At 70.2% G+C, this 56,842-nt stretch carries 45 protein-coding genes, 1 tRNA gene and 6 pseudogenes (2 of these 52 only partly in view); 17 read left to right on the forward strand and 35 right to left on the reverse strand.

What is annotated here, in order from left to right; genetic code table 11:
* The 3 genes in view from ACIF83_RS09775 to ACIF83_RS09785 are tightly spaced (at most 13 nt apart) and all read right to left on the reverse strand, a layout consistent with a single transcriptional unit that may run on beyond the window.
* Nucleotides 1-311, reverse strand: partial view of a carbohydrate ABC transporter permease gene (locus ACIF83_RS09775; protein WP_393484755.1) — the start only. Its footprint begins 529 nt before the window's first position; only the first 311 of its 840 coding nucleotides appear in the window; it begins with the start codon at nt 309-311; its stop codon lies off the left edge, out of view.
* Nucleotides 312-324: 13 nt separating this feature from the next.
* Nucleotides 325-1,311 carry a carbohydrate ABC transporter permease gene (locus ACIF83_RS09780; RefSeq protein ID WP_393484708.1) on the reverse strand — a complete coding sequence of 329 codons (987 nt, stop codon included), beginning with the start codon at nt 1,309-1,311 and terminating at the stop codon, nt 325-327.
* 5 nt (nt 1,312-1,316) lie between these two features.
* A complete protein-coding gene (locus ACIF83_RS09785) occupies nt 1,317-2,633 on the reverse strand; it encodes an ABC transporter substrate-binding protein (RefSeq protein WP_393484709.1) in 1,317 nt (438 codons plus the stop codon).
* A 195-nt stretch (nt 2,634-2,828) separates the two neighbouring features.
* Between ACIF83_RS09785 and ACIF83_RS09790 the strand changes: the two genes are divergently transcribed.
* Nucleotides 2,829-4,118: an ROK family protein gene (locus tag ACIF83_RS09790; RefSeq protein ID WP_393484710.1), complete on the forward strand. Its 1,290-nt coding sequence runs from the start codon at nt 2,829-2,831 to the stop codon at nt 4,116-4,118.
* 382 nt (nt 4,119-4,500) lie between these two features.
* On the opposite strand, the gene ACIF83_RS09795 is transcribed toward ACIF83_RS09790, so the two are convergent.
* The 4 genes from ACIF83_RS09795 to ACIF83_RS09810 form a co-directional block, all read right to left on the reverse strand.
* On the reverse strand, nt 4,501-5,334 hold the full coding sequence (locus ACIF83_RS09795) for a class II glutamine amidotransferase (RefSeq protein WP_393484711.1): 834 nt from the start codon (nt 5,332-5,334) through the stop codon (nt 4,501-4,503).
* Between the two features lie 38 nt (nt 5,335-5,372).
* Complete coding sequence (locus tag ACIF83_RS09800; RefSeq protein WP_399725088.1) at nt 5,373-5,720, reverse strand: carboxymuconolactone decarboxylase family protein; 348 nt, start codon at nt 5,718-5,720, stop codon at nt 5,373-5,375.
* 257 nt (nt 5,721-5,977) lie between these two features.
* Complete coding sequence (gene fusA, locus ACIF83_RS09805; RefSeq protein WP_399725091.1) at nt 5,978-8,035, reverse strand: elongation factor G; 2,058 nt, start codon at nt 8,033-8,035, stop codon at nt 5,978-5,980.
* Between the two features lie 361 nt (nt 8,036-8,396).
* Nucleotides 8,397-9,368: a nucleotidyl transferase AbiEii/AbiGii toxin family protein gene (locus ACIF83_RS09810; protein WP_399725094.1), complete on the reverse strand. Its 972-nt coding sequence runs from the start codon at nt 9,366-9,368 to the stop codon at nt 8,397-8,399.
* Nucleotides 9,369-9,586: 218 nt separating this feature from the next.
* On the opposite strand from ACIF83_RS09810, the gene ACIF83_RS09815 reads away from it, so the two are divergent.
* Entirely contained in the window at nt 9,587-10,795 is a 1,209-nt protein-coding gene (locus tag ACIF83_RS09815; RefSeq protein WP_399725229.1) for an Ig-like domain-containing protein, read from the forward strand.
* A 173-nt stretch (nt 10,796-10,968) separates the two neighbouring features.
* On the opposite strand, the gene ACIF83_RS09820 is transcribed toward ACIF83_RS09815, so the two are convergent.
* The 4 genes and pseudogenes from ACIF83_RS09820 to ACIF83_RS09835 form a co-directional block, all read right to left on the reverse strand.
* Nucleotides 10,969-11,053: transfer RNA gene (locus ACIF83_RS09820), tRNA-Leu, on the reverse strand.
* Nucleotides 11,054-11,236: 183 nt separating this feature from the next.
* Nucleotides 11,237-12,778: an aldehyde dehydrogenase family protein gene (locus ACIF83_RS09825; protein ID WP_399725097.1), complete on the reverse strand. Its 1,542-nt coding sequence runs from the start codon at nt 12,776-12,778 to the stop codon at nt 11,237-11,239.
* A gap of 236 nt (nt 12,779-13,014) precedes the next feature.
* Nucleotides 13,015-13,898: pseudogene (gene sucD, locus ACIF83_RS09830) on the reverse strand (succinate--CoA ligase subunit alpha).
* An 11-nt stretch (nt 13,899-13,909) separates the two neighbouring features.
* A pseudogene (locus tag ACIF83_RS09835) lies at nt 13,910-14,035 on the reverse strand (succinate--CoA ligase subunit beta); the annotation flags it as partial.
* Nucleotides 14,036-14,039: 4 nt separating this feature from the next.
* Between ACIF83_RS09835 and ACIF83_RS09840 the strand changes: the two are divergent.
* A pseudogene (locus ACIF83_RS09840) lies at nt 14,040-14,782 on the forward strand (MFS transporter); the annotation flags it as partial.
* A gap of 78 nt (nt 14,783-14,860) precedes the next feature.
* Nucleotides 14,861-16,060, forward strand: coding sequence for a low temperature requirement protein A (locus ACIF83_RS09845; RefSeq protein WP_399725100.1), 1,200 nt, complete (start codon nt 14,861-14,863; stop codon nt 16,058-16,060).
* Here ACIF83_RS09845 and ACIF83_RS09850 read toward each other — a convergent pair.
* The 4 genes from ACIF83_RS09850 to ACIF83_RS09865 form a co-directional block, all read right to left on the reverse strand.
* The gene (locus ACIF83_RS09850) at nt 16,057-16,578 is read right to left on the reverse strand and encodes a GNAT family N-acetyltransferase (RefSeq protein WP_398140436.1); all 522 of its coding nucleotides are present in this window, start codon (nt 16,576-16,578) and stop codon (nt 16,057-16,059) included. The genes ACIF83_RS09845 and ACIF83_RS09850 overlap by 4 nt on opposite strands.
* Before the next feature lie 32 nt (nt 16,579-16,610).
* Nucleotides 16,611-17,288, reverse strand: coding sequence for a GntR family transcriptional regulator (locus ACIF83_RS09855; protein WP_393484719.1), 678 nt, complete (start codon nt 17,286-17,288; stop codon nt 16,611-16,613).
* 143 nt (nt 17,289-17,431) lie between these two features.
* A complete protein-coding gene (locus ACIF83_RS09860) occupies nt 17,432-18,379 on the reverse strand; it encodes a beta-ketoacyl-ACP synthase III (RefSeq protein WP_393484720.1) in 948 nt (315 codons plus the stop codon).
* Between the two features lie 138 nt (nt 18,380-18,517).
* Nucleotides 18,518-18,646, reverse strand: a complete 129-nt coding sequence (locus ACIF83_RS09865) for a hypothetical protein (RefSeq protein WP_393484721.1) — start codon at nt 18,644-18,646, stop codon at nt 18,518-18,520.
* 11 nt (nt 18,647-18,657) lie between these two features.
* Between ACIF83_RS09865 and ACIF83_RS09870 the strand changes: the two are divergent.
* The 3 genes and pseudogenes from ACIF83_RS09870 to fdhD all read left to right on the forward strand — a co-directional run.
* Nucleotides 18,658-19,251 (forward strand): annotated as a pseudogene (locus tag ACIF83_RS09870) (2-dehydropantoate 2-reductase); the annotation flags it as partial.
* 31 nt (nt 19,252-19,282) lie between these two features.
* Nucleotides 19,283-19,513, forward strand: a pseudogene (locus tag ACIF83_RS09875) (Fe-S-binding domain-containing protein); the annotation flags it as partial.
* A gap of 7 nt (nt 19,514-19,520) precedes the next feature.
* Entirely contained in the window at nt 19,521-20,369 is an 849-nt protein-coding gene (fdhD, locus tag ACIF83_RS09880) for a formate dehydrogenase accessory sulfurtransferase FdhD (protein WP_393484722.1), read from the forward strand.
* 71 nt (nt 20,370-20,440) lie between these two features.
* Here the strand turns inward: fdhD and ACIF83_RS09885 are convergent, their stop codons facing one another.
* Both ACIF83_RS09885 and ACIF83_RS09890 read right to left on the reverse strand, forming a co-directional pair.
* Nucleotides 20,441-20,872 carry a LysR family substrate-binding domain-containing protein gene (locus tag ACIF83_RS09885; RefSeq protein ID WP_399725232.1) on the reverse strand — a complete coding sequence of 144 codons (432 nt, stop codon included), beginning with the start codon at nt 20,870-20,872 and terminating at the stop codon, nt 20,441-20,443.
* A 31-nt stretch (nt 20,873-20,903) separates the two neighbouring features.
* Complete coding sequence (locus ACIF83_RS09890) at nt 20,904-21,305, reverse strand: LysR family transcriptional regulator (protein WP_399725105.1); 402 nt, start codon at nt 21,303-21,305, stop codon at nt 20,904-20,906.
* Between the two features lie 127 nt (nt 21,306-21,432).
* Here ACIF83_RS09890 and ACIF83_RS09895 point away from each other — a divergent pair, with 127 nt between their 5' ends.
* Nucleotides 21,433-22,152 (forward strand): SDR family oxidoreductase, encoded by a 720-nt coding sequence (locus tag ACIF83_RS09895; protein ID WP_399725108.1) that lies wholly within the window; start codon nt 21,433-21,435, stop codon nt 22,150-22,152.
* A gap of 4 nt (nt 22,153-22,156) precedes the next feature.
* Here the strand turns inward: ACIF83_RS09895 and ACIF83_RS09900 are convergent, their stop codons facing one another.
* Complete coding sequence (locus tag ACIF83_RS09900) at nt 22,157-22,684, reverse strand: isochorismatase family protein (protein ID WP_399725111.1); 528 nt, start codon at nt 22,682-22,684, stop codon at nt 22,157-22,159.
* A 19-nt stretch (nt 22,685-22,703) separates the two neighbouring features.
* Entirely contained in the window at nt 22,704-23,141 is a 438-nt protein-coding gene (locus ACIF83_RS09905; RefSeq protein ID WP_393484726.1) for a MarR family winged helix-turn-helix transcriptional regulator, read from the reverse strand.
* 113 nt (nt 23,142-23,254) lie between these two features.
* Here ACIF83_RS09905 and ACIF83_RS09910 point away from each other — a divergent pair, with 113 nt between their 5' ends.
* Both ACIF83_RS09910 and ACIF83_RS09915 read left to right on the forward strand, forming a co-directional pair.
* Nucleotides 23,255-24,172, forward strand: coding sequence for a zinc-binding alcohol dehydrogenase family protein (locus ACIF83_RS09910; protein WP_399725114.1), 918 nt, complete (start codon nt 23,255-23,257; stop codon nt 24,170-24,172).
* 127 nt (nt 24,173-24,299) lie between these two features.
* Complete coding sequence (locus ACIF83_RS09915) at nt 24,300-26,174, forward strand: exo-alpha-sialidase (RefSeq protein WP_399725117.1); 1,875 nt, start codon at nt 24,300-24,302, stop codon at nt 26,172-26,174.
* Here ACIF83_RS09915 and ACIF83_RS09920 read toward each other — a convergent pair.
* Entirely contained in the window at nt 26,115-27,131 is a 1,017-nt protein-coding gene (locus ACIF83_RS09920; protein WP_399725235.1) for a bile acid:sodium symporter family protein, read from the reverse strand. The genes ACIF83_RS09915 and ACIF83_RS09920 overlap by 60 nt on opposite strands.
* A 170-nt stretch (nt 27,132-27,301) precedes the next feature.
* Between ACIF83_RS09920 and ACIF83_RS09925 the strand changes: the two genes are divergently transcribed.
* A complete protein-coding gene (locus ACIF83_RS09925) occupies nt 27,302-28,180 on the forward strand; it encodes a LysR substrate-binding domain-containing protein (RefSeq protein WP_393484728.1) in 879 nt (292 codons plus the stop codon).
* On the opposite strand, the gene ACIF83_RS09930 is transcribed toward ACIF83_RS09925, so the two are convergent.
* Complete coding sequence (locus ACIF83_RS09930; RefSeq protein WP_393484729.1) at nt 28,162-28,452, reverse strand: hypothetical protein; 291 nt, start codon at nt 28,450-28,452, stop codon at nt 28,162-28,164. The genes ACIF83_RS09925 and ACIF83_RS09930 overlap by 19 nt on opposite strands.
* 244 nt (nt 28,453-28,696) lie before the next feature.
* Here ACIF83_RS09930 and ACIF83_RS09935 point away from each other — a divergent pair, with 244 nt between their 5' ends.
* Nucleotides 28,697-30,523, forward strand: coding sequence for an AMP-dependent synthetase/ligase (locus tag ACIF83_RS09935; RefSeq protein WP_393484730.1), 1,827 nt, complete (start codon nt 28,697-28,699; stop codon nt 30,521-30,523).
* Nucleotides 30,524-30,530: 7 nt separating this feature from the next.
* On the opposite strand, the gene ACIF83_RS09940 is transcribed toward ACIF83_RS09935, so the two are convergent.
* The 8 genes from ACIF83_RS09940 to pqqA are packed head-to-tail and all read right to left on the reverse strand — an operon-like array spanning nt 30,531 to nt 42,315.
* On the reverse strand, nt 30,531-32,561 hold the full coding sequence (locus tag ACIF83_RS09940; protein ID WP_399725121.1) for a PQQ-dependent sugar dehydrogenase: 2,031 nt from the start codon (nt 32,559-32,561) through the stop codon (nt 30,531-30,533).
* Nucleotides 32,562-32,572: 11 nt separating this feature from the next.
* The gene (locus ACIF83_RS09945) at nt 32,573-37,963 is read right to left on the reverse strand and encodes a glycosyl hydrolase family 28 protein (RefSeq protein WP_399725124.1); all 5,391 of its coding nucleotides are present in this window, start codon (nt 37,961-37,963) and stop codon (nt 32,573-32,575) included.
* An 11-nt stretch (nt 37,964-37,974) separates the two neighbouring features.
* Nucleotides 37,975-38,757, reverse strand: a complete 783-nt coding sequence (locus ACIF83_RS09950) for a heparin lyase I family protein (RefSeq protein ID WP_398140445.1) — start codon at nt 38,755-38,757, stop codon at nt 37,975-37,977.
* Nucleotides 38,758-38,761: 4 nt separating this feature from the next.
* Nucleotides 38,762-39,952: a glycoside hydrolase family 105 protein gene (locus tag ACIF83_RS09955; RefSeq protein ID WP_399725127.1), complete on the reverse strand. Its 1,191-nt coding sequence runs from the start codon at nt 39,950-39,952 to the stop codon at nt 38,762-38,764.
* Nucleotides 39,949-41,049, reverse strand: a complete 1,101-nt coding sequence (gene pqqE / locus ACIF83_RS09960; RefSeq protein WP_399725130.1) for a pyrroloquinoline quinone biosynthesis protein PqqE — start codon at nt 41,047-41,049, stop codon at nt 39,949-39,951. The genes ACIF83_RS09955 and pqqE overlap by 4 nt, the downstream gene beginning before the upstream one ends.
* Complete coding sequence (pqqD, locus tag ACIF83_RS09965) at nt 41,046-41,378, reverse strand: pyrroloquinoline quinone biosynthesis peptide chaperone PqqD (RefSeq protein ID WP_393484736.1); 333 nt, start codon at nt 41,376-41,378, stop codon at nt 41,046-41,048. Before pqqD ends, pqqE begins: the two co-directional genes overlap by 4 nt.
* Complete coding sequence (pqqC, locus tag ACIF83_RS09970) at nt 41,375-42,151, reverse strand: pyrroloquinoline-quinone synthase PqqC (protein WP_399725133.1); 777 nt, start codon at nt 42,149-42,151, stop codon at nt 41,375-41,377. The genes pqqD and pqqC overlap by 4 nt, the downstream gene beginning before the upstream one ends.
* Nucleotides 42,148-42,315, reverse strand: coding sequence for a pyrroloquinoline quinone precursor peptide PqqA (gene pqqA, locus ACIF83_RS09975; protein ID WP_399725137.1), 168 nt, complete (start codon nt 42,313-42,315; stop codon nt 42,148-42,150). Before pqqA ends, pqqC begins: the two co-directional genes overlap by 4 nt.
* A 305-nt stretch (nt 42,316-42,620) precedes the next feature.
* On the opposite strand from pqqA, the gene ACIF83_RS09980 reads away from it, so the two are divergent.
* Nucleotides 42,621-43,457 (forward strand): aldo/keto reductase, encoded by an 837-nt coding sequence (locus tag ACIF83_RS09980; RefSeq protein WP_393484738.1) that lies wholly within the window; start codon nt 42,621-42,623, stop codon nt 43,455-43,457.
* A 105-nt stretch (nt 43,458-43,562) separates the two neighbouring features.
* Here ACIF83_RS09980 and ACIF83_RS09985 read toward each other — a convergent pair whose 3' ends face one another.
* A complete protein-coding gene (locus ACIF83_RS09985; RefSeq protein ID WP_393484739.1) occupies nt 43,563-44,174 on the reverse strand; it encodes a hypothetical protein in 612 nt (203 codons plus the stop codon).
* Between the two features lie 189 nt (nt 44,175-44,363).
* Between ACIF83_RS09985 and ACIF83_RS09990 the strand changes: the two genes are divergently transcribed.
* Complete coding sequence (locus tag ACIF83_RS09990) at nt 44,364-45,059, forward strand: glycoside hydrolase family 75 protein (RefSeq protein WP_393484740.1); 696 nt, start codon at nt 44,364-44,366, stop codon at nt 45,057-45,059.
* 13 nt (nt 45,060-45,072) lie between these two features.
* On the opposite strand, the gene ACIF83_RS09995 is transcribed toward ACIF83_RS09990, so the two are convergent.
* Both ACIF83_RS09995 and ACIF83_RS10000 read right to left on the reverse strand, forming a co-directional pair.
* Nucleotides 45,073-45,774 (reverse strand): SDR family oxidoreductase, encoded by a 702-nt coding sequence (locus tag ACIF83_RS09995; RefSeq protein ID WP_393484741.1) that lies wholly within the window; start codon nt 45,772-45,774, stop codon nt 45,073-45,075.
* A gap of 114 nt (nt 45,775-45,888) precedes the next feature.
* The gene (locus ACIF83_RS10000; RefSeq protein WP_399725142.1) at nt 45,889-46,791 is read right to left on the reverse strand and encodes a class I SAM-dependent methyltransferase; all 903 of its coding nucleotides are present in this window, start codon (nt 46,789-46,791) and stop codon (nt 45,889-45,891) included.
* 127 nt (nt 46,792-46,918) lie between these two features.
* Here ACIF83_RS10000 and ACIF83_RS10005 point away from each other — a divergent pair.
* Nucleotides 46,919-47,167: pseudogene (locus ACIF83_RS10005) on the forward strand (phytanoyl-CoA dioxygenase); the annotation flags it as partial.
* On the opposite strand, the gene ACIF83_RS10010 reads toward ACIF83_RS10005, so the two are convergent.
* Together ACIF83_RS10010 and ACIF83_RS10015 are read right to left on the reverse strand one after the other, a co-directional pair.
* Nucleotides 47,149-48,873: a glycoside hydrolase family 6 protein gene (locus ACIF83_RS10010; RefSeq protein WP_399725145.1), complete on the reverse strand. Its 1,725-nt coding sequence runs from the start codon at nt 48,871-48,873 to the stop codon at nt 47,149-47,151. The pseudogene ACIF83_RS10005 and the gene ACIF83_RS10010 overlap by 19 nt on opposite strands.
* A 39-nt stretch (nt 48,874-48,912) precedes the next feature.
* On the reverse strand, nt 48,913-50,388 hold the full coding sequence (locus ACIF83_RS10015) for a cellulose binding domain-containing protein (RefSeq protein ID WP_399725148.1): 1,476 nt from the start codon (nt 50,386-50,388) through the stop codon (nt 48,913-48,915).
* Between the two features lie 260 nt (nt 50,389-50,648).
* On the opposite strand from ACIF83_RS10015, the gene ACIF83_RS10020 reads away from it, so the two are divergent.
* Both ACIF83_RS10020 and ACIF83_RS10025 read left to right on the forward strand, forming a co-directional pair.
* Entirely contained in the window at nt 50,649-53,564 is a 2,916-nt protein-coding gene (locus tag ACIF83_RS10020; protein WP_399725150.1) for a glycoside hydrolase family 48 protein, read from the forward strand.
* 202 nt (nt 53,565-53,766) lie between these two features.
* A complete protein-coding gene (locus tag ACIF83_RS10025) occupies nt 53,767-56,421 on the forward strand; it encodes a cellulose binding domain-containing protein (RefSeq protein ID WP_399725153.1) in 2,655 nt (884 codons plus the stop codon).
* 58 nt (nt 56,422-56,479) lie between these two features.
* Here the strand turns inward: ACIF83_RS10025 and ACIF83_RS10030 are convergent, their stop codons facing one another.
* A protein-coding gene (locus tag ACIF83_RS10030) for a sigma-70 family RNA polymerase sigma factor (RefSeq protein WP_393484747.1) crosses the window boundary here: on the reverse strand, nt 56,480-56,842 show its 3' end. 576 nt of this gene lie beyond the right edge of the window; the window shows 363 of its 939 coding nt (coding positions 577-939); its start codon lies off the right edge, out of view — the gene reads right to left on this strand; it ends in the stop codon at nt 56,480-56,482.

Genomic DNA, 56,842 nt, shown 5'->3' on the forward strand with positions numbered 1-56,842 from the left:
ACCCGTTTACCGCGGAATTCGTAGCGGCTGACGGCGTAGGCGGCGAACACCGCGATGACCACCGAGCAGATGGTCGCCGCGCCCGCCACGATCAGCGAGTTCACGAAGTACTTGGCGAGCGGGACCGTCGACCAGATGTCGATGTAGGGGCGGATGGTCAGCCCGCTGGGCAGCCAGCGGAACTTGCCCGTGACGTCCGCGAGCGGCTTCAGCGAGCTGGAGACCATCACGTACACCGGCAGCAGCACGAAGCCGGTGAGCAGGGTGAGGAAGATCCGCCGGGACCACAGGAACGAACGGGGCGGCGCCATCGGGGAGCTGGGATCAGACATCGGCGGCCCTCCGTCCGCGCGAGGTGAACAGGAGGTACAGGCCGGTCACGACCAGCAGGAACAGCAGGAGCAGGACGGACATGGCGGATCCGGTGCCGAAGTTCCAGGTGACGAAGGACGCCTGGTAGATGTGGACCGAGATGAGGTCGGCGGCATCGGGGGCGGCCTTGCCGAACATCACGTACGGCGTGTTGAAGTCGTTGAACGTCCAGAGGAACAGGACCAGGATCAGCACCTGGTTGACCGGACGCAGGGACGGAAGGGTGATGCGGCGGATCTGCTGCCACATCCCGGCGCCGTCCAGCGCCGCTGCCTCGTACAGCTCGCGCGGGATGTTCTGCAGCCCGGCCATCACGATGAGGAAGGCGAACGGCCAGCCCTTCCACACGGACACGGTCAGCAGGGCGTAGAAACTGTTGTCGCCGATGAGCCAGAAGGAGGGCTTGTCGGTGAGGTGCAGTTGGTCGTGCAGGACGTGGTTCACCAGGCCGTTGTCGTGCTGGAACATGAACACCCAGGTGATGACGGCCGCGTAGACGGGCAGCGCGTACGGCACCAGGAACAGGGCCCGCAGCAGACCGCGGCCGCGGAAAGCGTCCTGCATGAAGATCGCGGCGGCGGTGCCGATCAGCCAGCACAGGCCGACCGAGAGCAGGGTGAAGCCGACGGTGACGAAGAACGAGTGCAGCAGCGCCTCGCCGACGGGCGCGTCGAAGTCCACCGACAGCTTGTAGTTGCCGAGGCCGGACCAGGGGGCGGTCCCCCAGTCGCGGATGTAGAACTGGGTGAGTTCCTTGAAGCTCATCACGATGCCGATGACCATCGGCACCAGATGGACGAGGAGTTCGAGCAGCAGGGCGGGCAGGAGCAGCAGGTAGGGCAGTCCGATGCTACGGATCCGCCCGGCGCGGCGGCGGGGTTCGCGCGCCGCGCCGGGGGAGGTCTCGCGCACCGGCTCCTTCAGAGCGGTGGTGGTCATCGTGCTCAGGCCGCCGGCATCTGCTGCTGGGCCTTCTCCAGCTTGGCCTTGACGGAGTCGGTGGTCACCGCGCGTCCGGCGGCGGCGTCGGCGAACAGCTCCTTGACGGCCGTACCTACCGTCGTCTCGAACTGCGACTCGGCGGCGACCTGCGGCAGCGCGGCGGCGCTGGTGGCGAGGGTGCTCTTCAGCACCGCGGTGGCCGGGGAGTTGAACGCCGCGTCCTCCTGGGCGGCCTTGACCGGTGGGACGGTGCTGTAGGCCGTGTTGAGGGTCTTCTGCTCGTCGTCGCTGGTCATGAACTTCACGAACTTCGTGGCGCCGTCGAGGTTGTGGCTGTTCTTGAAGACCGCGATGTTGATGCCGGCGACCATCGAGTTGGTCTGGGCGCCGGCGCCGGGGGTGCCGGACTGCACGGGCACGGGGGTGATGCCGTAGGCGTCCTCGTTCATGCCCTGGGACTTGAGGTTGGCGGAGGCGGACTGCCACAGCAGCATGGCCTGCTTGCCCTTGGCGAAGTCGCTGACGGACTGGTTCTGCGCGTACTCGGCGTCGCCGGTCGGGATGACCTTGTCCTTGGCCATCAGGTCGACGTACTGCTTGACCGCCTCGACCACCTTGGGGTTGGTGAAGTCCGGCTTGCCGTCGGCGGTGAAGAAGTCGGCGCCGTGCTGCTTGGCGAAGACGAAGACGTGGTGGATGTTCTCCGACACGTTCGAGCCCTCGGCGCCGAGGACCGACTTGCCCTTCGCCTTGATCTTCTTGCCGTCGGCGATCAGCTCGTCCCAGGTGGCCGGGGGCTTGGAGATGCCGGCGTCGGCGAAGATCTGCTTGTTGTAGTAGAGCGCGTACGCCATCGAGTACAGCGGTACGGCGGCCGGGTCCTTGCCCTGGGCGCCCGTCGACCCGAGCGCGGAGTCGACGAACCGGTCCTTGCCGCCGATCTTGTCGAAGTTCTTGGCGTCCCACGGCAGCAGTGCGCCGGTGGCCTGCAGGGAGGCGCTCCAGGTGTTGCCGATGTTCAGCACGTCCGGGCCCTGACCGGACGTGGTCGCCGTCAGGATCCGGTTCAGCAGATCGGACCAGGGCACGACCTCCAGCTTCACCTTGATCCCGGTCTGCTTCTCGAACTTGTCGAGTTCGGGCTGGAGGACCTTCTTGTCGACGGCGATACTGGCCCCCTGGTTGGAGGCCCAGTAGGTCAGCGTCTTCGGCGAGTCGCCGGACCCGCTGCCGCTCGACGAACCGCCTCCGCAGGCCGTAGCCGCGAGGGCGAGAGACATGGTGACGGCACCTACGGCCGCGGCTCGGATGCTGCGCATGGCTCCTGGTGTCCCTTTCCGGGAGTCGAGAACCCCGAGGGGCCGCTCGCGGAAGCCGACACCCGTTCGACCCTCGAAGCCCCTCATGGCTTAATTTAGGATGTGAGTTAAACCTCAAGAGAATCGCTCGTCAAGGGATCCGGCAACGGCATCCGCTCCGGCGGGCCACAAATATGCGCGAACCAGGGAGGTCGGGTGGCAGGGCTGGGCGGCCGTACGGTGCGTGACCTGCGGCGGGAGAGCCGGAGCGCCGTTCTGCAACGGTTGTATTTCGACGGCCCGATGAGCCGGCACGCGCTCGGCCCGGCGACCGGGCTGAGTTCGGGCTCCGTCAGCAACGTCGCGGCCGAACTCCTGGCCGACGGCCTGGTGGAGGAGGCGGGCATCGTCGACTCCGACGCCGGCCGCCCGCGCCGACTGCTGCGGATACGACCGGACAGCGGCCGGCTCATCGGGGTCGACGTCGGCGAGACCCGGGTTCGGGTGGAGCTGTTCGACCTCGCACTACGCGAACTCGCCCGAGCCGAACGCCCGTTGGGCCCACGCGGATACGACGTCGACGCCGTCGTCGGCCATGTGCACGAGGGCATGGCCGAGGTGTTCCGTACGGCCGCGCTCGCCCCCGACGACCTCCTCGGCGTGGGCATCGGCGTGCCCGGCATCATCGAGGACGCGGGCGAGCAGGGCGCCGTCGTCCACGGCCAGACGATCGGCTGGAACGCGGTCCCACTGGAGCGACGGCTCCGCCTGACCGGCCAACTCCCCTCCCACATTCCCTACTTCATCGACAACGGCGCCAAGACCCTGGGGCAGGCCGAGATGTGGTTCGGCGCCGGCCGCGGTGCCCGCAACGCCGTGGTCGTACTCTTCGGCTCCGGCGTCGGCGCCTGCGTGGTCACCGAGGAGGCGGCCCAGGGACGGGCGGTGGAGTGGGGACATCTGACGGTACGCGTCGGCGGGCGCCGATGCCGGTGCGGTGCCCGGGGCTGTCTGGAGGCGTACGCGGGCGCGGAGGCGCTGGTCGCACGCTGGAAGGAGGCGGGCGGGCGGCCGTCGCCCGGGGCAGGCGAGGAGAGGGCCCTGACCGAACTGCTCGCCGCAGCCCGCCCCTCGAACGACAGCCCGCCCGACCCGGTGGCGGCGGCCGTCCTGGCCGAGACAGCCGAGTACCTGGGCGCCGGCCTGTCCGACCTGATCAACCTCTTCCAGCCCGAACGCGTCCTGATCGGCGGCTGGGCGGGCCTCCAACTGGGCGGCGCCTTCCTGGACGAGGTCCGCGCCCACGCCCTCGCACAGGCACTCCGCTTCCCCGCGGGCAGGGTCGGCATCGAACTGGGCCGACTCGGACCGGACGCGGTCACCGTGGGGGCGGCGGTCCTTCCGCTGGCGGCGTTCTTCGCCCGGGGCGGGCAACGGCCGAGGCCCGCGGCGCGGCCGGTGAAGGCACCGGCCTGGCGGGCGGCGGTGGACGGACGGCTGGCGTGAGGGTCCCTCCGGGGGTTGAGCAGGCATCGTGTTCCCGGCCAAGTCGGCACCGGTCAGGGTTCCTGCGTCGGCCGGTGTCGGTGGGCAGCCCGGTGGGAGCCGCTGGAGCGCGCCTCACCGCCGCAGCAAGGCGGCGTCGTACGACCGGCCAAGTGAGCAATTCGCCGCGCCGCCGACCGGCGAACCGCCCGGCGCGCCGCCGGCCCGGCGAGGTCAGCCGCGCCGCCGGCGCCGCCTCGGCACCACGCTACGCACGGCATTCCCGGACGACCGCCCCGGGCTGCGGCACCCGTAAGACAGTGTCGAGCGCGCGGCAGCGCGAGTCGGCTGCTCCGAATCGCGCCTCCCGGCACGGCGTGGCGCGTACCCCGCAGGACACCCGTCAGGGCTCCTCCGGCCGGAAGTCCTGTAGAACGTCCCCGCCCGGCTGGACGATTCCATAGCTGTTCGCCGGGACCTCGATCCAGGCGCCGGGCAGGTCGCCGAGGGGTTCCGAGACCACCAGGCGGGTCTCGTCCGAGACGTCTCTCAAGAAGTCGGTCTCCGGGTGCAGGGCTCGTAGGTCCTCCACGCCGGCGCTGTAGTACAGCGACCTCGGCGTGCCCTCGCTGGCGTACCGGAAGGCCAGGAGCCGTTCCCCGTCAGCCACCGCGATCGTCATCTGCAGCGGGGCCTGCACCCCGTGCTCCCGGCCGATCCGCTCGACGAAGCCCGTCATACGGGCGACGGCACCGGGCGGGTCCTCCTCCAGTCCGAACGTGAGGGCCAGGAAGAACATCGCCTCGGAGTCCGTGGTGCCCTCGATCGACGCGAAGAGCTCCGGGTCGACGGCGAGGAGGAGAGCCCGGCGGAATGTGTGGAAACCCGCGATGGAGCCGTTGTGCATCCACATCCAGCGGTCGTACCGGAACGGGTGGCAGTTGGTCTGCTGCACTGCCGTACCGGTGGAGGCCCGGACGTGCGCGAAGAACAGGGGGGCGCGGACGTGTCCGGCGATCTCCTGTAGGTTGCGGTTGCTCCAGGCCGGGCCGATGTCGTGGAACACGGCCGGAGTGCGGGCGTGTTCCTCGTACCAGCCGATGCCGAAACCGTCGCCGTTGGTCGTCTCGACGCCCATCCGCGCGTGCAGGCTCTGGTCGATCAGCGAGTGTTTCGGGCGGTACAGGACCTCGTCCATGACCAGAGGAGTTCCCGAGTAGGCAAGCCAGCGGCACATGGTTCACGCCCTTCGCAGGTGATCGCGGCGGCCGACGGTCATGCCGCGTCCGTTCCCGGCAGGTCCAGCCCGAAGGCCACCCCGATGTTCTGGGCCGCGGACACCACACGGGCTCTGCCCACGACGGGGGCGATAGCCACGAGCGTGCCCTGGATCTTCTCGAACGAGAGGCCGAGCTGTTCCGCCGTGCCGATGTTGAGCAGGTAGGAGGCCGGTGCGGCGTCCAGGGCCACCAGGGCGGCGATGCGGGTGAGCAGATAGCTCTCCGCATCGAGTCCGGACCGCTCGAAGGTGTCGAGCGTCATCCGGACGATCGTTTCGAACACAGGAGCGTTCGCCTCGGCGAGAGCGGCCACGCCACTCGCGCCCGTGATGTCCTCGGTCATCTTCGCCTCACGCCTTCCGGGCCGCGGACCACCGGTGTCCGTCTTCCACCTCATCCGGCTCCCCGAGTGAGGGCATCGCCCGGCGAGGGTGATTTTCCGGCCGTCCGGGGGCAGCCCGGAGACCGAGGACCGCCACTGTGTCCGCGGTCCCCGGGCGCCCGTCGTTCCGCTGCCGAGGTCGCGGGCCGGCCGGTGAAGGCACGAGGGGCGCGTGGTGCGCCCCTCGTGCCGGTGCGGCCCACCGCACCAGGGCAGGGCTACCGAGCCGGTGCCGGCTGCGGCGCCGGCGCGTAACCGGCCGGCCGGGTGGTGAACGTGCCCCGCCCCTGGGTCCGGCTGCGCAACCGAGTCGCGTAGCCGAACAGCTCGGCCAGCGGCACGGTCGCGGTCAGGACCGCGGAGCCGCCCCGGCTCTCGGACCCGTTGACCCGCCCGCGCCGAGCGGCCAGATCGCCGAGCACCCCGCCGACCGCGTCCTCCGGCACGGTGACCGTGACCTCGGCCACCGGTTCCAGCAGGGCCACCGCGCAGGCACGCAGCGCCTCGCGCAACCCCAGCCGCCCGGCGGTCCGGAAGGCCATCTCGGAGGAGTCCTTCACATGGGTGGAGCCGTCGGTCAGCGTGACCCGCAGCCCGGTCACCGGGTGCCCGCCGAGCGGCCCCTCGGCCAGGGCGTCCCGGCAGCCGGCCTCCACGGCGCGCACGTACTCCTGCGGCACCCGGCCGCCGACCACGACGGACCGGAACTCGAAGCCGGTGGCCCCGACTTCGGTCCCGAGCGGCTCGACGTCGAGGACGACATGCGCGAACTGCCCGGCACCGCCGTCCTGTTTGACATGCCGATGGACAAGACCGCTCACCCCGCGCACGACCGTCTCCCGATGCGCGACCCGCGGACGCCCCACGACAACCTCCGGTCCACCGTCACGGCGGATCTTCTCCACCGCGACCTCCAGATGCAGCTCGCCCATGCCGGACAGCACGGTCTGCCCGGTCTCGTCGTCGGTGCGCACCACCAGCGAGGGGTCCTCCTCCGCCAGCCGCGCGAGCGCCGTCGCCAGCCGCCCGGTGTCGGTGCTGCTGCGCGCCTCGACGGCGACGGACACCACGGGCTCGGCGACCACGGGCGCCTCCAGGAGCAGCGGGGCGCCGGGATCGCAGAGGGTCGAACCGGCCCGCGCCGACTTCAGGCCCGCGAACGCGACGATGTCACCGGCGACCGCCCGGTCCAGCTGGACGTGCCGGTCCGCCATGACCCGCAGGATCCGCGCCACCCGCTCGGTGCGCCCGGTGCCGGGGTCCCACACGGTGTCTCCCTTCCCGATCGTGCCCGAGTAGACGCGCACACAGGTCAGACGCCCGATGCCGGCCGCGTTCACCTTGAACGCGAGGGCAGCGAACGGTGCTTCGGGGTCGGCGGGCCGCCGCTGTTCGGTGTCGCCGTGGACACCGCGTACGGCGGGCACGTCCAGCGGCGACGGCAGGTACGCCACCACCGCGTCCAGCAGCGGCTCGATGCCGCGGTTGCGGTAGGCGGAGCCGCACAGCACGACCACGCCGTCGCCGGTGCGGGTGAGGTCCCGGAGGGCGGCGACCAGGGTCGGCTCGGACAGAGCGGACTGCGCACAGAACTCCTCCAGTGCGGCCGGATGCAGTTCGGCCACCGCCTCCTCCAGCACCCGGCGCCGCCGCAGGGCCTCCTGCGCCAGCGTCTCGGGAACCGGCCCCGCAACCGCCGTACCGCCACCGCCGTCCCAGACCAGGGAACGCATGCGCACCAGGTCCACCACGCCGGTGAAACCGCCCTCGGCCCCGATCGGCAACTGGACGACGAGCGGGGCAGGATGCAGCCGTTCCCGGATCGATTCGACGGCCCGGTCGAGATCGGCGCCCGCGCGGTCCAGCTTGTTGACGAAGGCGATTCTCGGCACACCGTGCCGGTCGGCCTGCCGCCACACCGACTCGCTCTGCGGCTCGACGCCGGCGACGGCGTCGAAGACGGCGATCGCCCCGTCGAGGACGCGCAGCGAACGTTCGACCTCGTCGGCGAAGTCGACGTGGCCCGGGGTGTCGATGAGGTTGATGCGGTGGCCGTCCCAGCCGCAGCTGACGGCCGCGGCGAAGATGGTGATGCCACGGTCGCGTTCCTGCGGGTCGAAGTCGGTGACGGTGGTGCCCTCGTGGACCTCGCCGCGCTTGTGGGTGGTCCCCGTCGCGTACAGGAAGCGCTCGGTGACGGTGGTCTTGCCGGCGTCGACGTGGGCGAGGATGCCGAGGTTGCGGACGGTGGCGAGGGTGCTGACGTTGGTACGCACGGCCCAGGGCCTTTCTGAGGATCAGGAAAAGGGGCAGCGCGATTTCCCGTGCGGAGGCGCAGAGGGACCCGGCTCGGACACCCGCCGCCCGGCAGGTGTGAGCTGTGTGGTGCGAGCTGGGAGTGAACCGGGTCAGAGCGTCGTCACGGGCATCCGGTGCCGGCCGCGCAGCGGGCACCGGACGGACGAGGACACCAGGATCACCTCGGACCGTGACGGGGGGACGACGACGGCGGTACGGTCACGCACGGCCCGGCTCCCCTCGGTGTCAGTGGTCACGAAACGCGCGGCCGAGATGTGTCAACGCCGCGCGATGCAGGGTGAGTCTAGGGAAAGCGATCAGGAACCGAGTACCGATTTTTCACGCGCCGATCGGTCCCAGCGCCCGGGCGAGCCGTCGCAGCCACTCCTGCGCCGTGCCCCGCACCCACGGGTACCTCTCCCGGAACCCGGCCCAGTCCACGTCCCAGCGCTCCACCGCGCCCGGGCGGAGAGCGTCCGCCTCCCCGCACGCCGCACGCCGGAAGACCGACCTCAGCAGACGCGGCGCAAGGGACGCCCCCTCCCCCTCGGCGAGGAGCACCGCGTCGTACAGATCCTTGCCCTGCGCCCGGCCGTCGTCCCGGCTGTCGGTGTACAGCCACAACAACTTCCAGGCCAGGGACAGCTCCCGGCTCGCGGTCCGCACCGCGGTGGGCGCTCGCCCGTCGCCGCGCGGTATCAGGGTCCACACCGGGGGCTCGGGAAGCAGCTCGTCACGGGCGAAGTCCAGCCGTACCTCGCCCGCGGGCATCCCTTCGCTCTGCCAGGGGATGAGCAGCCGTACCCCTGGTGTGTCGTACTCCGTGTACGTCCACGTGCCGTCCACGCGCGCCTTCTCCGCGTCGAGGAAGACACCCGGGGCCGCCCAGGGCCGCTGCGCCACGCGTTCAAGCAGGTCCAGGTACGGGGGGCCGGACTCCACGAGGTCCTCGTCCGGCAGCCAGTGCAGGCCCTCGGGTGGGAGGACGGGCCGCTGTCCGGCGGTGTCGAACTCCTCGTACGTCCACATCTCGTACCGTGCCGCGCCGTCGGCGGCCTCCGGCCACTGCTGCACCGTGTCGAGCGCGTCGACGTACGGATACGGGTCCAGCGCATCGACCCCGGCGGCGTGCTCCAGGACCACCCAGTCGAGATCGGCGGGCTCGCGCGCCGCGGCTCCCACCCAGGCTGGCATGACCATGCTTCCGCGCAGGACAAGGCTTCCGCTCCAGGGAGCGTCCGCGATCAGATCCAGCACATGATCCAGAGCCGCACGCCGGCTCACCGACTCGTCGCCTCGTTCCCCGTTCACGGGGCAGACCGTAGCGTCCGCCACTGACAACGGTGGGTGAGGAGAGCACCCCACGGCGCGTGGACTTCGCCACAATTCACTCCCTTAAGGAGGGATGAATGCGTAAAAGTAGTTCTTTGAATCTGGTTGCCCTCCTCCGGTAACCAGTTGCAGGGAATCAAGGACCAGTGGCATGGGAGAAGCGTTTGATCACGGTACGTAAGCGACGCACCGGGCAGATGGCTACGGCCGGCGTACTCGGCGGCGTACTCGCACTCACGGTGCTCGGCGGTACCAGCAACGCTGCCACCGGCGACAACAACCCCGGTACCCCCCAGAAATCGCAGGCGCCGGCAGATCAGACGGGCGCCCAGGACGCTTCCGACGCCCGAATAGAGATCACGTCCGGGGAAGGTGCCTACAACGTCGGGATCGACGACCCCGTCAAGGTCACCGTCAGCGACGGCCAGCTCACCAAGGTGACCATGACCGCTACCGCGACCGGTGCCGAGGTTCCGGGCACCGTGTCCGCGGACGGCACGTCCTGGAAGCCGAACGGCCCGCTGGCGCCGGCTACCCGATATCAGGTCGCCGCAGACGCCGTGGACGCCAAGAAGCGCCCCGTCAGCGGGAACGCCACGATCACCACGGTCTCCCCGGCCAACGACTTCATCGGGCACCTCTCCCCCGAGAACGGCTCGACCGTCGGCGTGGGCATGCCGGTCACGGTCAACTTCGGCACGGCGATCAGCAACAAGGCCGCCGTGGAGTCGGAGATCCAGGTCAGCTCCAGCAGCGGCCAGCAGGTCGTCGGTCACTGGCTCAACGACAACCGCCTGGACTTCCGCCCCGAGAACTACTGGAAGCCCGGTTCCACCGTCACCGTCAAGCTCACCCGTCAGGGCATCCAGAAGACGGTCACGTTCAAGATCGGCCGGAGCCAGATCAGCACTGTCGACGCCAAGACGAAACAGATGACCGTCGTACGGGACGGCAAGACGATCAAGACCATTCCGATCTCGTCCGGCAGCCCCGAGCACCCGACGTACAACGGTCAGATGGTCATCTCCGAGAAGTTCAGGCACGTCCATATGAACGGTTCGACCGTCGGCCTCACGGAGAAGGACGGCAAGCCCTCGTACGACATCAAGGCCGTACCGCACGCCATGCGTCTGACCGACTCGGGCACGTTCATCCATGGCAACTACTGGGGTGCCGACTCGGTCTTCGGCAAGGTCAACACCAGCCACGGCTGCGTGGGCCTGAAGGACATCAGGGGCGGCGGCAACGACAAACTGCCCGCCGCGTGGTTCTTCGACAACTCGCTGATCGGCGACGTCGTGATCGTCAAGAACTCCCAGGACAAGGCCACGGTGGCCCCGGGCAACGGCCTCGGCGACTGGAACATGCCGTGGACCGAGTGGGTCTCGGGCAGCGCGACCGGCTGACGCCGCAGCGCTCCACGCACGGAACCTGCATCACTTCCGCCAGGCGGCGGCCGACACCATGTCGGCCGCCGCCTGCGGTGTCGGACCTGCGGGAAGACGTGGTCTGCCACGACAACGCAACGAGGACCCCGACCGTCAGGTCGAGGCCCTCGCTTCTGTACCACTACTACGAGTGTCCGAGGGGGGACTTGAACCCCCACGCCCGATAAAGGGCACTAGCACCTCAAGCTAGCGCGTCTGCCATTCCGCCACCCGGACTAGGTGTCTGCCGCCTTGCGGGGGCTGTTCCCCGCGGCGACATGGACAACAATACCAAGGTTTCGGAGTGCGTTTCACCTGCATATCCGTGCGGTGAGCGGGGGTCGGGGCGCGACTGTGCGCCCCGGCCGACGGGATGCACGCGGAGTGAGCGGGCGTACACGGAGCGGCTGGACGCGGTGGTCAGGGCATGAGCTGATAGTCGGGGAAGTTCCCGGGCAGCCGCTCGCCCGCCGGGCCGCGGGTGACGGCGCGCACCAGCAGCTCGCCGCCGACGAAGGCGCCGCGCCAGGAGGCGCCGAACCCGCCGAACAGCTCGTCGCGGTCCCCACGGGAGCGGGGCGTGCCGTGGCCGACCTTGAATGCGCGGATCTGCGGCGCCAGCCTCTCGAACGTGGCCCTGTCGTCCGTGGAGAGCGTCGCGACCAGGGCGCCGTTCGAGGCGTTCATCGCGGCCAGCAGCTCCGCCTCCGTGTCGACCAGGACGATGGTGTCGACCGGGCCGAAGGGTTCCGCGTGGTGGAGCGGGGAGGAGCGGGGCGGGTTGAGCAGGGTGACCGGGTGGACGTAGGCCGAGGTGTCCTGGCCCGGCAGGAAGCGGGCGTCGGCCTCCTTGCCGCGGTGGAGGGGGACGGCGCCGCGGTCGATGGCCTCGGTGACCTGGTCACGCAGCTCCTTGGCCTTGGCCGCGTTGATCACCGGGCCGAAGTCCAGCTCCGGGCACGGGTCACCGCTCCGTTCCACCGCCAGGGGGTGGCCGACCCTGACCCTGCGGACCGCCGGCAGGTACGCCGAGAGGAACGCGTCGAAGAGGTCGCGCTGGACCACGAAGCGCGGGTAGGCCGTGCAGCGCTGTTTGCCGTAGTCGAAGAGTTTCGGGACGAGTGCGGTGAACGCGTCCCAGTCCGAGTAGTTCCAGATGCCCCAGGTGTTCAGGCCCTCCTGCTCCAGTACGTGCCGTTTGCCGAGGTCGGCGACGGCCGTGGCGACGGCGGCGCCGGTGTCGCGGCCGCCGACGAAGGAGACGCAGCCGATCTCGGGCGCGCGCACCAGCGCCTGGGACAGCTCGCCCCCGCTGCCGCTGACCAGGGTGACGGGGATCCCCTCGCGTGCGGCGAGCGCGCAGGCGAGGGTCAGGCAGGCGACCCCGCCGTCGGTCGGGGTCTTGGCGATGACCGCGTTGCCCGCGAGGGCCTGGACCAGCAGGGTGTGGGCGAGGACGCTCATCGGGTAGTTCCAGCTCGCGATGTTGGACACCGGGCCGTCCAGCGGTGCCCGGCCGGCGATCATCGGCTCGATGCCGTCCACGTACCAGCGCACCCCGTCGATGGCCCGGTCGACGTCCGCCTGGGCGAGCCGCCACGGCTTGCCGATCTCCCAGACGAGCAGCAGCGCGAGGAGTTCGCGGTGTTGCGCGAGCGCGTCGAGGGTGGCGGCGACCCGGGCCCGGCGTTCGGCCGGCGGGATGTGCCGCCAGGCGCGGTGCTGGTCGAGCGAGGCCCGCACGGCCTGCCGGGCGGTGGCCCGGTCCAGCCGGGGCGGGCCCGCGACGGGAGTGCCGTCGACCGGGCTGATGGCGGGAAGCGCCCGGCCGTCCGCGTGCCAGGCGGCGTTCCAGAGGTTGAGGACGCGGTCGTCCCGGAACGCCTCGGGCGCGGCGGCGAGGCAGCGCTGCCAGGCCTCGGCCCAGGACGTTCCGGCTTTGAGGGTGAGGGTGGGTGCCATTCGGATACTCCGCTCTCGGTGCACGGTCGAGAGGAAAGGGCCGCGGGACCTTCCTTGGACCCGTGAGCCTTCCTTGGAAGGGTGGTGGCGGGGGGTGCAGGAGGTGCGGGGCCGTCCGGCGCACGGCTCGCACCGTCGTGCGCCGGACGTCTTGCGCGGGAGCCGCGGCCGTGACCGAAGAAGGTACCGACGGGCCGGGTGAACCGAAAGTCACCGCGCGCCGACTATGAGTGAAGTCACTGCGCTGCGGTCAGCCGCGCGAGGACGAGTGCCGCCGTCTCGCTCGGGGTCCTGCCCACCTGGACGCCGGCCGCCTCCAGCGCCTCCTGCTTCGCCCGGGCCGTGCCCGTCGAGCCGGAGACGATGGCGCCCGCGTGGCCCATGGTCCGGCCCTCGGGTGCGGTGAACCCGGCGATGTAGCCGACGACCGGCTTGGTGACGTGCGCGCGGATGTAGGCGGCCGCGCGTTCCTCCGCGTCGCCGCCGATCTCCCCGATGAGGACGATGAGTTCCGTGTCGGGGTCGTCCTGGAAGGCGGCGAGGCAGTCGATGTGGCTGGTGCCGACGACGGGGTCGCCGCCGATGCCGACACAGGTGGAGAAGCCGATGTCGCGCAGCTCGTACATGAGTTGGTACGTGAGCGTGCCCGACTTGGAGACGAGCCCGACGGGGCCCGGTTTGGTGATGTCGGCGGGGATGATGCCCGCGTTGGACTGACCGGGGGTGATGAGGCCGGGGCAGTTGGGGCCGATGATCCGGGTGCCGCGCCCGGTGGCGTACGTGGTGAAGGCGACGGTGTCGTGGACCGGGATGCCCTCGGTGATGACGACGGCCAGCGGGATGCGGGCGTCGGCGGCCTCGGTGACGGCCGCCTTGGCGAAGGCGGGCGGGACGAAGACGACGGTGACATCGGCTCCGGTCGACCGCATGCCGTCGGCGACCGACCCGAAGACGGGAACCGGCTGCCCGTCGAAGTCGACGGTCCGCCCGGCCTTGCGCGGAGTCACCCCGCCGACGACGTTCGTGCCGGCGGCGAGCATGCGCCGGGTGTGCTTCATGCCCTCGCCGCCGTCATGCCCTGGACGAGGACCTTGCTCTCCTTGGTGAGGTGGATGGTCATGTTTCCTCTCCTCAGGCGGTGCGGGCGAGTTCGGCGGCCCGGCGGGCGGCGCCGTCCATGGTGGTGGCCTGTTCGACCAGCGGGTGCGCGCGCTCCTCGAGGATCGCGCGGCCGCGGGCGGCGTTGTTGTCGTCGACCTCGGCGTTCTTCTTCAAGGACCCGCCGAAGAACTGGTGGCCGAGCGACATCGACCGCTCACGTTCTCCGGCGACGGCACGAACGCGACGAGCCTCGCCAAGAACCCGCCTGCGGTACGGCAGTTCACGCCGCGGGAGGCCGTCCGCACGGGCATGCTCCCGCTGATGTGGATCTCCATCGTGATGACCGCCGGAGTCTCCGTCTTCGGCATCTCGTTCCAGGTCGACTTCGCCAAGGACGTGGGCTTCGGCCCGCTGGTCGCGGCGTCCTCGATGGGCGTGATGGCGGTCATCAACGGCGTCGGCCGAGGTGTGGTGGGCTGGCTGTCCGACCGCTGGGGCCGCAAGTCGACCCTCGTGTTCGTCATCGTCGTCCTGGGACTCGCCCAGTTCGGGGTGATCTGGGCGGGCGACGTCAAGAGCGAGTGGCTGTTCCTGTTCTTCGCCTTCCTCTCCGGCTTCGGCGGCGGCGCGTTCTACCCGCTCTTCGCCGCGCTCACCCCGGACTACTTCGGCGAGAACTACAACGCCACCAACTACGGCCTGGTGTACAGCGGCAAGCTGGTCAGCGGCCTGTTCGGCGGCGGCCTCGGCTCGATGGTGGTCGGTGCCTGGGGCTACAACGGGGCGTACGCGCTGGCGGGTTGTGTGTCGATGGTGGCGGCGGCGATCGCCCTGCTGCTCCGGCAGCCGGGCCGGACCGGCGGCACGACGGTCCCGACAGCACGCCCCCGGACAGCCTCCTGACGCCCGACTCCTGCCCGCTCACCCGGCGTTCCCCCTCTACGATCTGCTCACCGATCATCGGAGGGGGAGCAGCGCACCATGGACAGGGACACGGACACCGCACCCGCGCCCAGAGGCACCGAGGAACCAGGACGCCGGGTCACCAGCCTGGAGCTCTTCTTCGACCTGGTCTTCGTCTTCACACTGACCCAGCTCACCGTGCTGCTGGCACACGACCTGTCGTTCGCCACGGCCGCCCGCGTGGCGCTGATCCTGGTCGTGCTGTTCTGGATGTACGGCGCCTACGCCTACCTCACCAACCAGGTGCCGCCCGACCGCCCGTCGCGGCGCCTGCTGCTGATGCTGGGCATGGGCGCGTTCCTGATCTGCGCGCTGGCGATCCCGCGGGTATTCGACGACACCGGCGTGGTCTTCGGACTGGGCTTCCTGCTGGTGGTGATCGTGCACACGGCGCTGTACACACGCAGCCACGGCTGGGACTCCATCTGGTACGGCGTCCCGAACGCGCTGGCCGCCCTCTCCGTGACGGCTGCGGGCGGCACCGACGGCCTCGCGGCGGACGGTCTGTGGCTGCTGGCGATCGTCCTGCAGTTCGTGACCCCGTTCGTCGCCGAGCACGGGCCGGGCCGCAGGGACGGACGCAGCGCGGCGACGCTCCGGGTGCAGTTGGGCACCCTGGACCCGGCACACTTCGTGGAGCGGCACGGGCTGCTGCTGATCATCGCCTTCGGCGAGTCCGTGATCTCCATCGGCGTCGGCATCGGTGATCTGCCGCTCACGCCGGGCCTGTTCGGCGGCGCGTTCCTGGCGCTGGCGCTCGCCATCGCGCTGTGGTGGACGTACTTCGTACGCGACGAGGAGGGCGCGGAGGCCGCGTTCCACGCCACACCGGCACCGCAGCGGTGGCGGCTGGCAATGAACGCGTACTACTACGCCTTCCTGCCCATGCTGCTGGGCATCGCCTACCTCGCGGCCGGCGTGAAGAAGACCCTCGGCCACCTCACCGAACACCCGCACTGGGGCCCGGCGCTGGCCCTGGCGGGCGGTGTGGCCCTGTTCCTGGCCGGCGACACGGCCTTCCGCGCCACCCTGGCTCTCCGCCCGATCCGCTACCGCGCCACCGCGGCCCCGCTCGCCCTGCTGACAGCGGTACCGGGCACCCGCCTTCCCGCGTATGGCGAACTACTGCTCCTGGTGGCGGTGTTGACGGGAATGCTGGCGGTGGAGGCACGTCGGTGCACGACGACTCCGGCAGTCGCGCAACCGGCCGACGCCTAGGCCGCCGTGTCCAGGAAGATCCAATGATCGTCCGGCAGGCCGGCGGGCGCCGGAGGAGGTACCGGGCGGGTCTCCTCGTGCCAGGCGGAGCCCACGGCGGCGGTGGCGACTCCACGCCAGAAGCGGGCGGCGCCCCCGTTGGCCTTCTGGAAGGCGATGGCCCACGCTCCCGGGCGGGAGCGCAGGAGCTGGAGAGCGGCCTGTCGGCCGACGCCGCGCCTGCGCAGGGCTCGTACGACGAAGAACGCGGAGATCGAGGTCGAGCCCTCGGGCAGGGGGCTGGTCAGGACGAAACCGCCCGGGGCCGTGCCGTACTGGATCAACAGGGCCTCCCGCTCCGGCTCGTCGAAGAACAGCGGCAGGCCGCTGAACCCGAACCTCCCGTCGGCCGCCGGGAGATGACCGAGGAACTCCGACATGTCGTGACGGTACAGCTGGGTCAACTGCTCGACGACCGGCCGCAGTTCGGCAGTCGCGGGCAGGAGTGTGACGGGCGCGGCATCCGTGATCGGTCCCATCCGGGGATTATCGCACGCGACGCCGACTGCGCTCAGGACGCGTTCTGTTCGTGGTACGAGCGGCGCGTGTGCTCGGTGTGTTCGCGCATCAGGTGGGTGGCTCGCTGCTCGTCGCGGGCGGTGATCGCTCTTATCAGCTCCCGGTGTTCGATCCAGGACTGCTTTCCGCGCTGACGAGCCACCGGGGTGTAGTACCAGCGGACCCGGCGGTCGACCTGCCCGGCCAGTTCGGCGAGGACCGTGTTGCCCGCCAGTTCCATCACCTTGGCGTGGAAGGCCGCGTTGAGGGCGACCGCGCGGTCCACGTCCTCGGCCGCGACCGCCTTCTCACCCTCGGCGCACAGCTCCTCCAGGGCGTCGATGCCCGCCTTGTCGGCGTTCTGGGCGGCCAGTCGGGCCGCCTCCGCCTCCAGGAGGGTGCGGACCGTCAGGAGTTGGTCGGCCTCGTCCTGGGTGGGCTCGTGGACGAAGGCGCCCTGTGCGGGGCGCAGGTCGACCCAGCCCTCGGTGTTGAGCCGCTGCAGCGCCTCGCGGACCGGCTGGCGGGAGACACCCAGGTGTCCGGCGAGTTCGCTCTCCACGAGGTGCTGGCCGGGCCGCAGGGCACGGGTGGTGATCAGCTCCAGCAGTGCCTCGTAGACACGGTCGCGCAACGGGCCGGGCCGTTCCAGTTTGGGTACGGCTCCCTGCGGCAGTCCGGTCGGCAACATCGCGGTCCCCCTCCAGGCTGTTTGCACTACACGGTGGACTGCCCACTATGAATTGTCTTTCGTCTACAGTCTACGGTGCACAAAAGCCAGAAGAAGTGGGAGTTGAGCGCGTCACACAGCCCCGTGCGCCCCCGCGGACGGCGTCACGGGCACCGTACGACCTGCCCCGCGTACGACAGGTTGCCGCCGAAGCCGAACAGCAGAGCCGGGTCGCCACTGCGGACGGCGCCCTGCTCGAGCAGCTTGGACAGGGCGAGCGGGATGCTGGCCGCGGACGTGTTGCCCGATTCGGTGACGTCGCGCGCGACCACGGCGTTGACGGCGCCGATCTTCTCCGCGAGCGGCTCGATGATGCGCAGATTGGCCTGGTGCAGCACGACCGCGGCGAGATCGGCGGGTGCGATGCCGGCCTTCTCGCAGGCGCGCCGGGCGATGGGCGGCAGCTGGGTGGTGGCCCAGCGGTAGACGCTCTGCCCCTCCTGCGCGAACCGCGGCGGCGTGCCCTCGATACGCACCGCGTTGCCCATCTCCGGCACCGATCCCCACAGCACCGGCCCGATCCCCGGCTCCTGACCCGGTGCGCACGCCTCGACCACGGCCGCCCCGGCCCCGTCGCCGACCAGGACGCACGTGGTGCGGTCGCTCCAGTCGGTGATCTCGGACATCTTGTCGGCGCCGATCACCAGCGCCCGGGTCGCGGCGCCTGCCCGGACCGTGTGGTCGGCGGTGGCCAGCGCGTGGGTGAAGCCGGCGCAGACGACGTTGACGTCCATGGCGGCCGGCTGCGGGACTCCGAGCCGGGCGGCCACCCGGGCGGCGGTGTTCGGGGAGCGGTCGATCGCGGTGGACGTGGCCACCAGCACCAGGTCGATGTCCTGGGCCGTGAGCCCCGCGGCGGCCAGGGCCTTGGCGGCCGCGTGCGCGGCGAGTTCGTCGACCGGTTCGTCCGGGCCCGCGATGTGTCGGGTCCGGATTCCCACCCGGCTGCGGATCCACTCGTCACTGGTGTCGACCATGCCCGCGAGGTCCTCGTTGGTGAGTACCTTCGCGGGCTGGTAATGACCGATGGCGGCGATGCGCGAGCCGTGCATGTGGGGGATCCCCTCGTTGCCGTGGGTAGCGGGATCCCCCAGTCTGATCAGTGACTCACGAGTACGACGGCAGGTGAAGCCACAGGAATCCGGCGCCCGCGTTGTCGGCTTCCCTCAGACGCTCGGACGCCCGAGCACTCATCCCGTGAACAGCTGTGTCACCTTCTGCACCAGCTCGTACACCCCGTAGGCGAGGGGTGCCCCGACCCACAGCCAGGAGAAGCCGATCAGGATCCGGCGGCCAGGCAGGCTACTGTCGCTGGGCATCGGGGACCTCCCTCTGGGCGAACGCGTACGCCGCGTGCGGGCCGCTGATCACGCCGCTGCTGCACGAGCGCACGGCGGTGGTGGCCGCCCAGAACGGCATCCCGTGGTGGTACTTCCACCGGCACGGCGGCCCCTACGACGGCCACCGCGTCGAGAGCGTCGACCCGGGCGGCGCCGTCAGCGCCGTCCTCGCGCCCGAACGGGCCGTCGGCTGCGTCGTCTAAGCCGCGACCGAACTCCGGTCGCCGGGCGTCGTACGGCAGGGCACCCGGTTCTCCGTCGGTGAGCCCGACCGCAGCGTCTCGGCACGCTGCCTGGACTTCAGCGAGGCGATGCAGGCCGGCGGCCTGAAGTGCCCGGTGGAGCAGGACCTGCGCGGCGACATCTGGGTCAAGCTGCGCGGCGACATCTGGGTCAAGCTGCTCGGCATCATCTCCTTCAACCCGATCAGCGCGCCGGCCCGCGCCACGATGCGGCAGATGTGTCTGCACGGCGGCACCCGCCGGGTCATCGAGACGATGATGCGCGAGACCCTCGCCGTGGCCGAGGCGCTGGGCTGTCAGGTCGGGGTCTCCGTCGAACGGCGGCTCGCGGGCGGGGTTCGAGGAGTACCGCAAGCTGGTGGAGCCGTGGACGCTGTCGTTCAGGTCGGAGTTCGACATGCGGGCGGCGGGTACCTGGGACGAGTCGAAGCAGTCGGAGACGACCACGGTGTGCGCGTACTGCGGAGTGGGCTGCAACCTCACGCTCCATGTGCAGGACAATGAGATCGTGAAGGTCACCTCACCGCACGACAACCCGGTGACCCACGGCAATCTCTGCATCAAGGGCCGTTTCGGCTACCAGCACGTACAGAACCGGGGCTGATCAGGACATGGGACGAGTCACGGAACGACGCAAGGTCCTCCGCATCCGGGACGGGGCGGTCTCGACCCGGCCGGACACGCTCGTCGCCGAGGAACCCCTGGAGATCCGGCTGAACGGGAAGCCGCTCGCGATCACCATGCGCACGCCGGGCGACGACTTCGCGCTGGCGGCGGGGTTCCTGGTGAGCGAGGGTGTGCTGGCCACCGCGTCCGATCTGCAGAACATCGTCTACTGCGCGGGGGCGACCGCGGACGGTTCGAACACCTACAACGTGGTCGACGTGCGGACCGCCCCGGGCATCGCTCTGCCCGACTTCACCCTGGAGCGGAACGTCTACACCTCGTCCTCGTGCGGGCTGTGCGGCAAGGCCAGCCTGGACGCAGTACGCACGACCGCGCGCTGGCCGATCGCCGACACTCCCCCGGTCCGGGTCACCCCCGAGCTGCTGGCGAGCCTCCCCGACCGGCTGCGGGCGGCCCAGCGGGTGTTCGACCGGACCGGGGGGCTGCACGCGGCCGCCCTGTTCACCGAGGACGGGGAGCTGCTGGACATACGGGAGGACGTGGGCCGGCACAACGCGGTCGACAAGCTGGTCGGACGGGCGCTGCAGAACGACGGTCTGCCGCTGTCGCGGACGATCCTGCTGGTCTCGGGCCGAGCCTCGTTCGAGCTGGCGCAGAAGGCGGTGATGGCGGGGATCCCGGTGCTGGCGGCGGTGTCGGCGCCCTCGTCGCTGGCGGTGGACCTGGCCGCCGAGACGGGTCTGACCCTGGTGGGTTTCCTGCGGGGCAGCTCGATGAACGTGTACGCGGGTGAGGACCGCGTCGCCCTGCGCGCCGCGGCCGCCCAGGGCTGACCGGTTCCCCGCGGCACGGCGGCGGGGCCCCGACCGGCGGGGAGCGCCCCCTGCGCCGCAGGGGCCCCGCCTCAGCCGGCCGCCTCCGCCTGAGCCCGGGCGGCGGTGACGAAGCCGGCGATCAGCGGTGACCGCCGGCGCGCCTCCCAGGCCAGGAGCACCTCGTCGGGCTCCGCGTCCGGCACCGGCACGTAGGTGATGTCCGGTCGGGAGTACTGCAGGGCGACTGACTCCGGCACGAGCGTGATGCCGGCTCCGCTCGCCACGCACTCGAACTTCTCCTCGATCGTGCGGATCGGCAGGTCGTCGGGGCCCGGGTGGGCGTAGCTGAGCCTCGGTTCGTCCACCAGGTCGGCGAGGCACAGCTCCTGCTTGCCGGCGAGCCGGTGGTCGGCGGGCAGCATCGCCACGCGTGCCTCGCCGTACAGCGGCAGCAGCCTCAGCCCCTGGTCCCGGACCGGGCGACGTACGTAGGCGATGTCGACGGTGCCGTCGAGAATCAGCTCCTCCTGGTCGTCCCTCCCCCACTCTCGACTACGCTCGAGCGGGAGGCGCCCCCATGACGCGGCGCGCGTGGACGTCGACGTCCGGGTGGGCGGCCCCGAAGTCCCGCAGCGCGCGGGTGACGACCACCCCGGCGCGGAAGCCGACGACGAAGCGCCCCGGGCCGCGGGCGGCCCGCCGCACCCGACGGCGTGCGGCGTCCGCACTCGCGAGCAGATGCCGTGCGTCGTCCAGGAGTTGACGGCCGGCCGACGTCAACGTCATGCCGTGGCTGTCGCGTACGAACAGTTCCGCGCCCAGGTCCTTCTCCAGTGCGCGGATCTGACGGCTGAGGACGGGTTGGGCGATGTGCAGTTGCTCGGCGGCGCGGCCGAAGTGCAGCAGTTCGGCGACCGCCACGAAGTAGCGGACCTTCCGCAGGTCCAGGTCCATGGCCGCCCCTTTCGTCGTGCCGGTGGCGATGCCTTCAGGGGATCGCCGCGGACGAAAGAGGTCTTGGACGGCGAGGCGGGCGCGATCGCAGGCTGGACGCACCAGGCGGACAGGGAAGGAACACATCATGGATCTGCGGGGACAGCGCGTCGTCGTCATCGGGGGTACGTCGGGCATCGGGCTCGCGGTCGCCGAGGGTGCGGCACGGGAGGGCGCCGAGGTGGTGGTCGCCTCGCGCCGGCAGGAGAGTGTGGACGCGGCACTGAAGCGGCTGCCCGGGAGCGCCGAGGGCCATGTGCTGGACGCGACGGACGAGGCGGCGGTGCGCGGCTTCTTCGAGGGCATCGGGGGTTTCGACCATCTGGTGTACACGGCCGGTGAGTCGCTGCTGCTGGAGAGCCTGGCCGAGGCGTCGATCGTGCGGGCACTGCGGTTCCTGGACACGCGGCTGTGGGGTGCGTACACGGCGGTGAAGTACGGCGCCGGCTCGATCCGCGAGGGCGGTTCGGTGGTGCTGACCACCGGGACCGCCGGGCGGCGGCCGATACCGGGGACGACGGCCGCGGCGGCGCTGTGCGGGGCGATGGAGTCGCTGACCCGGGCGCTGGCCCTGGAGCTGGCGCCGGTCCGGGTCAACGTGGTCTCGCCGGGGGTGGTGCGTACGGAGCTGTGGCGGGAGCTGCCGGAGGCCGAGCGGGAGGGGCTGTTCCGGTCGTCCGCCGAGTCGCTGCCGGTGGGGCGGGTCGGCGAGCCGGCGGACGTGGCGGAGGCGTACCTGTACCTGATGCGCGGCGGTCACAGCACCGGGTCGGTGGTGACCGTGGACGGGGGCGGGCTGCTGGTGTGAGAGGTCAGCGGGTCGCGAGGCGCACCTGGGTGGCGGTCACGACCGTGCCGAGCCGCGGGAAGTCGAGCCTGACCGAGGCCTCGTGCTCGGCGGTGGTGAACGCGGCCATGGCGTCCTCGACGAAGACGAGGTCGTAGCCGAGGTCGGCGGCGGCGCGGGCGGTGGACTCGACGCCGAGGTTGGTGGCGATACCGCCGAACAGCAGGGTGCGGATGCCGCGTTCGCGCAGCCGCTCGTCCAGGCCCGTGCCCTGGAAGCCGCCGATGGTGCGCTTGACGATCTCCAGGTCGCCGTCCCTGGACAGCCCCGCCGCCAGCCCGCTGCCGGGCGGCTGCTCGGCGACGGCGGGGCGTTCGACCCGGATCAGGACGACGAGTGCGCCGGCGGCACGGAAGGCGGCCGCCAACTCCTCGGCGGTGGCGAGCACTTCGGTGCCTTTGCGGGGTTCCAGGGGCAGCGCGACGATGCGGTCCATCAGGTCGACGAGGACGAGGGCGGTGCGCTGCGGATCGAGCACGGGAGCTGCGGTCATGACGGAACGTTAGCCGCCATCAGCCGTCCGTGCCGGAAATCCGGATCAACAGGCCCATGAACTGATCGCGTTCGGCCGTCGACAGCGGGGCGAGCAGCTCGTCGTTGGCCTCGCGGGCGGCCTTCTCGCAGCGGGTGAGCAGGCGGGCGCCGTCGTCGGTGAGGGACACGGCGTTCTTGCGCCGGTCCTTGAGGTCGGGGGCGCGCACGACGAGGCCGGCGGACTGCAGGTCGTTGAGGACGCCGACCAGGTCCTTGGGGTCGAGGCCCACGCTGCGGCCGAGGTCGGCCTGGGCGACGGGGGCGAGGTCACGGACGGCGGAGAGCACCACGTGGTGCCACATCTTCATGCCCTCGGCCGCGAGGGCGTCGGCGACCAGGGAGCGGCCGCGGGCGGCGGCCCGGCCGAGGATCCAGCTGGGCAGGGCACGGATCGCGGGAAGGGGTGCTTCGGCCATACGTGCACCCTATCGAAGAATCATTGGACTTCCCAACGATCCCTCGCTACCGTTGGGACCCCCAATGAATTCATGGGTGTTCCCAACGACCACCCCCGCTCCTGGAGGTTGCGATGCGCCGCGTCCGGTACGAGTCCACCGGCGGCCCCCTGTTCCTGGAGGAGGCACCCGTCCCCGAGCCCGGCCCCGGGGAACTGCTGGTGCGCTGCGAAGCGGTCGGCGTCACCCTGCCCGTCGTCCGCAAGGTCACCGAGGCCGCCGAACCGATCCCGCTGGGCGGCGAGCTCGCCGGTGAGGTGGTGTCCGTGGGCGAGGACGTGACCCGCTTCCGCCCGGGCGACCGGGTCACCGGGCTGTGCTTCGGCCACGGGTACGCCGACTTCGCCCTGCTGCACGAGGCCATGGCCTCCCCCGTACCCGACGGCGCCACCCCCGTCGACGCGGTCGCGCTGGTGCGCAGCGGACTGGTGGCGCTCGGCGCACTGGAGTCGGCGCGCCTCGTGCAGGGAGAGGCGGTACTGGTCACGGCCGCGGCGAGCGGGGCCGGACATCTCGCGGTGCAGCTGGCGCGGGCACGGGGTGCGGGCCGGGTGGTGGGCGCCGTGTCCGATCCGGCCAAGACGGACTTCGTCCGCTCGCTGGGCGCGGACGACTGCGTCCGGTACGGCGACGACAGCTGGGGAGAGCGTGTCGACTGCGTCCTGGACGCGGTCGGCGGTCATCTGCTCACCCCCGCCCTCGCCGCACTCGCCCCGCACGGCCGGCTGGTCGCCTACAGTTCGGGCGGCGGCACGATCCAGGCCTACGACCTGCTGGTCGGCGCCAAGTCGGTGATCGGCTTCCAGATGGCACTGATCGCCCGCGGCCGGCCGGAGCTGTACGAGCGGTGGCGGCAGGAGCTGTGGCAGCTGTTCGCCGACGGCGTCCTGAAGCCCGCCGTGCACGGCGAGTTCGCACTGGAGGACGCGGCGAAGGCGCACGAGGCGATCGAGTCGCGGAGCAACCTCGGCAAGGTGGTGCTGCGCCCGTGAGCCCGCTGAAGTAGCTGCACGCTTCTTGTGAGGCACCGGAGGCCCCAACTACCGTCTGATACGCGCATGTTGGACGTCGGATGTCCGGATGTCCAGATGTCTCGACGCATGAAGGGCAGGTCGCGCCATGCCGTCAGGAATCCGCACCCGTCTGAGAAACTGCCTGGCCGCCGCCCTCACCGCGGCCGCCCTGCTGGTACTGCCGCACCCGGCACACGCCCAACCTGCCGCTGATGCCGCCGAGTTCGAACAACAGGTCCTCTTCAATGCGTCGCAGGACCCCGGCTACGCCTGCTTCCGGATACCGGCGATCGTGCGGACGACCGACGGCACGCTGCTCGCGTTCGCCGAGGGCCGGGTCCTCAACTGCGGGGACGCGGCCGACATCGACCTCGTGGTCAAGCGCTCCACCGACGGCGGCCGCACCTGGGGCCCGCTGCAGGTGGTCAACGAGGGCGCGGGCGACACCCATGGAAACCCGGCGCCCATCGTGGACCGCGACACCGGCCGGATCTGGCTCGCGGAAACGTACAACACCGGCCGTAAGGACAGCGCCAGTTGCTCGGTGCCCTGCGACCGCAGCCCGCATCTGCAGTACAGCGACGACGACGGTGTGACCTGGTCCGAGCCGCGCGATCTGAGCCCCGAGATCCTGCCCGCCGACTGGAACTCCTGGTACGCGACCGGCCCCGTGCACGGCATCCAGCTCACCCACGGCCGGTACGCCGGCCGGCTGGTCTTCGGCGTCAACACCGAGACGTGGGACGGCAGCCGGGTCAGTGCCAACCACGCCGCGCTCGTCGTCAGCGACGACCACGGCGGCCACTGGCGGATCGGCGCCACCGACAGCTGGCCGATCGCCGCCGACGGCACCTTCCGGCAGAAGCCCTCCGAACTCACCCTGACCGAGCGCACGGACGGCTCGGTCCTGGTCAGCGGCCGGGAGCAGGACGGCACCGACCTCGGCCACCGCACGCAGGCCGTCAGCAGGGACGGCGGCGGCAGCTTCGCCGCGCCCTTCCGCGGCCTGCCGGACCTCTACACCCCTCAGGTGCAGGGCTCGATGCTGCGCGTCGGCGACCGCATCCTGCTGGCCTGCCCGGCCGACCCCGACCGGCGCCGCACGATGATGATCCGCTCCTCCTACGACGGCGGCCGCACCTGGGACAGCGTGGACCGCGGCACGGTCGTCACCACCGACTGGTCCGGTTACTCCGACCTGGTGCGCGTCGATCACGACACGGTGGGTCTGATGTACGAGGGTGGCGCGGTCGACGCCCGCGACGAGATCCGCTTCGCCCGCTTCACCGAGGACTGGCTCGCCCCGCACCGCGGCCCCGACCCGCACACCGCCGACCTCGCCCCGCACGCCCGACCGGCCGCGGTGCTCGGCGACGCCGCGGAGACCGACGGCGCGTTCGACGGGGCGCTGGAGTTCGACGGCACCGACGACGCCGTACGCCTGCCGTACCGCCCCGGGCTTCCGCTCGGCTCAGGGGATTTCACCGCGTCCCTGTGGTTCCGGTACACGGCCGCGACCGGCGAGCAGCCGCTGCTCTGGATGGGGGGCATCGGCACCACCCAGCCGCAGGTGTGGATGCGTGGCGAACCGGCGAACCACCGACTGCAGGGGCTGATCACCGTACGGAACGGTGCGGCGGCTCCGCAGACCGTCTTCGTGCGCACGGACACCGCGTACAACGACGGTCAGTGGCACCACGCCGTCCTCAGGCGCGGCGGAGGCCGGCTGTCGCTGTCCGTCGACGGTACGCAGTCCGCCGTCGCCGACGTGCCGGGTTCGGTCAGCCGCAACTCGCCCTTCGGCGTGCACATCGGTCAGCGCATGGACAGCCGGGCCTTCTTCACCGGAGCGATCGACGAGGTCCACGTCTGGGACCGCGCCCTGACCGACGAGGAGCTGTCGGACCCTGAGGCCCTGCGGTCACCGAAGGACACGGTCCTGTGGCTGCCCCTCGATCGCGTGAGCGGAGGAGACTCCTGACCCCTGGGTGGGCTCGTCCAGGTCGTGGGAACGCCGCTTGGCGATGACCGCGCACACCATCAGCTGCATCTGGTGGAAGAGCATCAGCGGCAGCACGGCCAGGGAGGCGTGGGCGCCGAACAGGACGCTCGCCATGGGCAGCCCGGAGGCGAGGGACTTCTTCGACCCGGCGAACTGGATGGCGATCCGGTCCTCCCGGCCGAAGCCGAGCGCCCGGCCGCCGTACCAGGTCAGGACCAGCATGACGGCCAGCAGGGCGGCCTCGACGCCGAGCAGCGCGACCAGCCGGGCGGGGCTGACCTGGTGCCAGATGCCCCGGGTCATGCCCTCGCTGAACGCGGTGTAGACGACCAGCAGGATCGAGCCGCGGTCGACCAGGCCGAGGACCTTCTTGTGCCGGGCGACGAACCCGCCGATCCAAGGGCGCAACACCTGCCCGGCGAGGAAGGGCACCAGCAGCTGGAGCACGATCTTCACCACGGAGTCCGCGGAGAACCCGCCGCCGTCGTTGCCCAGCAGCCCGGCCGCCAGCAGTGGGGTGACGAGGATGCCGACCAGCGAGGAGAACGAGCCCGCGCAGATGGCGGCAGGCACGTTTCCGCGGGCGATCGAGGTGAACGCGATCGACGACTGGATCGTGGACGGCACCAGCGTGAGGAACAGCAGCCCCTGGTACAGCGGCTGGGTCAGCACCACCGGCACCAGGCCGCGGGCGGCGACACCGAGCACCGGGAAGACGACGAAGGTGCAGGCCAGGACGGTGACGTGGAGCCGCCAGTGCCTCAGGCCGTCCAGCGCCTCACGGGTGGAGAGCCGGGCGCCGTAGAGGAAGAACAGGAAGGCGATCGCGGCCGTGGACGCCCCGGAGGCCACGTCGGCGCCGGTGCCCCGGGCCGGGAAGAGCGCCGCGAGGCCCACCGTGCCGAGCAACAGCACAATGTACGGGTCGATCGGCATCCAGCTCGGCCAGCGCAGGTGTTTCACGGTGCTCCACTTGCAGTTCGTCACGTACGTGCGGGAGCCCGGAAGGGCCCCCTCCATCGTCCTCTCCCCGGGACCGATCGGGAATCCCACATACCACTCTGACTGCCATCGTATTCCGTGATGACCAGCGGTACGCTGCCGTCGTGTACGACCCCACCCAGCTGCGCACGTTCCTGGCGGTGGCGCAGACGCTCAGCTTCACGCAGGCCGCCCGGCGGCTCGGGCTGCGCCAGTCCACGGTCAGCCAGCATGTGCGCCGGCTGGAGGAGGCCACCGGCCGCCAGCTGTTCTCCCGGGACACCCACTCCGTGGAGCTGACCGAGGACGGCGAGGCGATGCTGGGCTTCGCCCGCCGGCTGCTGGAGGTGCACGAGCAGGCGACGGCGTTCTTCAGCGGCACCCGGGTGCGGGGCCGACTGCGCTTCGGCGCCTCGGAGGACTTCGTCCTCACCCGGCTGCCGGAGATCCTGGAGGGCTTCCGCCACGACCACCCGGAGGTCGACCTGGAGCTGACGGTGGAGCTGTCCGGCACCCTGCACGAGCAGCTGGCGGCGGGGAAGCTCGACCTGGTGCTGGCCAAGCGGCGCCCGCAGGATCCGGGCGGCGAGCTGGTGTGGCGCGACGACCTGGTGTGGATCGGCTCCGAACACGTCCGTCTGGAGCCCGACCGACCGGTCCCGCTGATCGTGTATCCCCCGCCCGGCATCACCCGCGCCCGCGCCCTGGAGGCGCTGGAGGAGCAGGGTCGCGACTGGCGGATCGCGTGCACCAGCGGCAGCCTCAACGGCCTGATCGCCGCCGCGCGCGCGGGGCTCGGTGTCATGGCCCACTCGCGGCGGCTGATCCCGCCGGGGCTGTTCCGGGTACCGGACCGTTCGGGCCTGCCGGAGCTCGGCAAGGTGGACTTCGTCCTCGTGCACGGCCGGCGACGGGGCGCGGCCGAGGCTGCGGCGAACGCGCTGGCGGCGGCGGTCCTGACGGGCGGGGACCGACTGCACCGGGGTCAGCGCGGCGGGCGCTGATACGTCAGCTGCTTGACCCGGCGCAGGAGCGGCGTGGTCTCCACGTGCTGGACGCCCTCGAGCCGGCCGAGCGGTCCGCCGAGGTAGGTGTACAGGCTGCTGGCGTCGCGGACGACCGCGGTGACGACGATGTGGGACGGGCCGACGGTGTGCAGGGCCGCAGGGGCGGTGCGATCCACAGGGCGGCGGCCCGGGAGTCCCGGCGCACAGTGGACCGCAGTGACGGAATCCGCCTCCGCGACGCAGAAGGAGAGGACGACGGTGCCGCGCACCTGAGTCCTCCGGCGGCGGCCCAGGGCCGTAATCGGGTCGTACAGATTCGGTGGAGATTACGGCTCCGAAACTTACTGAACCGTAAGTATTCTGTCCGACCCTTCCGCATGTGAGTGTATTTACCGGGCAGCGCCCAAGCCGTTGGTGAGCATTGGTCGATTTCGTACCCCCTCCCGCCCCGACTGTGCGTGGGGTAGCTTTCACGGCGCTGTACGGAGCGTCATAGGAACGGGGAGCGAGGGTTTGCGCGAGTTCACCACCCCTCCGTTGGCGTCGGCGCCGCCGGTGGGCGGCCTGGCCGATGTCGTCTTCGAGCATGCCCGGACGGACCCCCTGCACATCGCACTGGGCCGCAAGGACGAGTCGGGCCAGTGGCGGGACGTGACTTCCGCCGAGTTCCGCGACGAGGTCCTCGCACTCGCCAAGGGGCTCCTCGCCCAGGGCGTCCGCTTCGGCGACCGGGTCGCGATCATGTCCCGCACCCGCTACGAGTGGACCCTGTTCGACTTCGCACTGTGGACGATCGGTGCCCAGGTGGTCCCGATCTACCCGACGTCCTCGGCCGAGCAGTGCTTCTGGATGCTGTACGACGCAGAGGTGTCGGCGGCGATCGTGGAGCACGAGGACCACGCGATGACCATCGCCACGGTCATCGACCGGCTCCCGCAGCTGCGCGAGCTGTGGCAGCTGGACGCGGGCTGTGTGCAGGAGCTGTACGACGCCGGCGCGCGTCTGGACGACGAGGTGGTGCACCGGCACCGGCAGGCGGTCACCCCGGACTCGGTCGCCACGATCATCTACACCTCGGGCACCACGGGCCGCCCCAAGGGCTGTGTCCTGTCCCACGCGAACTTCATGTTCGAGGCGGACACGATGATCCAGCGGTGGGAGCCGGTGTTCCACACGAAGAAGGACGACGCCGCGTCCACGCTGCTGTTCCTGCCGCTGGCGCACGTCTTCGGGCGGATGGTGGAGGTCGCCGCGATCCGCGGCCGGGTCCGCTTCGGGCACCAGCCGCAGCTGCACGCGGCCGCGCTGCTGCCGGACCTGGCCGCGTTCCGGCCGACGTTCATCCTCGCGGTGCCGTACATCTTCGAGAAGGTGTTCAACGCGGCCCGGCGCAAGGCGGAGAAGGACGGCAAGTCGGGGCCGTTCGAGAAGGCGGTCGAGATCGCCGTGAAGTACGCCGACGCCGTGGAGGCCAAGGCCTGGGGCACCGGTCCGGGCCCGTCGGCGGCCCTCAGGATGCAGCACCAGCTGTTCGACAAGCTCGTGTACGCGAAGGTCCGTGCGGCGATGGGCGGACGGATCCGGAACGCGATGTCCGGTGGCTCGGCGATGGACCGCCGGCTGGGGCTGTTCTTCGCCGGCGCGGGCGTGCAGATCTACGAGGGCTACGGCCTGACCGAGTCGACGGCGGCGGCGACCGCGAACCCGCCCGACCGCACCCGCTACGGCAGCGTCGGCCAAGCCATCCCGGGCGTCACGGTGCACATCGCGGACGACGGGGAGATCTGGCTGCACGGCGGCAACGTCTTCCAGGGCTACCTCAACAACCAGAAGGCCACCGACGAGACCCTGCACGACGGCTGGCTCGCCACCGGTGACCTCGGTTCCCTCGACGAGGACGGCTATCTGACCATCACCGGCCGCAAGAAGGAGATCCTGGTGACCTCCGGCGGCAAGAGCGTCTCGCCCGGTGTCCTGGAGGAGCGGGTCCGTGACCATCCGCTGGTCAACCAGTGCATCGTCGTCGGCAACGACCGCCCCTACATCGCCGCCCTGGTCACCCTGGAGCAGGAGGCCGTGGAGCACTGGCTGCAGATGCGCGGCAAGCCGAAGCTGACGCCCGCGCAGCTGGTGCGGGACCCGGACCTGGAGACGGAGGTGCGGCGGGCGGTGGTCGCCGCCAACACCCTCGTCTCGCAGGCCGAGTCCATCCGTACCTTCCGCATACTGGCGCAGCCGTTCACCGAGGAACACGGCCTGCTGACGCCGTCGTTGAAGCTGAAGCGGAAGGCGATCGAGAAGGCGTACGAGAGCGAGGTCGAGGCCCTCTACCGGGCCTGACCCCCGGTCAGCTGATCGTCACCTTGAAGATCTTGTCCGATCCGTCCGCCGCTCCTCCGTTGTTGTCGCAGTTGGTGGTGGACAGCCACAGCTGGTCGGCGCCGGGCACCTTGGTGACGGTGCGCAGCCGGCCGTAGGTCCCGACGTAGTAGGCGGTCGGGGTGCCGACCTTCTCGGTGTCCCCGCTGATCGGGATGCGCCACAGCCGTTCCCCGCGCAGGGACGCCATGTAGATGACGTTGCGGACGATGGCGATACCGCTGGGCGAGGCCTCGGAGACGTTCCAGGTGGCCTTGGGGTTGGTCATGCCGGCGACGGAGCAGTTGCCTTCGCAGGTCGGCCAGCCGTAGTTGGCGCCGGGCTTGATCAGGTTCAGCTCGTCCTTGGCGCTGTTGCCGAACTCGGCCTCCCACAGACGCCCGTTGCGGTCGAAGGCGAGGCCCTGCGGATTGCGGTGGCCCAGGGAGTAGACGTAGTTGCCGAAGGGGTTGCCGGGGGCCGGCTTGCCGTCGGTCGTCATGCGCAGGATCTTGCCGTTGAGGGAGTTCTTGTCCTGCGCGAGGTCGGGCGTCTGGGCCTCGCCGGTGGAGACGTACAGATAGCCGTCGGGGCCGAAGGCGAGGCGGCCGCCGTTGTGGTAGCGGTTCTTCTTGATGCCCTGGAGCAGCACCTTGTAGTCGGTGAGCTGGGTGCCGTCGTAGGTCATGCGGACGACGCGGTTGCCTTCGGCCGCGGTGTGCATGAAGTAGACGTAGTGGTCGGTGTCCCACTTGGGGTCGACGGCGACCCCGAGCAGCCCGCCCTCGCCGTTGGTGGTGACGGCGTTCGGGACGCTGCCCACCTGGGTCTTCGTGCCGTCCTTGGTGACCTTCCAGACCCGGAAGCCGTCCCGCTCGGTGACCAGCGCGGTCTTGCCGTCGGGCATCCAGTAGGTGCCCCACGGGATCGTCCAGCCGGTCGACAGCGTGGCGACGGAGGACGGGACACCGCCGTCGGTGGCGCAGGCCTTGGTGGTGAAGGTGACGGTGTTGCTCGGCTGCGAGACGTTCCCGGCCGCGTCCCGGGCGACGACGTTCAGGGAGTACGGGCTGTTGCAGGCGAGACCGGTGAGGGTGGTCGACGTACCGCTGGTGACGCTCTTGTAGACGGTGGTGTCGCTGCGTACGTCGTAGGCGACGACGGCGCGGTCGTCCGTCGACGTGCCCCAGCTGAGGTCGGCCGTGTTCGATGTGATGCCGGCCGCGGACAGGGTGCCGGGTGCGGTCGGCGGCGTGCTGTCGGAGCTGGGCTTCGTCGTGCAGTCGACGACGGGGCTGGCCGGGGAGGTGTTGCCGGCCGCGTCCCGGGCGATGACGGTGAGGTTGTAGGTGGTGTTGGGGGTGAGCCCGGTCAGTGCCCTGCTGGTCGCGTTCCCGGGCGCCTCGCTGATCTTGTTGCCGTGCTCGTAGATGTCGTACGCGGCCACGCCCACGTTGTCGGTGGACGCGCCCCAGCCGAGGGTGAGGCCGCTCTCGCCGATGTCGGAGCAGCCGGGCCGGCCGGGTTGGGTCGGGGCCTGGGTGTCGCTCGCCGCGGCCACGCTGATGCGGTCCAGGTTGGGGCCGCCGTCGGCAGTGGTGGCGGTCGCGCGGATCGTGTTGGGCCCGGCGGTGAGCGGCACGTCGACGGTTCTGGTGGCCCAGGTGTTCCAGTCGGCGGTGGCCGGGAAGGAGACCGCGGGCGCGGCGACCGTGCCGGCGACGGAGATGTCCAACGGGCGGTCGGTGGAGGTGCCGTTGGCGTAGCGGAGGGTGACCGCCGCGGTGCCGGCGGCGGCCGCGTTCACCGTGAACTCCACATAGGAGCCCTTGACGTTGGTGTAGTCGACGAAGCCGGTGCCCGTGTATCCGGTGTGGTTGGTGGCCACGGTGCCCTGGGAGATCCGGGCGTCCTCGGCCTGGTAGTCGGTGGCCGCGAGGGCGGTGCCCTGACTCAGGCCGGCCAGGGGCAGCGCGAGGGCCGCGGCCAGGCCGTACGGCACAACTCTCTTGAGATTCATGGGGGTTCCCCTCAGCCCGTGTACTGGGCGAAGACCTTCAGGTAGTCGTACGGCTGCTGTGTCACGCCGCTGCAGGAGTCGCCGTCGGTGCCGGAGCCACAGGGGCGGTCGCGGTTGACGGACCAGTAGGTGAGGCGTCCGATGTGATGCTGCTGGGCGTAGGCGAGCATGGTCTTGAAATCGGCGAGGCGGACACGCTCCCCGGAGTCGTCCGTCTTCCCGTTCATGGACGAGAGCCCGATGTGGGCGTAGGCGGTGGCGTCGCTGTAGCCGTAGGCCGCCTTGACCCGGCCCTTGAGTCCTTCCATGGCCCGGGTGGTGAGGGTGCCCATGTCGGTGGTGCCGCCGCCGAAGTCGAACGGCATGATGCACCACACGTCGTTCGCCAGACCGGAGTCGGCCGCCCGCTTGATCATGTCGACGCCGGTGGAGTCGGGCCCGCCGGTCGTCGTGCCGAAGGTGATGACGGTCTTCAGGCCGGGGTTGGCGGCCTTGACGGTCTTCAGCGCGTCGACCACACGCTGGCGGACGGTGGCGTTGGACCACTCGGTGTTCTCGATGTCGATGTCGAGGGCCTTCAGCCTGTAGGCGTTGACGACCTTCTGGTAGGCGCCCGCGAGCGCGGAGGCGCTGGAGCACTTCTCGCCGAGTTTGGCTCCGCTCCAGCCGCCGACGGAGACCATCACGTCACCGCCGGCGTTTCTGATGGCGTTGATCGTCGACTGGTCGGTGCCACCGGTCAGCGGTCGCGAGCCGTCCCACTTCGGGTTGCAGCTGCCGTCGGAGAGGATGAACGCGAGCGTGAACCACTTGACGCCGGTCGCGGACATGACCGAGGTGGGGCTCTGCGGGTTGCCCCAGCCGAGGTACTCGTAGGGGGCGACGGCGAAGCCCGGGGAAGCCGCGGCCTTCGTGGAGTCGACCGGCTTCACCCGGATCAGCCGGGTCTCGCCGGGGCGCAGGGTCGCGCTGTAGGAGTCGGCGATCACGCCCTTGTGGGAGCCGGACCAGAGGTCGGTGACATCGCCGGAGCCGGTGAAGCCGACCTGGGACCAGTTCACACCGACCGTGGCGTTGCCGGAGGTTCCGGTGTTGAACAACGCCACCACGTAGTCGCCGCTGTGCTCGCGTTTGCTCCAGACCTGCTTGACACCACTGTTCACAAGGCGTTTCGCGGCCACGCCGTCCTGGTCGACGTCGATCAGCCGGTCGTTGGCCAGCATCGCCTCGTCGACGGGGTCGAGGTGGGTGAGGTCGGTGCCGAGCAGCAGGGGCGCGCCCGCCATCGCCCACAGGGTGAAGTGCGAGCGCCGCTGGTCGGCGGTGAGCCCCGCCTGGTCGCCGTTGCCGATCTCCAGGGAGTCCAGGTCGTTCCAGCCGCCGGGTCCGGCGTACGGCTGCCAGTTGGCCGCCGAGGTGAAGCGGGCCGAGACGTGGGACCAGTCGGTGAGCGGATAGCCGCTGCCGTCGGAACCAGACCCGCAGTAGCACTCCACGTCGCCCTGGGTGCGCCAGCTGTTGGCCAGCTGCCGCCAGGTGGAGGCGTTCGCGATCGGCAGGTTGTTGGAGAGGGCCAAGGTGATGGGTCGTCCGGTGGCGCGCAGGGCCTTGTCCCAGGCCTGGACGTCGGGGATGTCCTGGCTGCCCACGCCGTCGATCTTCAGGTAGTCGACTCCCCAGGACGCGAACTGCTTCGCCCACGAGTTCACGAACTCCTGCGCGCCCGGCCTGGAGTAGTCGATGTAGTACATGTTCTTGCAGTTGTAGTTCTTCTCCGTCTTCGAGGTGTCCGCGATGTCCTTCGCGTGGTACGACGTGCCCTCGACCGGGGTGTTCCTGGTGACGGCGTTCTTCGCGATGCCGGGAGTGACGTAGAAACCGAACTTCAGGCCCTTGGAGTGGACGTAGTCGGCGAGCGCCTTGATACCGCCGGGGAACTTGTCGGTGTCGACGGCCCAGCGGCCGTAGGAGTCGACGACGAAGCCGTTGGAATCACACTTCTGCCAGAAGTCGTCGAGGTTGACGTACACGAAGCCGTGGTCCTTCAGGCCGCTCGACGCCAGCGCGTCGGCCTGAGCCCTGATCTTCGCCTCGGTCGGCCGGCGGCGCACGAAGCTCCAGCTGCTCCAGCCCATGGCGGGGCGGAGGGACTGACCGTTGTCCGACCTGGTGGTGAAGGCCGACGGTGTCGCGTACGAGGTGCCGATCCACGCCTCCTCGATCCGCAGCCGCTTGTAGCGGGTGGAGTCGGAGGCGGCCGCCCAGGTGGTGTCGACCTCCAGGCGGACGTAGCGGGCGTCGGCCGCGGTGAGGTCGATGCCCTGGATTCCACGGCGACTCGGCAGCTGACCGGTCTTGACGGCGCTCCCCCAGGTCGAGCCGTCGTTGCTGAGGTACACCTTGTAGTCCTTGATCCGCGCCGACTGCTCGGTGTCCGAGCGGGCGTAGGCGACGGAGTCCTCGCGCTGGTTGAGGCCGATGTACTGGACCTTCTTGGTCGAGCCGAGGTCGAAGGTGAGGCTGACCGGGAGGGTCTTGTCGTTGTCCCAGTAGGTGAGGTGGTCGCCGTCGCCGGCGGCGGAGCCGGTGTGACCGCTCGCCGAGGAGCTCGCGGTCACCTTGACCCCGGTGAGGATGCCCTGACGGCCGGCGCCGGTGACCTTGAAGACGGTGTCGTACGGGTCCCAGTCGCCGAGCCCGGTCAGCGTCAGCACACCGCCGGACTGCGACCAGGAGACCGCCTTGCCCGTACGGAGGTTGACGACGGACGCGATGCGCCAGCCGTTGTCGCGGATGCGCAGCGTGCTGGTGCCGGGCGGGGTCAGGACGTGGATGTACTGGCGGTTCGGGTCCGTCCTGCTGATCGTGGTCACGCCGTGGGCGCCGTCGTTCCAGAAGCCCGGTTTGAGGCCTCCGTACATGTAGCCGCCGCCCTCGGTGCCGTGCAGGGACTCCCAGATGGGGTCGAGGTAGCTGTCGGCGAAGTTGTTGAAGGCGGCTTGGCTGGCCGGGAACTTGCCGTTGACCTGGGCGGTCTCGGCCATCAGCGCCTTGACCGAGGAGCCGGCGTTGGTGACGAGGCGGCCGAGGGTGAGCCGACGGTCGACCGACGGGTCGGAGCCGTCGTACCACCAGGCGCCGGTCGAGGGCAGTTTGAAGTCCGCCTCGGTCAGGCGGGGTTGGGCCGTGTAGAGGGCCTGGGGGTAGTCGTAGGCGGGCGTCATGCCCGTCTTCTGCTCATTGCTGATCATGTCCATGATCGGCGTGTCTTCGTTGTTGTTGCTGAGCGTGTAGTTCGGGCGCTTCTGGTAGATCTGCGCGTAGAGGTTGTGGCTCTCCCAGTACGCGTTGTCGTTGTCGATCCAGAAGCCGCCGAGGTCGGGGTAGCGGTCCATGACCTCGAAGAAGTTGTCGTAGCTGAACTGACCGAAGCCGTCGCGGGTGGTCAGGTCGACGTTCTTGCCCTTGTAGGCGGAGTAGGCGGCCGAGTCGAGCCACTCGTGGCCGCCCTCGGCGTGCCACTGGGGGTCGTCGGTCATGTAGAGGATGACCTTCATGCCCTTGGCCTTGGCGGCGGTGATCAGCTCGCCGAGGAAGTCCCGCTTGGTGGAGCAGGAGCCGGGGATCTTCGACGGCCAGGGGCGGGCGTAGCCCAGTCGGCTGTGGAACGTGGCCAGGACGAGGTACTGCGTGTGCAGCTTGCGGGCTTCGTTCACCCAGTAGTCCGGCGTCCAGCCGCCGCCGGTGACGTCGTTCTCCCAGGCGCCGCAGCTGGTGTGGGCGGGGGCGGTGCGCAGGCCCCAGTGCAGGAAGAGGCCGCCGACCGAGGCCCGGAGGAAGTCCTGGCGGGGGTTCTCCGGATCGAGGGGCCCCGCCGCCGTACCGCAGTTCTCGGTGGACCCGGTGGACGAGATCCGCAGGGCGCCGCCCGAGGTGGTGCGACTGTCCGTCAGGCAGTAGCCGGTGACGTTCTGGAAGCCGACGTCGTGCGGGGAGTCGGCGCCGCGCTGGGCGGTGAAGCGGGTGAGGCGGATGTCGCTCGCCGCGTCGGCGATGAGCGCGGGACGACCGTCGGCGGCGGCGAACTTCACGGAGCTGTCGGTGAACCGCACGTGGTCGGCGTTGTGCAGATACCAGCCGTAGGCCGGCCGGGTGCCGATGCTCTTGGGGTTGTAGTCGTTCGGGTCGTTGCTCGGCACCGCGGTGGACATGGTGCCGTTGCCGCCGGGCACGGTGATGTCGACGTGGTTGAAGGTGACGCCGCTGATCCGGTGGCCGGTCTCGCCCCACAGGGTCGGGCTGAAGGACGGGCTGTTGCCGGTGGCCGTGATGTCGTCGTACGTCACGTCGCTGATCGAGCCGACACCCGGGCTGTTGCCGCAGCGCCTGCGCGTGCCGATCTTCTGCATGACCGGCGAGTGGACGTTCCTCATGGTGATGTCGCGGTAGTGGACGTCGGAGATCTTCGCGCCGTCCATGGACACCATGCCGAGGCCGGACTTGTCGGCGCCCTCGATACGGATCTTGTCGAACCGGTAGTCGGAGAAGTCGCCGCAGGTCTCGGAGCCGAACATCAGGGCGTTGCAGCACCGCGCCGAGAGGTACGAATCGCTCACCCGGACATGACCGTTGGGGAGCTTGGCGCCGAGGGCGTAGTCGCTCTTGAAGACGAGCGCGTCGTCGTTGGCCTTGATGTTGGCGTTGGTGACCGTGACGTCGGTCGTGGAGATGATGTTCCAGCCGTCGCGGTCGCTCGCGGTGTCGATGGTCAGGTGGTCCGACGTCACGTTCTTGCAGCCGTTGACGAGGGCTGCGAAGTGGCCGCCCCGGCGCAGGGTGAGGCCGTCGCCGATCCGCAGTCCGTCGCAGCGGGTCAGCGAGAGGATCTTGTCGGCTTCGCCCGGCTTCGGGTTGCCGGTGATCAGGTTGCCGGCCCCGTCGATGACCCCGCCGCCGACGAAGCCGATGTTCGTGAGCCGGTCGCCGTAGATCATCGCGTTGTGGAAGTGGCTGTGCCCGTAGTCCTGGTACTTGTCGTAGGGGTTGGACTCGGGCGGGTCGTAGGTGTCCGCCGAGGAGCCCTGGATCGTGGCGCCCGTGTCGACCTGGAGCGTCACGTTGCTCTTCATGTGGATGGTGTTCTTGGACTTGTAGGTGCCGGCCGGGAAGCGGACGGTGCCGCCGCCGGCCGAACTCGCGGCGTTGACGGCCTTGTTGACGGCGGGGGTGTCGTTGGTGGAACCGTCGCCCTTGGCGCCGTAGTCGCGTACGTCGAAGACGGCGGCGCGGGGCGCGGGCTCGGGGGCCGCGAGGGCGGCGGGGTGGGTGAGGCCGAGGACGACGGCGACGACGAACAGGACGATCGCCGCGGCACCTCTGGCGCGCGGGGGGCTGGAACGCATGGGACGGCTCCTCAGACGAGTTGGTATCCGCGGAGGTCGGTGAGCAGGAGGTAGGTGTTCTGCAGGGAGCCGGAGGTGTCGCCGAGGGAGCGGTAGATGCCCCACTTCGGGCGGACGCGGTCGGCGAGGAAGGTGTCGACGCCGGTCCTCGCCTTGTCGATCACGGTCGTCGAGCCGCTCCTGAGGATCCAGCGGACCGAGCCTGCCGAGCCGTTGCCGACCTTGATCTGGAAGTCGACGGCCGTCCACTTGTCGTGCAGTGGGTCCAGGTCGGTGCGGCCGACCAGGATGTCGTCGACGGCGAGCCGCAGCTCGATGGTCTGCTTACCGTTCACTCGGCGCAGGGACTGCACGACGATCGGCGAGGTGCCGTTGCCGGGCTGCTTCATCTGCATGATGTGCGTGAAGGTGGTGGTGGCCTTCAGTGAGCTGGGAATGTACATCGAGTACGTGATCCGCCAGGTCTGGCCCTCGGTCCACTTGAGGTAGCTGCTGCCGCTCGTGCGCAGGCCGGTGACCTCCTGGCGCTGGCGGTCGGTCGACGTGTCGCGATCGACCGTGTGCATGGTGAAGCGCCAGTCGTCGCCCGTGGTGCGGATGTGCGGGTGCCCCGCGGGGTGCGAGTCGGCGCGGTCGTCCTCGACGGTCTCGAAGGCGCCCAGTCCGTCGGCGCTCGCGGACGGGGACCACTTGAGCTGCCAGGACGCGGCCCGGGCCGGGGTCGGCAGGCCGACGGCGGCTCCGGCCGCGCCGCCCAGCGCGGCGCCGAGCACCGCCCTTCTGGACGTGCTCATGACACTATTCACCTCGCAGTTGCTCGTTCATGATCAGGAAGGCGCCCAGGCCGTGGAAGTCGTTGACGGCCCGGGTACGGGCGGCGTAGTACGCGTAGTCGCCGACGTTGGTGCCGACGGAGATGTCGGCGAGGTTGGTGCGGCCGTCGGCACCGACCGAGATCTTCGCCAGCACGCCCTCGTAGCCGCGCCGGGCGACGGCCGCGTAGTGCGGGTCGAGATAGCCCTGCTGGACACCGCGCGAGAGGGCGTAGGTGAACATGCTGGAGCAGGACGTCTCGGTCCAGTCGTCGCTCCTGCTCCCCTTGTCCATGACCTGGAACCAGCGGCCGCTGGCCGGGTCCTGGTACCGCTCCAGGCCTGCCGCCAGCCGCCGGAAGATGGCGAGGAGTTGGGGTCGCCGGGAGTGGTTCGCCGGGATCGCGTCGAGGACACCGACGATCGCCATCGAGTACCAGCCGACCGCGCGGCACCAGTGCTCGGGCGCGAGCCCGGTCTGCGGGTCGGCCCAGCTCACGGTCCTCGACTCGTCGTAGGCGTGCTTCAACAGGCCGTTGCCGACCTGGAGATGGCCGCCGTAGACGGCGAGCTGCCTGGCCGCCTCGTCGTTCGTGTACGCGCTGTCGCCGAACTCCCTGCCGTACTCGACGAGGAACGGGTTCACCATGTAGACGCCGTCCGCCCAGAGCTGGTGGGCGCGGCTGCTGTTGTCCGCGTGCCAGAAACCGCCGTCGCCGGTGCGCGGGTAGGTGGCGAGGCGGTCGCGGATCTTCTTCGCCGCCTTGCGGTAGCGGTCCTGGCCGGTCTCGTGGTGCAGGATCACCAGGAGGCGGCCGGCCTGCATGCTGTCCAGGTTGTCGAAGGACTGGTCGATGGAGCCGTCGCTCCTCACGAAGCGGTCGACGTAGCTCTTGATGTAGGTGAGATAGCGCGCTTCGTGGGTGCGTCGGTAGGTGAGGTACTGGCCGTAGAGGTAGAGGCCGACCGGATACGACCAGCCGCCGATACCGGTCGGCGTGTAGCGGGCCGTGGTGGAGTCGACCACGGCCGTGGACCAGTCGGGTGCGGCGGCCGGCCGGGGCGGGGCAGGAGCGGGGGCGGCGGCGGCCGGGGGTACGGCCGCGGGGAGCGCGGCCAGGCCGGCGGTGGTGAGCGCGAGTGCCGTCAGGGCCGCGCGCAGGCGTCGGCGTCTCATGTTCCCTCCTCTCGCTGGACTTCTTGCGGGGCTTCTCGGTAGGCGTACGCGAGTCGCCGGGGCGCGCCGACGAGGTCGCGTACGAGGGAGTGGTCCGGGGCGTGCCGGCAGGCCGGATCGGTGCGGGCGGGGTCGCCGGTGAGGGCGTAGGCCTGGCAGCGGCAGCCGCCGTGGTCGGTGGTGCGCAGGGCGCAGTCACGGCAGGGCTCGGGCATCCAGGACTCTCCCCGGAAAGCGTTGAACGCCTTCGACTCCCGCCAGATCCGGTCCAGTCGGTGCTCCCGGACGTTCGGCGGGTCCAGACCCGGCAGGCTGCTTGCGGCCGGGCAGGGCAGGACCGTGCCGTCGGGGGCGACGGTGAGCGAGATGCGACCCCAGCCGCCCATGCACGGTTTCGGGGTGGCGTCCAGCAGATCGGGGGCCACCCACACCAATTCCATTGTGTCGCCCAGTCGTTCACGCCAGTGGGCGAGGGTCGAGCGGGCCCGTTCGACCTGGCCGGGTGTGGGCAGCAGGGCGGCACGGTTGCGCAGCGCCCAGCCGTGGTACTGGGTGTGGGCCAGTTCGAGCCGGTCCGCGCCCCAGTCCACGGCGAGCCGGATCAGCTCGTCCAGGGCGTCGAGGTTGCCGCGGTGCAGGACGGCGTTGAGCCCGAGCGGCAGTCCCGCCTCGCGGACCAGCCGGGCTGCGCGCTCCTTCACCGCGAACGACCGTACGCCCGCGATGCGTTCGGCGACATCCGGGTTCGGGTGCTGCACGGACAGCTGCACACTGCGCAGCCCGGACTCGACCAGCCCGGCCAGCCGCCGCTCGCCGAGGCCCACGCCGCTGGTGACGAGCTGGGTGTACAGACCCGCCACGTCCGCGGCTGCCACCAACTCGGGCAGATCACGGCGCAGCAGCGGCTCGCCGCCGGACAGATGGGTGTGGACGACCCCGAGGTCACCCGCCTGCCGGAACACCCCGGCCCACTGTTCTGTGGTCAACTCCACTGACCGACCGACCAGTTCGACAGGGTTGGAACAGTAGCCGCAGCGCAGCGGGCAGGCGTGGGTGAGTTCGGCGAGCAGGGCCCAGGGCGGAGCGACGGTCGTCATGTCAGCCAGCCCTCCTTGCGCAACCCCGCGAGGAAGTCCGGGACTTCGACGGCGACGGGTGCGCCGGGGTACTCCGCGGACAGTTCGGCGACGATGCGGGCCACGGTCCGGCCGCCGTCGCACCGTCCGAGGACGGCGCCCGCGCGGCCGTGCAGGACGACCACCCGTTCCGGCAGCAGCAACAGGTCCGAGTCCCGCACCGCGTCGTGCCGCAGCAGGACGCCCCGGGCGAGGGCGGGGCGCCAGGCGGTCGGGCTCCGGCGGGCTGCGGGAGGCGGCTGGAGGACTGCGGGAGGCGACCGGCGCGCCGCGGGGCGCGGGGAGCTCACGAGGTGCTCCCGTCCACCGCGTCCAGCAGCGCCCACAGCACCTCGCACTTGAACGTGAGGGCGGCAACCGCCCGTTCCTGCTGTGCACGGGTGCGGGCGGTGGCGAGGACCAGGGCGAGGGCCTCCTCCCCGTCGCGGGCGCCCTGGGTGACACGGGTGCGGAAGTAGGCGAGACCGGCCGGGTCGATCCACGGGTAGTGGCGTTCGAAGGCGGCGATGCGGGTGCGCATCAGGTCCGGTGCGGACAGCTCGGTCAGGGAGGCGGCGACGGCGTCCAGCGTGGGGCGCAGCCGGCAGAAGGTGACGTAGGCGTCGACCGCGAACCGCACCCCGGGTGGCACCCGGGAGGCGTCCCACAGCTCCTCGCGGCCGAGGCCGGCCGCCTCGCCGAGCCGCAGCCAGCGCTCGATGCCGCCCTCGCCCCCGGGGTCGCCGTCCCCCGTGCCGTCGTGGTCACGGATGCGGCGCAGCCAGAGTCGGCGCTGCTCGGGCCGGTCGAGCCCGGCGAGGATCAGGGCGTCCTTGACGGGGATGTGCCGCTGGTAGTGGAAGCGTGCGGCGATCCAGCGGCGCAGTTCGACGGGGGTCAGCTCGCCGCGGTGCATCCGCAGGTTGAAGGGGTGCCGGTCGTGGTAGCGAGCCGCGGTGACGGCGCGCAGCCGCTCCGTGAACTCGGCGGCCGTCCAGACGGCGCCGGTGGACGGAGCGGCGACGGGGACATCGGTACGGGGGACGGTCGGGGTGTCCCGGACGGACGGAACGGTCGTGCTCATGAGGCCTGCGGCGGCTCGGGGGCGCGGCGGTCGGCGAGCGCGTAGGCGGTCACTTCGAGGGCGGTTTCCACGATCTGGTAGCCCGGGCTCCGCCAGTCCTTTTCATCCGATGTCTTCGGGTCCTGGAGGGCCGCACGGGGGGTCGTGGGCAGGGTTTTGTTCATGCGCGTACCCGCTTTCCTGAGGGTGGGGGATCTCAGAGGGCAGACAGCGGCCATGGTCAGAGGCCGTTCACATGCATGCACCGGGTTCATCGACACGTCCGGTGGCGCGATACAGAGTCCCGGGATGAAGGGCCGCGGTCAATGGTCCGGACCGATAACGTCGGATGCGTTTCCGGCCAATCTGAGGTTTCGGGAACTGACTCGCCGGTCAGTTGGCGCGGATTTCGCGGTCAGGAATGCAGGTCGGCGCGTGATCGTTGACGATGGGAGTACCACCTGTCGACAACCGAAGGATCAAGAAGCTCGTGAGCAGCAAGGTCCCCCCGATCATCCTCAACAACGGCGTCGAGATGCCCCAGCTGGGTTTCGGCGTCTGGCAGGTGCCGGACGACGAGGCCGAGCGGGCCGTCGCCACGGCGCTCGAGGCCGGGTACCGCAGCATCGACACAGCCGCGATCTACGGCAACGAAGAGGGCACCGGCAAGGCCATCGCCGCCTCCGGCCTGCCCCGTGAGGACATCTTCGTCACCACCAAGCTCTGGAACAGCGACCAGGGGTACGACTCCACGCTGCGCGCGTTCGACGCGTCGCTGCAGAAGCTGGGTCTCGACCATCTGGACCTGTACCTGATCCACTGGCCGCTGCCGTCCCGGGACAAGTACCTCGACACCTACAAGGCGTTCGAGAAGCTCTACGCCGAAGGCCGCGTCAAGGCGATCGGTGTCTCCAACTTCCTCCCCGAGCACCTGCAGCGGCTGATCGCGGAGACCTCGGTCATCCCGGCGGTCAACCAGATCGAGCTGCACCCGCACCTGCAGCAGCGCGCGGCACGCTCGTTCCACTCGGAGCAGGGCATCAGGACCGAGGCCTGGTCGCCGCTCGGCCAGGGCAAGGGCCTGCTGGAGGTGCCGGCCATCGTCGCCATCGGCCAGAAGCACAACCGCACGCCGGCCCAGGTCGTGCTGCGCTGGCACATCCAGCTGGGCAACGTCGTGATCCCGAAGTCCGTGACGCCGTCGCGGATCAAGGAGAACATCGAGGTGTTCGACTTCAGCCTGGACGACGAGGACCTCGCGGCGATCAGCGCCCTCAACGAGGACCGCCGCCTCGGCCCGGACCCGGCCACCTTCGACATGGGCTGACACCCGCCCCGCGAACGGCCGTTCACCCTGCTGGAGCAGCAGGGCGGACGGCCGTTTTCCTGTCCCCCGCACGAAGGGGACGTCAGGACACCGGCGCGGGACCGGTCAGCCGACGTGCACGTCCGTGTGCACGACCTCGAACTCCTCCAGGCCGACGACGTTCACATGCGCCTTGGCCACACCTTCGTGCCGGGCCGCCGCCTGGCCGGCCCGTGAGGCCACCATCGAGTCGCGGTCGACGAAGAGGGCGCCGACCTGGCCCGTGCCGCGCTCCCGGTCGACGAGCAGGCCGGCCGCGGCCAGGCCCGGCAGCGTCTCCAGGCGCGGAAGCACGGTCGACCGGAACGTCTCGGCGACCAGCTCGACGTCCGCCGGGTCGAACTCCACCCGCGTGACACGCAGTCCGCCGCCCATGCGTGGCGGCTGGAGTGGGTGGTACACCACCGCCTCGAAGTTCTCCACCGTCAGCGTGCCGGCGAACGGCCCGAGCATGGCCTGCCTGCGCAGCCGCATGACCTCGTCGCTGTTGTGCCGCGCCTCGACCGTGTCCCACCAGCTCACCCCCAGCAGCTTGCCGAGGTCCCGGTCCACGAAGACCCCGGCTCCGCAGTAGCCGGGACGTTCCTGGAGCAGCTCGCGCCCTTCGGTGTTCAGCGCCCTGATGGCCGTGTCGATCTTCACGGGGTCGCCGGTCACATAGACGGTGCGTACGAACATGACGATTCGCCTCCCAGTTCGACATGACCAGTGTTCCCCGGGGGGCAATTCACTGCATCCGGTGGCGAAGTCACCGCAAACGGCCCAGCCTGCGCGACTTCCCCACAGGGACTTGACGAGGACATGCGGGAGGGGCCACCTTGTACGGCACCCGGTAAGGAAAGTTTCCTAACAGAAGGGTCCCCCACAGTGCGTCTTCGAACACTGACCCTCGCCGCGGCCTCCGGGGCCGCCCTCCTCGCGGCCGGAGTGCTGCCCGCCAACGCCTCGGGCAACCCCGCACCCGCCTCCGCCCGGGAGGGCTCGGTGAGCGCGGCCGACCTGCTGGCCAAGGTGACGTCCTGTTCGCAGATCTCGAACGGCAAGTACAAGACCGACGACGAGACCTCGGCCACGGTCCCCGTGTGCGGCAAGAACGGCGCGGTGTTCTGGAAGGCCGACATGGACATCGACTGCGACGGCCAGCGCACCACCAACTGCAACGAGAACCGCGACCCCTGGTACCAGGACGACACCGCCTTCCACCAGTCCGACGGCAAGCCGCTGAAGGCGGAGTCCCTGCCGTACGTCGTGGTGCCCAGCTCCAGCAGCATCTGGAACTACTCCGGCGCGGGCATCAAGGGCGGCGGTGTCGTCGCCGTCATCTACAACAACAAGGTCGAGTACGCCGTGGTCGGCGACACCGGCCCCACGAAGATCATCGGCGAGGCCTCGTACGCCACCGCCAAGGCGCTCGGTATCGACCCCGACCCGGCCACCGGCGGGGCCGACTCCGGCGTGACGTACATCCTGTTCAAGAACTCCAAGGTCTCCCCCATCGAGAGCCACAGCGCGGCCGTCTCCCTCGGGGACCAGCTGGCCAAGCAGTTCCTCGCGAACAACTAAGGCCGTGCGTACGTCAGTTGGGCTGCCCCAACGGACGTACGACCACGGTGTTGACGTCGACCCCGGCCGGCTGCCGGATCGCCCAGACCACCGAGTCGGCGATCTGGTCCGCGGTCAGGAGATGCCCCGGGGGCAGGCTGCCGAGCCCGTCCCAGAACGGGGTCTCCACCCGGCCGGGGGCGACCAGCGTGACGCCGATGCCGAACTCCGTGACCTGGCGCCGGGTGTTCTCGGCGAGCCCGGTGACCGCCCACTTCGTGGCGCCGTAGAGGTTGCCCGGCGTGTTCACGAACCCGGCGACACTGCCGATGAGGACGATCCGTCCGCCGGTCTCCTTCAACGCGTCGACGGATGCCCGGACGAGCAGGGCGGGGCCGAGGACGTTGGTGAGGACCATCTCGGTCCAGCCGGACGGGTCGCCGTCGGCGACGGAGTCGTGGGTGGCGAAGCCGGCGTTGGCGACGACGGTGTCCAGTCGGCCGTACGCCTTGAGCGTGCGGTCGACCGCGTCCTGTACGTCGTCGAAGGCCGACGCGCTGCCGGCGACCGTCAGCAGTTCGTCGGGATTGCCCAGGCTGTCGGCGAAGTCCCGCAGCCGCTGCTCCCCGCGCCCGGTGACCGTGACCCGGTACCCGGCGTCGAGCAGCTGCCGGGCGACAGCGGCGCCGATACCGCTGCCGCCACCGGTGATGAGTGCGACCGGAGCGTCGTTCATGGTTTCCCCCTGTGTGTCGGTGAACGCCCGCAGTCCATCACTTCGAGCGTTCTCCAAGTCAAGTTCCGTCACTGGTAAGGCAATACGGCACCGAGGGGAGATGGCGGCGGGTGCTCAGACCGGCCGTACCGCCGTGTGGACGGTGTACGCACCCAGGACGAACACGTCCGGCCTGCGGTGCACGCTCACCGCATCGGCCGGGTCGAGCAGGCGGTCCAGGGTGGCCAGGTCCTCGGCGTCCAGACTCTCGGCGCCCGCTTCACGCAGCCGGGCCAGGGAGTCGGTCACATAGGCGCGGGCCCGGTCGGTCGCCGGGGCCGGCAGGTCGAGCAGGAAGCTGCGGGTACGGGTGTGCTTCAGACCGACGGAGGTCAGCAGAGCCGGCCAGTCCTCGGTCACCGCGACCGAGCCGGGCAGGTCGGTCCGCATCCGCGCGAACCACTCCGCCTGCACCACGTCCAGCCGCTCCTGGAGTCCGGGGCGTCCGATGCCGATGTCACGGGGCAGGAAGCGGGAGGGCAGGCCGCCTTCCAGGAGGGCCAGGGTGCCCCCGGGGGCGACCCGGGCGGCGAACGCGGCGAGCGCGGCCCGCTGGTCGCCGAGGTGGTGCAGGCTGCGGCTGGCCCACAGCAGATCGGCCGGGTACTCCAACTCGTCCAGCACACCCGGCAGTTCACCGGCGAGGGTTTCGAAGCGGTCCGCCACGCCCTGTCGTACGGCGCGGACACGGGCGCGCTCCAGCAGCGGCTCGGCGCTGTCGACGGCCACGATCCGCGCCCCGGGGAAGGCCTCGGCGAACAGACAGGAGACGACGCCGGGGCCACTGCCCGCGTCGACGATCAGCCCCGGCTCGGTCACCTCCTTCGCCAGCCAGGCCATGGCCCGCTCGTAGACGGGGGTGAACAGCTCCGCCTGGGTCTCGAGGTGCACAGCCATCTCGGCCCAGTCGATGTCGCTGCCGTGCGCGTGCCCGTGGCGGTGGTCGCGGTCGTGCTCGTGGTGGTGGTCGTGCGCCATGGTGCCCAGCCTCTCGTCGGTGTGCGGTCAGCGTGCGACGGCGCACCGGCCGCGGGCCAGCGGTGTTGCCGGTCCGGCAAAAATCGGGTGCGTCCCGGCAAAGGGCCACCCCGGCACCTGGCAGGACCCGGTCGCGTACGCCATGGGCAACCCCGGAGACGTCTACCTCTGCCATCCGTTCCTGGTGCACGCGGCCCAGCCGCTGCACGGCATCCGTCCCCGCTTCATGGCGCAGCCCCCGCTGTGCCCGGCGGTGCCGTACGCACCGGACCGCGTGGACGGGGACTGCTCGGCGGTGGAGCGGGCGATCCGCCGGGGCCGGTCCCTGGAGGACCGCCCCGGCGGGCGCTCATCCGGTCAGGACAGCGGCGGGTAGGCGTTCTGCATCAGCTGCTGGAACTGGGCGGAGAACCAGTGCCCGGACAGCGGTGCGTTCGCCAGGGCGCCCGACATGTTGTTGCCGTTGCGGGCGTTGCCCGTGTACGTCGGGTCGCACATGCGGTCGAATCCCTTGCCCTCGTCGTTCGCGATGGCGCTGCTGGAGCCGTCGGACTCGCCCGGGGGCTTCATCCACACGTAGGCGTCGATCCCGGCGGCCGGGCCGGCCTGCGGGCGTTCGCCGAGGCCGGCGCCGGACTGGTTGCACCAGTTGCCGACGTGGATACGGCGGTCGTAGCGGCCGCCGTCGACGTAGGTGTCCACGCTGGTCCTCGGGCCGGGTCCGGTCGGGTGGGCGGTGCCGCCCCAGCCGTTGCGGGAGGTGTCGATCAGCATGCCGATGCCGGAGTTGAAGCCGACCGACACCAGCTGGTTGCGGAAGGCCTGGGCGAAGGACAGCTCGTCGACGTAGCGGTTCCAGTCGACCCACTTCGACTGGCGCACCGAGGTGCCGTTGACGCTGTCGTCGACGGTGAAGTTGTTCTCCTTCAGGGCACTGTAGTTCGCGGTGTTGGTGATGAAGCCCTGGACGTCGTCCACCGTCGCACCCTCGCTGGTGGCGGCCTGCTTGAACACGCCTGCGGCCGCGCCGAAGTTGTCGTCCCAGCCGATCCAGCCGTGGTGGCCGGCGTCGAGGTAGTTGTAGACGTTGGGGATGGCGCCGAGCTTGGCGAGGGCGTAGCCGACGCCCTTCACGTAGTTGCCGTTGGCGAGCATGGTGTCGCAGGCCGGGGTGGCGGTGGCACGGCTGCCGGTGTTGGTGACGAGGTTGGGCAGCGAGTCGATCTCGATGGTGGTGACTATCCTGAGGGAGGCGTACTTGGGGTCGGACAGGATCGCCGCGATCGGGTCGATGAACTGCGTCTTGTACTTGTCGATCTCGGTGGGGCCGAGTTCGCCGTTGGAGGCCAGTGCCGCGCAGTCCCGGCCCGGCAGGTCGTAGACGACCAGCTGGACGACCTCTTCGCTGCTGCCCTTCTGGGCGAGGGCGGCGTCCAGGTGGGCGCGCAGCCCCATGCCTCCGCCCACACCGTCGATCGCGGCGATGCGGTCCAGCCAGACGCCGGTGGGCTGGTTCGAGACGCGGCTGCCGCCCGGTTCGGCGGCGGCCTTCGCCGACCACTCCGGGTTCACGTACACCTTGGCGCCGGCATAGGGGTTGTCGACGCGGGTGCCGGTGCCGCCGCCGTTCCCGCCGCCGCCTCCGCCGCCCCCGCTGCCGCCGTCGTCGACGTTGCAGGTGACGCCGTCGAGGGTGAACGTGGTGGGTACGGCGTTGGTGCCGCTGTAGGACCCGTTGAAGCCGAAGCTGACCGAACCGCCCGTGCCCAGCGTGCCGTTGTAGGTCTCGTTGTTGGCGGTGACGGCCGTGCCGCTCTGGGTGATCCTGGCGTTCCAGCCGCTGGTCACCTGCTGGTTTCCGGCGTACGACCACTTCACTGACCAACTCGACTTCGCAGCCGCATTGTTGGTGACGGTGACGGCGGCGGTGAAGCCGGTGTCCCACTGGTTCTGCACCTTGTACTCGACGGTGCAGGGGATGGAGGTGGTGGCGGCGCCGGCCGACGCGGCGGTGAGCGCCGTCCCGGAGGCCCCGGCGACCAGCGCCAGGGCGGCGAGCAGTGACGTTCTGGTACGACTCATGAGTGCGGGTTTCCTTCTTCCGTGAGTCTTGCCCGGGGCTTACGGGTTGAGGGCGCGCAGATGGTCACGCAGCCCGACGCCGTACGCGGTGGGTGTCCCGTCGTAGGCGGTGATCAGGGACGGGCCGGAGGAGCAGTCCCAGGTGTTCCAGGTCCAGCCGAGGTAGGACAGGTCGCGGTCGTCGAACCACTTCATGACCTGGTCGACGAAGCCGTGCGAGCAGGTGTTCTCGCCGATCTCGCCGGCGACCAGCGGCACCTGGGCCGCGACCGGGGCGAGCGTGGAGTTCCAGCAGCTCTCACTCGCACAGGTGTTGAAGTTGTAGACGTGGTAGGCGGCGGCGAGATTGCCCGTCGGGTCGCTGGGCCTGTACGTCAGCCACTGGCTCAGGTCGTTCGAGTACGCGAGCCCGCCGGCCATGATGACGTTCTTCGCACCGGCACCGCGGATGCTGTCGACGAGATGCTGCACACCGGCGACCTCGTACGAGATCCCGGGGCAGGTGCCGCCGTCCCGCCAGCACTTCCATGCGTCCGTCGGGCTGGAGGTCGCCCGGTCCGGGTAGGGCTCGTTGAACAGGTCGAACACGGCCGCCTGGTCGTCCTTGAAGGTGCCGGCGACCGACGCCCAGAAGGACGGTGCGTACTGCATGTCGGGCATCGGCTTCTGGCAGGTGGCGTGCACGTCGGAGCAGCCGGAGGAGTTGCCGGTGTACTGGCCGTAGGACCAGTGCATCTCCAGGATCGGGGTCATGCCGTGCGCCTCGACGCGGGCCACCAGGTCCTTGACGGCGTTGATGTAGTTCGTGCCGCCGTACTCGGGCTTGATGTTGGAAAGACCCAGCCAGCACTCCTCGTTGAGCGGGATGCGGACGGCGTTCGCCTTCCAGTCGGCGATCGCCTTGACCGCCGCGTCGTCCACCGGGCCGTCCCAGATGCCGTAGCCCTGCACACACATGAACTCGCCGCCGGAGCGGTTCACGCCGAGCAGGCGACGGGACTTGCCGGCGGCGTCCACGAGCTTGGTGCCCGAGACGTGCAGGGCGGGCGCGGTGCCGGTGGACGGGGGCGGATCGGTCGGCGGGGGTGTCGTCGGGTCGGAATCCACGTTGCACGTGGTGCCGTTGAGTTTGAACGTCGTCGGTACGGCGTTGCTCCCCGACCAGGAGCCGAGGAACCCGGCGCTGACGCTCGCGCCGGCGCCGAGGGCGCCGTTCCAGCTCTCGTTGGCGGCGGTCACGGTGGTGCCGGACTGGGACCACTCGGCGTTCCAGCCCTGGGTGACCTTCTGACCGCTCGCGAAGTCGAAGCCGAGCTGCCAACTGGTCAGCGCCGAGCGGTTGTTGGTGACTTTCACGGAGCCCTGGAAGCCGTTGTCCCACTGACTGGTGACGGCGTACTCCACCGTGCAGGCGGGGGTGGCTCCCTCAGCCGTGACCACCGGGACGACCGCGCTTCCGAGAAGCGCGACCGCACCGGCGACGGCTAAAAGTACTGAACGCGGGGGGTGTCGCATGAGCGACTCCTTGCAGCTTGGCGCGCCGTGACGGACGCGTCGACTGAATGGAATCGCTCCCACTGGTGCGAAGGAAGGTAGCGGCAAGTGGCTTGGTTGCCCAGGGGAGTTGCTTGAATTTTCCTCAACGGAGCAGGTCGAATCTTTTCGACTCTTCAAGCACCTTGACCGCTCTCACCCTCATCCCCACTATGGGAGCGCTCCCACTGGTTCAAGCCTTGACTCTTTCCGAGCCGCAAGCCGCAAGGAGGAACCAGCACATGGATCCCGGACGCAGACGCAGAGCCGCGCGGCGGTGGTGGACCGCCGCACTGGCCGCGCTCGCCCTGCCCCTGACCATGCTCGCCACCGGTACGACGGCCGCGCACGCGGCGACCGTCCAGTGCAGCGTCGACTACAAGACGAACGACTGGGGTTCCGGCTTCACCGCCGACCTCACGATCACCAACCGCGGCACGGCCGCCATCGACGGCTGGACCCTGGCCTACGGCTACACCGGAAACCAGAAACTGACGAACGGCTGGAACGGCACCTGGTCCCAGTCCGGCCAGACGATCACCGTGCAGAACGCCTCGTACAACGGCACGATCGCATCCGGAGCCGCGGCCTCCACGGGGGCCCAGTTCACCTACAGCGGCGCCAACGCCGCCCCCACCTCCTTCGCGGTCAACGGCACCACCTGCGCCGGTGTGCACCAGCCGCCGGTCACCGTGCTGACCAGCCCCGGCGCGGGCGCGGTCTACACACAGGGGGACGCGGTGCCGCTCGCGGCGACCGCGGCGGCTGCCGACAACGCGACGATCAGCAAGGTGGAGTTCTACGACGACACCACGCTGCTGGGCACCGACACGAGCGCGCCGTACTCGCTCCCGGTCTCCAGTTTGACCGTGGGCAGTCATTCGCTGGTGGCGAAGGCGTACGACAGCCTCGGAGCCTCCGCCGAGTCCACGCCGGTCGGCATCACGGTCACCTCGGGACCCGCCGTCGTGGCCTCCCCGGCCCAGCTGGGCATCCAGCAGGGCAGGACGGGATCGTTCTCGGTGAAGCTGTCGACGCAGCCGAGTGCGAACGTGACGGTGAGCGTGGCCCGCACGGACGGCAACACGGGACTGTCCGTCACCGACGGCTCCTCGCTGACCTTCACCCCGTCGAACTGGAGCACCGCGCAGCCGGTGACGATCACGGCCGACGCCTCCGGCACCGGGAGCGCCACCTTCACGGCCTCGGCGACCGGCCACACCAAGGCGACGGTCACGGTGACCGAGCTGGCCGCGACGAAGGCGTACGACGCCCGCTTCCTGGACCTGTACGGGAAGATCACCAACCCGGCGAACGGCTACTTCTCCCCCGAGGGCATCCCCTACCACTCGGTGGAGACGCTGATCGTGGAGGCCCCGGACCAGGGCCACGAGACCACGTCGGAGGCATACAGCTACCTTCTTTGGCTGCAGGCCATGTACGGCAAGGTCACCGGCGACTGGTCGAAGTTCAACGGCGCGTGGGACCTCATGGAGAAGTACATGATCCCCACCCACGCCGACCAGCCGACGAACTCCTTCTACAACGCCTCGAAGCCGGCGACGTACGCCCCGGAGCTGGACACACCGAACGAGTATCCGGCGAAGCTGGACACGTCGGTGTCGGTCGGCCCGGACCCGATCGCCGGCGAGCTGAAGTCGGCCTACGGCACGGACGACGTCTACGGCATGCACTGGATCCAGGACGTGGACAACGTCTACGGCTACGGCGACGAGCCCGGCAAGTGCGAGGCAGGGCCGACGGCCACCGGGCCGTCGTACATCAACACCTTCCAGCGTGGTCCGCAGGAGTCGGTCTGGGAGACCGTCCCACAGCCGACCTGCGACGCCTTCAAGTACGGCGGCACCAACGGCTATCTGGACCTGTTCACCGGCGACTCCTCCTACGCCAGGCAGTGGAAGTACACGGACGCCCCGGACGCGGACGCGCGTGCGGTGCAGGCCGCGTACTGGGCTGATGTGTGGGCGAAGACGCAGGGCAAGGGCGGTGACGTGTCCGCGACGGTCGCCAAGGCCGCGAAGATGGGCGACTACCTGCGGTACGCGATGTACGACAAGTACTTCAAGAAGATCGGCAACTGTGCGGGCGCCTCGTCGTGCCCGGCCGGCACCGGCAAGGACGCCTCGCACTACCTGCTGTCCTGGTACTACGCCTGGGGCGGCGCCACCGACACCAGCGCGGGCTGGGCCTGGCGCATCGGCTCCAGCCATGTCCACGGCGGCTACCAGAACCCGCTCGCGGCCTACGCGCTCAGCTCCTATGCCGACCTGAAGCCGAAGTCGGTGACCGGCGCGGCCGACTGGGGCAAGTCGCTGCAGCGGCAGCTGGAGTTCTACCAGTGGCTGCAGTCGTCCGAGGGCGCGATCGCGGGCGGCGCGACCAACAGCTGGCAGGGCCGGTACGCCATCCCGCCGGCGGGCACGTCGACGTTCTACGGCATGTACTACGACTGGCAGCCCGTCTACCACGACCCGCCCTCGAGCCAGTGGTTCGGGTTCCAGGCCTGGTCGATGGAGCGGGTCGCCGAGTACTACCAGCAGACCGGGAACGCCGCGGCGAAGGCGATCCTCGACAAGTGGGTGAAGTGGGCGCTGTCCAAGACCACGATCAACCCGGACGGCACCTACCGGATCCCCTCCACCCTCCAGTGGTCGGGGCAGCCCGACACCTGGAACGCGTCGAGTCCCGGCAGCAACAGCGGACTTCACGTCACCGTCGCCGACTACACGAACGACGTCGGCGTGACGGCCGCCTACGCCAAGACGCTCACCTACTACGCCGCCAAGTCCGGTGACACGACGGCGAAGTCGACGGCCAAGGCGCTGCTGGACGGCATGTGGGCCAACTACCAGGACAGCCTCGGCATCGCCGTCCCCGAGACCCGCAGCGACTACAGCAGGTTCGGTGACAGCGTGTACGTGCCGAGCGGCTGGAGCGGCAAGATGCCGAACGGCGACGCGATCAACTCCTCCTCGACGTTCTCCTCGATCCGGTCCTTCTACAAGAACGACCCGGCCTGGTCGAAGATCGAGGCCTACCTGGGGGGCGGCGCCGCGCCTGTCTTCACGTACCACCGCTTCTGGGCCGAGGCGGACATCGCCCTCGCCATGGGCTCGTACGCGGAGCTTCTCGAGTAGTCCCGCGAGGCGCTGCGCGGCTTCGGCCGACACGAAACCCACGGGTTGTCGGTGGCTGGTCGCGCCCGCGCGGCGGAGCCGCACATCGAGACGGCCCCGCGCCCCTATGGGGCGCGACACCGCACCGTCGGCCGGGCGGTCCCCACCCGCACTGGGGACCGCCCGGCTCTCATGCCCTCCTCCTGCAGGAAGGACCCCCACCATGCGAAGAACCCGCATCCTCACCGCCGTGCTGGCCCTCGCGGCCGGCCTGCTCGCGGGCACACCGCCCGCACTCGCCGCCGACGGCACCCCGCAGGTCGCGTTCGCCGCCGACACGTACACCTGGAAGAACGCCCGGATCGACGGCGGCGGCTTCGTCCCCGGGATCGTGTTCAACCGCTCCGAGAAGAACCTGGTCTACGCCCGCACCGACATCGGCGGCGCCTACCGCCGGCAGGGGTCGTCGAAGACCTGGACACCGCTGCTGGACTCGGTCGGCTGGAACGACTGGGGCCACACGGGCGTCGTCAGCCTGGCCTCGGACTCCGTCGACCCGGACAAGGTGTACGCGGCGGTCGGCACGTACACCAACAGCTGGGATCCCGGGAACGGCGCGGTGCTGCGCTCCACCGACCGGGGTGCCGACTGGCAGAAGGCCGACCTCCCCTTCAAGCTGGGCGGCAACATGCCCGGTCGGGGCATGGGCGAACGCCTCGCGATCGACCCGAACAAGGACAGCGTGCTGTATCTGGGGGCACCCAGCGGCAAGGGGCTGTGGCGGTCGACGGACTCCGGGGCGACCTGGTCGCAGGTGACGAGCTTCCCGAACCCCGGCGACTACCAGCAGGATCCGAGCGATTCGAGCGGGTACGCCGACGACAACCAGGGGATCGTCTGGGTCACCTTCGACGAGTCCACGGGCACGGCGGGGAACGCGACGCAGACGATCTACGTCGGGGTCGCCGACAAGGACAACGCGGTGTACCGGTCGACGGACGCGGGCGCCACCTGGACGCGGCTGCCCGGGCAGCCCACGGGATACCTCGCGCACAAGGGCGTCCTGGACGCGCAGAACGGCTACCTGTACCTCGCGTACAGCGACAAGGGCGGCCCGTACGACGGTGACAAGGGCCAGTTGTGGCGGTACGCGACGGCGACCGGAACCTGGACGGACATCAGCCCGGTGGCGGAGGCCGACACCTACTACGGCTTCAGCGGCCTGACCGTCGACCGGCAGCATCCGGGCACGGTCATGGCCACCGCATACAGCTCCTGGTGGCCGGACACCCAGATCTTCCGCTCCACGGACAGCGGTGCGACCTGGACGAAGGCCTGGGACTACACCTCGTACCCCAACCGCTCGAACCGCTACACGATCGATGTCTCCTCGTCACCCTGGCTGACCTTCGGCGCGAACCCGTCCCCGCCCGAACAGACCCCGAAACTGGGCTGGATGACGGAGTCCCTGGAGATCGACCCGTTCGACTCCTCCCGCATGATGTACGGGACGGGCGCCACGCTCTACGGCACCGAGAACCTGACCGACTGGGACAGCGGCGGCCGGTTCACGGTCAAGCCGATGGTGCAGGGCCTGGAGGAGACGGCCGTCGACGACCTCGCCTCTCCCCCGTCGGGTGGCGCTCAACTGTTCAGCGCCCTGGGCGACATCGGCGGCTTCCGCCACACCGACCTCACCAAGGTCCCGTCAATGATGTACACCTCCCCCACCTTCACCACGACCACCGCCCTGGACTTCGCCGAGACCGACCCCGACACCGTGGTCCGCGTGGGCAACCTGGACTCCGGACCGCACATCGCTTTCTCGACGGACAACGGCGCCAACTGGTTCGCGGGGACGGACCCCTCGGGAGTGAGCGGTGGCGGCACGGTCGCCGCCGCGTCGGACGGCAGCCGGTTCGTGTGGAGTCCGGCAGGTACGGGCGTGCAGTACACGACCGGATTCGGCTCGTCCTGGTCGGCGTCGAACGGCATCCCGTCCGGGGCGATCGTCGAGTCGGACCGGGTCGACCCGAATACCTTCTACGGCTTCAAGTCCGGGAAGTTCTACGTGAGTACGGACGGCGGCGCCACCTTCGCCGCCTCCTCCGCGAGCGGTCTCCCCAGCGGCGACAGCGTGCGCTTCAAGGCGCTGCCAGGGACCAGGGGTGACGTGTGGCTGGCGGGCGGGGCGACGGACGGCGCGTACGGCCTGTGGCACTCCACGGACGGCGGGGCGAGCTTCACCAAGCTGTCGAACGTCGACCAGGCCGACACCGTCGGCTTCGGCAAGGCGGCGCCGGGAGCCTCGTACCAGACCCTCTACACCAGCGCGAGGATCGGCGGCGTACGCGGCATCTTCCGCTCCACGGACCAGGGTGCGACCTGGACGCGCATCAACGACGACGCCCACCAGTGGGGTTGGACCGGCGCGGCGATCACGGGCGACCCACGGATCTACGGCCGGGTGTACGTCTCGACCAATGGCCGGGGCGTCGTCTACGGCGACACCAGCGGAGGCGACGACAGCGGAGGCGGCACGGACCCGGCGCCCCACGGCGCCTGCACGGTAACGTACAAGATCACCAACCAGTGGTCCGGCGGCTTCCAGGCCGACGTGCAGCTCAGCAACACCGGTTCAACCACGTGGAATGGCTGGTCACTTGGCTGGTCCTTCGGCGACGGCCAGAAGATCACGCAACTCTGGAACGCCGACCACACCCAGTCGGGCACGGCGGTGACCGCGAAGAACCTGAGCTGGAACGCCGGCGTGGCGGCCGGCTCGTCGGTCGGCTTCGGGTTCACCGGGAGCTGGTCGGGGTCGAACACGAAACCGACGGCGTTCAGGCTCGGTGACCGGACCTGCACCGCGGCATGACGCACAAGGGCGCCCGCCGGGCTCTGATCAGCGACCTTTCACGGGCCGGCGGCTCTGGTCACCATGCGTTGATGACCGGCGCGTCGGGTTCGCGCTGCCGCCAGGCCTCATCGAGGCGCGCGAGCCGGTCCGCGGCGGCGATGCCGCGCAGGAACGCGACCTTGCCGTCGCTGATTTCGAACGCCACGGCGCCCACCACCCGGCCGTCGACCACGGCGAGGACGGCCGGGGAGCCGTTCACCAGCGCGATGTGCATCGCGAGGGAGCCGCCGGCCAGCCGCCGCTTCGCCGGAGTGGGCTTGAAGCCGGCCCGCACGTAGGAGGCGACGCGCTCGCGCGTCTTGTACCGCAGCAGCCGCCTGGCCAGTCCGGCGCCGTCCGAGACCACGGTCGCGTCGGCGGTGAGCATCGCCACCAGCCG

It is taken from the genome of Streptomyces sp. NPDC085866 (assembly GCF_044541035.1).
Lineage (GTDB): Bacteria > Actinomycetota > Actinomycetes > Streptomycetales > Streptomycetaceae > Streptomyces.

Bases quoted from the DNA above. Each gene is read 5' to 3' on its own strand.
- ACIF83_RS09865 (WP_393484721.1), bottom strand. From the start codon at position 18,646: ATGCCCAGCGACAGTAGCCTGCCTGGCCGCCGGATCCTGATCGGCTTC.
- ACIF83_RS09800 (WP_399725088.1), bottom strand. From the start codon at position 5,720: ATGACCGAGGACATCACGGGCGCGAGTGGCGTGGCCGCTCTCGCCGAG.
- ACIF83_RS10010 (WP_399725145.1), bottom strand. From the start codon at position 48,873: ATGAGTCGTACCAGAACGTCACTGCTCGCCGCCCTGGCGCTGGTCGCC.
- fdhD (WP_393484722.1), top strand. From the start codon at position 19,521: ATGGGACGAGTCACGGAACGACGCAAGGTCCTCCGCATCCGGGACGGG.
- pqqC (WP_399725133.1), bottom strand. From the start codon at position 42,151: ATGAGCACGACCGTTCCGTCCGTCCGGGACACCCCGACCGTCCCCCGT.
- ACIF83_RS09890 (WP_399725105.1), bottom strand. From the start codon at position 21,305: ATGGACCTGGACCTGCGGAAGGTCCGCTACTTCGTGGCGGTCGCCGAA.
- ACIF83_RS09995 (WP_393484741.1), bottom strand. From the start codon at position 45,774: ATGAACGACGCTCCGGTCGCACTCATCACCGGTGGCGGCAGCGGTATC.
- ACIF83_RS09860 (WP_393484720.1), bottom strand. From the start codon at position 18,379: ATGCACGGCTCGCGCATCGCCGCCATCGGTCATTACCAGCCCGCGAAG.
- ACIF83_RS09845 (WP_399725100.1), top strand. From the start codon at position 14,861: ATGGACAGGGACACGGACACCGCACCCGCGCCCAGAGGCACCGAGGAA.
- pqqA (WP_399725137.1), bottom strand. From the start codon at position 42,315: ATGAACAAAACCCTGCCCACGACCCCCCGTGCGGCCCTCCAGGACCCG.
- ACIF83_RS09905 (WP_393484726.1), bottom strand. From the start codon at position 23,141: ATGGCCGAAGCACCCCTTCCCGCGATCCGTGCCCTGCCCAGCTGGATC.
- ACIF83_RS10025 (WP_399725153.1), top strand. From the start codon at position 53,767: ATGCGAAGAACCCGCATCCTCACCGCCGTGCTGGCCCTCGCGGCCGGC.
- ACIF83_RS09895 (WP_399725108.1), top strand. From the start codon at position 21,433: ATGGATCTGCGGGGACAGCGCGTCGTCGTCATCGGGGGTACGTCGGGC.
- ACIF83_RS09915 (WP_399725117.1), top strand. From the start codon at position 24,300: ATGCCGTCAGGAATCCGCACCCGTCTGAGAAACTGCCTGGCCGCCGCC.
- ACIF83_RS10015 (WP_399725148.1), bottom strand. From the start codon at position 50,388: ATGCGACACCCCCCGCGTTCAGTACTTTTAGCCGTCGCCGGTGCGGTC.
- ACIF83_RS09855 (WP_393484719.1), bottom strand. From the start codon at position 17,288: ATGTTGCCGACCGGACTGCCGCAGGGAGCCGTACCCAAACTGGAACGG.
- ACIF83_RS09940 (WP_399725121.1), bottom strand. From the start codon at position 32,561: ATGAATCTCAAGAGAGTTGTGCCGTACGGCCTGGCCGCGGCCCTCGCG.
- pqqE (WP_399725130.1), bottom strand. From the start codon at position 41,049: ATGACGACCGTCGCTCCGCCCTGGGCCCTGCTCGCCGAACTCACCCAC.
- ACIF83_RS09780 (WP_393484708.1), bottom strand. From the start codon at position 1,311: ATGACCACCACCGCTCTGAAGGAGCCGGTGCGCGAGACCTCCCCCGGC.
- ACIF83_RS09815 (WP_399725229.1), top strand. From the start codon at position 9,587: ATGGCTACGGCCGGCGTACTCGGCGGCGTACTCGCACTCACGGTGCTC.
- ACIF83_RS09785 (WP_393484709.1), bottom strand. From the start codon at position 2,633: ATGCGCAGCATCCGAGCCGCGGCCGTAGGTGCCGTCACCATGTCTCTC.
- ACIF83_RS09825 (WP_399725097.1), bottom strand. From the start codon at position 12,778: ATGGCACCCACCCTCACCCTCAAAGCCGGAACGTCCTGGGCCGAGGCC.
- ACIF83_RS09945 (WP_399725124.1), bottom strand. From the start codon at position 37,963: ATGCGTTCCAGCCCCCCGCGCGCCAGAGGTGCCGCGGCGATCGTCCTG.
- ACIF83_RS10000 (WP_399725142.1), bottom strand. From the start codon at position 46,791: ATGGCGCACGACCACCACCACGAGCACGACCGCGACCACCGCCACGGG.
- ACIF83_RS09850 (WP_398140436.1), bottom strand. From the start codon at position 16,578: ATGGGACCGATCACGGATGCCGCGCCCGTCACACTCCTGCCCGCGACT.
- ACIF83_RS09950 (WP_398140445.1), bottom strand. From the start codon at position 38,757: ATGAGCACGTCCAGAAGGGCGGTGCTCGGCGCCGCGCTGGGCGGCGCG.
- ACIF83_RS09955 (WP_399725127.1), bottom strand. From the start codon at position 39,952: ATGAGACGCCGACGCCTGCGCGCGGCCCTGACGGCACTCGCGCTCACC.
- ACIF83_RS09900 (WP_399725111.1), bottom strand. From the start codon at position 22,684: ATGACCGCAGCTCCCGTGCTCGATCCGCAGCGCACCGCCCTCGTCCTC.
- ACIF83_RS09910 (WP_399725114.1), top strand. From the start codon at position 23,255: ATGCGCCGCGTCCGGTACGAGTCCACCGGCGGCCCCCTGTTCCTGGAG.
- ACIF83_RS09920 (WP_399725235.1), bottom strand. From the start codon at position 27,131: ATGCCGATCGACCCGTACATTGTGCTGTTGCTCGGCACGGTGGGCCTC.
- ACIF83_RS09985 (WP_393484739.1), bottom strand. From the start codon at position 44,174: ATGTTCGTACGCACCGTCTATGTGACCGGCGACCCCGTGAAGATCGAC.
- ACIF83_RS09795 (WP_393484711.1), bottom strand. From the start codon at position 5,334: ATGTGCCGCTGGCTTGCCTACTCGGGAACTCCTCTGGTCATGGACGAG.
- ACIF83_RS10020 (WP_399725150.1), top strand. From the start codon at position 50,649: ATGGATCCCGGACGCAGACGCAGAGCCGCGCGGCGGTGGTGGACCGCC.